The organism is Bradyrhizobium cajani (genome assembly GCF_009759665.1).
GTDB lineage: Bacteria > Pseudomonadota > Alphaproteobacteria > Rhizobiales > Xanthobacteraceae > Bradyrhizobium > Bradyrhizobium cajani.
Genome location: NZ_WQNE01000031.1, coordinates 1 through 57410, shown reverse-complemented (window position 1 = coordinate 57410; position 57410 = coordinate 1). Strand labels below are relative to the sequence as shown.

General features: G+C 64.3%; 51 protein-coding genes. 29 read left to right on the top strand and 22 right to left on the bottom strand.

Going from position 1 to position 57410, the window contains the following annotated elements:
* Positions 1-199 precede the first annotated feature (199 nt).
* From GPL20_RS29610 to GPL20_RS29600, 3 genes are all read right to left on the bottom strand, one after another.
* The gene (locus GPL20_RS29610) at positions 200-1159 is read right to left on the bottom strand and encodes a GAF domain-containing protein (protein ID WP_157334324.1); all 960 of its coding nucleotides are present in this window, start codon (positions 1157-1159) and stop codon (positions 200-202) included.
* A 206-nt stretch (positions 1160-1365) separates the two neighbouring features.
* Complete coding sequence (locus GPL20_RS29605) at positions 1366-1683, bottom strand: FtsB family cell division protein (RefSeq protein ID WP_157334322.1); 318 nt, start codon at positions 1681-1683, stop codon at positions 1366-1368.
* Between the two features lie 102 nt (positions 1684-1785).
* Entirely contained in the window at positions 1786-2673 is an 888-nt protein-coding gene (locus GPL20_RS29600) for a helix-turn-helix domain-containing protein (RefSeq protein WP_157334320.1), read from the bottom strand.
* A 357-nt stretch (positions 2674-3030) separates the two neighbouring features.
* Here GPL20_RS29600 and GPL20_RS29595 point away from each other — a divergent pair, with 357 nt between their 5' ends.
* Positions 3031-4668, top strand: coding sequence for a flavin-containing monooxygenase (locus tag GPL20_RS29595; protein ID WP_157334318.1), 1638 nt, complete (start codon positions 3031-3033; stop codon positions 4666-4668).
* 56 nt (positions 4669-4724) lie between these two features.
* Positions 4725-5918: a methyl acetate hydrolase AcmB gene (acmB, locus tag GPL20_RS29590; RefSeq protein WP_157334316.1), complete on the top strand. Its 1194-nt coding sequence runs from the start codon at positions 4725-4727 to the stop codon at positions 5916-5918.
* 151 nt (positions 5919-6069) lie between these two features.
* Here the strand turns inward: acmB and GPL20_RS29585 are convergent, their stop codons facing one another.
* The 4 genes from GPL20_RS29585 to eno all read right to left on the bottom strand — a co-directional run bounded on the left by GPL20_RS29585 (position 6070) and on the right by eno (position 10376).
* The gene (locus GPL20_RS29585; RefSeq protein ID WP_157334314.1) at positions 6070-6621 is read right to left on the bottom strand and encodes an NADPH-dependent FMN reductase; all 552 of its coding nucleotides are present in this window, start codon (positions 6619-6621) and stop codon (positions 6070-6072) included.
* Positions 6622-6804: 183 nt separating this feature from the next.
* Positions 6805-7803, bottom strand: a complete 999-nt coding sequence (locus GPL20_RS29580) for an MBL fold metallo-hydrolase (RefSeq protein WP_157334312.1) — start codon at positions 7801-7803, stop codon at positions 6805-6807.
* Positions 7804-7923: 120 nt separating this feature from the next.
* On the bottom strand, positions 7924-9057 hold the full coding sequence (locus tag GPL20_RS29575) for a zinc-binding dehydrogenase (protein ID WP_157334310.1): 1134 nt from the start codon (positions 9055-9057) through the stop codon (positions 7924-7926).
* Positions 9058-9092: 35 nt separating this feature from the next.
* Positions 9093-10376 carry a phosphopyruvate hydratase gene (gene eno / locus GPL20_RS29570; RefSeq protein WP_157334308.1) on the bottom strand — a complete coding sequence of 428 codons (1284 nt, stop codon included), beginning with the start codon at positions 10374-10376 and terminating at the stop codon, positions 9093-9095.
* 174 nt (positions 10377-10550) lie between these two features.
* Between eno and GPL20_RS29565 the strand changes: the two genes are divergently transcribed.
* Together GPL20_RS29565 and queF are read left to right on the top strand one after the other, a co-directional pair.
* Positions 10551-11528: a Vgb family protein gene (locus GPL20_RS29565; RefSeq protein ID WP_157334306.1), complete on the top strand. Its 978-nt coding sequence runs from the start codon at positions 10551-10553 to the stop codon at positions 11526-11528.
* A 52-nt stretch (positions 11529-11580) separates the two neighbouring features.
* The gene (queF, locus tag GPL20_RS29560) at positions 11581-12033 is read left to right on the top strand and encodes a preQ(1) synthase (RefSeq protein ID WP_157334304.1); all 453 of its coding nucleotides are present in this window, start codon (positions 11581-11583) and stop codon (positions 12031-12033) included.
* Between the two features lie 67 nt (positions 12034-12100).
* Here the strand turns inward: queF and glsA are convergent, their stop codons facing one another.
* From glsA to GPL20_RS29540, 4 genes are all read right to left on the bottom strand, one after another.
* A complete protein-coding gene (gene glsA / locus GPL20_RS29555) occupies positions 12101-13975 on the bottom strand; it encodes a glutaminase A (protein WP_254126442.1) in 1875 nt (624 codons plus the stop codon).
* Positions 13976-14084: 109 nt separating this feature from the next.
* The gene (locus tag GPL20_RS29550) at positions 14085-15290 is read right to left on the bottom strand and encodes an MFS transporter (protein ID WP_157334302.1); all 1206 of its coding nucleotides are present in this window, start codon (positions 15288-15290) and stop codon (positions 14085-14087) included.
* Positions 15290-16138, bottom strand: coding sequence for a 3-deoxy-8-phosphooctulonate synthase (gene kdsA, locus GPL20_RS29545; RefSeq protein ID WP_157334300.1), 849 nt, complete (start codon positions 16136-16138; stop codon positions 15290-15292). Before kdsA ends, GPL20_RS29550 begins: the two co-directional genes overlap by 1 nt.
* Before the next feature lie 122 nt (positions 16139-16260).
* On the bottom strand, positions 16261-16587 hold the full coding sequence (locus tag GPL20_RS29540; protein ID WP_157334298.1) for an NIPSNAP family protein: 327 nt from the start codon (positions 16585-16587) through the stop codon (positions 16261-16263).
* Positions 16588-16784: 197 nt separating this feature from the next.
* Here GPL20_RS29540 and GPL20_RS29535 point away from each other — a divergent pair, with 197 nt between their 5' ends.
* The gene (locus GPL20_RS29535; protein ID WP_157334296.1) at positions 16785-19262 is read left to right on the top strand and encodes a tetratricopeptide repeat protein; all 2478 of its coding nucleotides are present in this window, start codon (positions 16785-16787) and stop codon (positions 19260-19262) included.
* 10 nt (positions 19263-19272) lie between these two features.
* Here the strand turns inward: GPL20_RS29535 and pyrG are convergent, their stop codons facing one another.
* The 3 genes from pyrG to tpiA all read right to left on the bottom strand — a co-directional run bounded on the left by pyrG (position 19273) and on the right by tpiA (position 22352).
* Positions 19273-20904, bottom strand: a complete 1632-nt coding sequence (pyrG, locus tag GPL20_RS29530; RefSeq protein ID WP_157334293.1) for a CTP synthase — start codon at positions 20902-20904, stop codon at positions 19273-19275.
* A 166-nt stretch (positions 20905-21070) separates the two neighbouring features.
* Positions 21071-21457: a preprotein translocase subunit SecG gene (gene secG, locus GPL20_RS29525; protein WP_157334291.1), complete on the bottom strand. Its 387-nt coding sequence runs from the start codon at positions 21455-21457 to the stop codon at positions 21071-21073.
* A 139-nt stretch (positions 21458-21596) separates the two neighbouring features.
* Complete coding sequence (gene tpiA, locus GPL20_RS29520; RefSeq protein WP_157334289.1) at positions 21597-22352, bottom strand: triose-phosphate isomerase; 756 nt, start codon at positions 22350-22352, stop codon at positions 21597-21599.
* 278 nt (positions 22353-22630) lie between these two features.
* Between tpiA and GPL20_RS29515 the strand changes: the two genes are divergently transcribed.
* From GPL20_RS29515 to moaC, 4 genes are read left to right on the top strand one after another with little or no spacing between them, the layout of a single operon-like run.
* Positions 22631-24529, top strand: a complete 1899-nt coding sequence (locus GPL20_RS29515) for a SurA N-terminal domain-containing protein (RefSeq protein WP_157334287.1) — start codon at positions 22631-22633, stop codon at positions 24527-24529.
* Positions 24530-24547: 18 nt separating this feature from the next.
* Entirely contained in the window at positions 24548-25561 is a 1014-nt protein-coding gene (gene trpD, locus GPL20_RS29510; RefSeq protein WP_157334285.1) for an anthranilate phosphoribosyltransferase, read from the top strand.
* Positions 25562-25568: 7 nt separating this feature from the next.
* The gene (gene trpC / locus GPL20_RS29505; RefSeq protein WP_157334282.1) at positions 25569-26390 is read left to right on the top strand and encodes an indole-3-glycerol phosphate synthase TrpC; all 822 of its coding nucleotides are present in this window, start codon (positions 25569-25571) and stop codon (positions 26388-26390) included.
* Position 26391: 1 nt separating this feature from the next.
* Positions 26392-26910: a cyclic pyranopterin monophosphate synthase MoaC gene (gene moaC, locus GPL20_RS29500; RefSeq protein WP_157334280.1), complete on the top strand. Its 519-nt coding sequence runs from the start codon at positions 26392-26394 to the stop codon at positions 26908-26910.
* Between the two features lie 6 nt (positions 26911-26916).
* Here the strand turns inward: moaC and GPL20_RS29495 are convergent, their stop codons facing one another.
* Positions 26917-27081: a Flp family type IVb pilin gene (locus GPL20_RS29495; RefSeq protein WP_157334421.1), complete on the bottom strand. Its 165-nt coding sequence runs from the start codon at positions 27079-27081 to the stop codon at positions 26917-26919.
* A 313-nt stretch (positions 27082-27394) separates the two neighbouring features.
* On the opposite strand from GPL20_RS29495, the gene GPL20_RS29490 reads away from it, so the two are divergent.
* Together GPL20_RS29490 and GPL20_RS29485 are read left to right on the top strand one after the other, a co-directional pair.
* On the top strand, positions 27395-30127 hold the full coding sequence (locus GPL20_RS29490) for a bifunctional diguanylate cyclase/phosphodiesterase (protein ID WP_157334279.1): 2733 nt from the start codon (positions 27395-27397) through the stop codon (positions 30125-30127).
* 310 nt (positions 30128-30437) lie between these two features.
* Positions 30438-31193 carry an SDR family oxidoreductase gene (locus tag GPL20_RS29485; protein ID WP_157334277.1) on the top strand — a complete coding sequence of 252 codons (756 nt, stop codon included), beginning with the start codon at positions 30438-30440 and terminating at the stop codon, positions 31191-31193.
* Positions 31194-31268: 75 nt separating this feature from the next.
* On the opposite strand, the gene GPL20_RS29480 is transcribed toward GPL20_RS29485, so the two are convergent.
* Positions 31269-32606: a S41 family peptidase gene (locus tag GPL20_RS29480; RefSeq protein WP_157334275.1), complete on the bottom strand. Its 1338-nt coding sequence runs from the start codon at positions 32604-32606 to the stop codon at positions 31269-31271.
* A gap of 313 nt (positions 32607-32919) precedes the next feature.
* Here GPL20_RS29480 and GPL20_RS29475 point away from each other — a divergent pair, with 313 nt between their 5' ends.
* The 8 genes from GPL20_RS29475 to GPL20_RS29440 all read left to right on the top strand — a co-directional run bounded on the left by GPL20_RS29475 (position 32920) and on the right by GPL20_RS29440 (position 39537).
* Positions 32920-34053, top strand: a complete 1134-nt coding sequence (locus tag GPL20_RS29475) for an alpha-hydroxy acid oxidase (RefSeq protein WP_157334273.1) — start codon at positions 32920-32922, stop codon at positions 34051-34053.
* 15 nt (positions 34054-34068) lie between these two features.
* Positions 34069-34695, top strand: a complete 627-nt coding sequence (locus GPL20_RS29470) for an HAD family hydrolase (protein ID WP_157334271.1) — start codon at positions 34069-34071, stop codon at positions 34693-34695.
* Between the two features lie 159 nt (positions 34696-34854).
* The gene (locus tag GPL20_RS29465) at positions 34855-35049 is read left to right on the top strand and encodes a hypothetical protein (protein ID WP_254126443.1); all 195 of its coding nucleotides are present in this window, start codon (positions 34855-34857) and stop codon (positions 35047-35049) included.
* Positions 35050-35271: 222 nt separating this feature from the next.
* On the top strand, positions 35272-36483 hold the full coding sequence (locus GPL20_RS29460) for a molybdopterin molybdotransferase MoeA (protein ID WP_254126444.1): 1212 nt from the start codon (positions 35272-35274) through the stop codon (positions 36481-36483).
* A 176-nt stretch (positions 36484-36659) separates the two neighbouring features.
* On the top strand, positions 36660-37361 hold the full coding sequence (gene lexA / locus GPL20_RS29455; RefSeq protein WP_157334269.1) for a transcriptional repressor LexA: 702 nt from the start codon (positions 36660-36662) through the stop codon (positions 37359-37361).
* A 178-nt stretch (positions 37362-37539) separates the two neighbouring features.
* Positions 37540-37746 (top strand): hypothetical protein, encoded by a 207-nt coding sequence (locus tag GPL20_RS29450; RefSeq protein ID WP_157334267.1) that lies wholly within the window; start codon positions 37540-37542, stop codon positions 37744-37746.
* 192 nt (positions 37747-37938) lie between these two features.
* Positions 37939-38376 carry a hypothetical protein gene (locus GPL20_RS29445; protein WP_157334265.1) on the top strand — a complete coding sequence of 146 codons (438 nt, stop codon included), beginning with the start codon at positions 37939-37941 and terminating at the stop codon, positions 38374-38376.
* 222 nt (positions 38377-38598) lie between these two features.
* Entirely contained in the window at positions 38599-39537 is a 939-nt protein-coding gene (locus GPL20_RS29440) for a GAF domain-containing protein (protein WP_157334263.1), read from the top strand.
* Between the two features lie 9 nt (positions 39538-39546).
* Here the strand turns inward: GPL20_RS29440 and GPL20_RS29435 are convergent, their stop codons facing one another.
* Together GPL20_RS29435 and GPL20_RS29430 are read right to left on the bottom strand one after the other, a co-directional pair.
* Entirely contained in the window at positions 39547-41829 is a 2283-nt protein-coding gene (locus GPL20_RS29435; protein ID WP_167533276.1) for a ComEC/Rec2 family competence protein, read from the bottom strand.
* Between the two features lie 94 nt (positions 41830-41923).
* A complete protein-coding gene (locus tag GPL20_RS29430) occupies positions 41924-42157 on the bottom strand; it encodes a DUF2171 domain-containing protein (protein WP_157334261.1) in 234 nt (77 codons plus the stop codon).
* Positions 42158-42544: 387 nt separating this feature from the next.
* On the opposite strand from GPL20_RS29430, the gene GPL20_RS29425 reads away from it, so the two are divergent.
* On the top strand, positions 42545-43873 hold the full coding sequence (locus GPL20_RS29425; protein WP_157334259.1) for an MFS transporter: 1329 nt from the start codon (positions 42545-42547) through the stop codon (positions 43871-43873).
* Positions 43874-43937: 64 nt separating this feature from the next.
* Here GPL20_RS29425 and GPL20_RS29420 read toward each other — a convergent pair whose 3' ends face one another.
* Complete coding sequence (locus tag GPL20_RS29420; protein ID WP_167533280.1) at positions 43938-44300, bottom strand: SPW repeat protein; 363 nt, start codon at positions 44298-44300, stop codon at positions 43938-43940.
* 243 nt (positions 44301-44543) lie between these two features.
* Here GPL20_RS29420 and GPL20_RS29415 point away from each other — a divergent pair, with 243 nt between their 5' ends.
* The 4 genes from GPL20_RS29415 (at position 44544) to GPL20_RS29400 (ending at position 48438) form a co-directional block, all read left to right on the top strand.
* Complete coding sequence (locus GPL20_RS29415; protein WP_157334255.1) at positions 44544-44726, top strand: hypothetical protein; 183 nt, start codon at positions 44544-44546, stop codon at positions 44724-44726.
* Positions 44727-44888: 162 nt separating this feature from the next.
* On the top strand, positions 44889-46319 hold the full coding sequence (glnA, locus tag GPL20_RS29410; protein WP_157334252.1) for a type I glutamate--ammonia ligase: 1431 nt from the start codon (positions 44889-44891) through the stop codon (positions 46317-46319).
* An 83-nt stretch (positions 46320-46402) separates the two neighbouring features.
* A complete protein-coding gene (locus GPL20_RS29405) occupies positions 46403-47407 on the top strand; it encodes a ribonuclease Z (RefSeq protein ID WP_157334250.1) in 1005 nt (334 codons plus the stop codon).
* Between the two features lie 341 nt (positions 47408-47748).
* Positions 47749-48438, top strand: coding sequence for a DUF1326 domain-containing protein (locus tag GPL20_RS29400; RefSeq protein ID WP_157334248.1), 690 nt, complete (start codon positions 47749-47751; stop codon positions 48436-48438).
* A gap of 50 nt (positions 48439-48488) precedes the next feature.
* Here GPL20_RS29400 and GPL20_RS29395 read toward each other — a convergent pair whose 3' ends face one another.
* Together GPL20_RS29395 and GPL20_RS29390 are read right to left on the bottom strand one after the other, a co-directional pair.
* Positions 48489-48875, bottom strand: a complete 387-nt coding sequence (locus tag GPL20_RS29395; RefSeq protein ID WP_157334246.1) for a YybH family protein — start codon at positions 48873-48875, stop codon at positions 48489-48491.
* 5 nt (positions 48876-48880) lie between these two features.
* Entirely contained in the window at positions 48881-50557 is a 1677-nt protein-coding gene (locus GPL20_RS29390; RefSeq protein WP_157334244.1) for a glutamine--tRNA ligase/YqeY domain fusion protein, read from the bottom strand.
* A gap of 144 nt (positions 50558-50701) precedes the next feature.
* On the opposite strand from GPL20_RS29390, the gene gltX reads away from it, so the two are divergent.
* The 3 genes from gltX (at position 50702) to GPL20_RS39700 (ending at position 54380) form a co-directional block, all read left to right on the top strand.
* Positions 50702-52129: a glutamate--tRNA ligase gene (gene gltX, locus GPL20_RS29385; RefSeq protein ID WP_157334242.1), complete on the top strand. Its 1428-nt coding sequence runs from the start codon at positions 50702-50704 to the stop codon at positions 52127-52129.
* Positions 52130-52298: 169 nt separating this feature from the next.
* Positions 52299-53603, top strand: a complete 1305-nt coding sequence (gltA, locus tag GPL20_RS29380) for a citrate synthase (RefSeq protein WP_157334240.1) — start codon at positions 52299-52301, stop codon at positions 53601-53603.
* A gap of 435 nt (positions 53604-54038) precedes the next feature.
* Positions 54039-54380 carry a hypothetical protein gene (locus tag GPL20_RS39700; RefSeq protein ID WP_246251078.1) on the top strand — a complete coding sequence of 114 codons (342 nt, stop codon included), beginning with the start codon at positions 54039-54041 and terminating at the stop codon, positions 54378-54380.
* A gap of 80 nt (positions 54381-54460) precedes the next feature.
* Here the strand turns inward: GPL20_RS39700 and GPL20_RS29370 are convergent, their stop codons facing one another.
* Complete coding sequence (locus tag GPL20_RS29370; RefSeq protein WP_157334238.1) at positions 54461-55135, bottom strand: glutathione S-transferase family protein; 675 nt, start codon at positions 55133-55135, stop codon at positions 54461-54463.
* A gap of 200 nt (positions 55136-55335) precedes the next feature.
* On the opposite strand from GPL20_RS29370, the gene GPL20_RS29365 reads away from it, so the two are divergent.
* Entirely contained in the window at positions 55336-56514 is a 1179-nt protein-coding gene (locus tag GPL20_RS29365; protein WP_205751215.1) for an ROK family transcriptional regulator, read from the top strand.
* Positions 56515-56595: 81 nt separating this feature from the next.
* Positions 56596-57410: ABC transporter substrate-binding protein (locus GPL20_RS29360; RefSeq protein WP_157334234.1), on the top strand; the 815-nt coding region annotated here is incomplete at its 3' end.

Here is a 57410-nt window from a genome sequence, read left to right as displayed (position 1 = left end):
CCGACCTGTCGCAGTTCTGCGACAGTCGGCGGTGAGGCAATGCAAGACGGAGGGCTCGCAGCTTCCACGCCGTCATTGCGAGCGCAGCGAAGCAATCCAGACTGTCTCCGCGGAGGAATTCTGGATTGCTTCGCGGAGCCTGTCATCGGGCCGCGCTTCGCACGGACCCGCGCAATGACGGCTGAGGAAACAGCAGGGCTCAGTGGTTCAGCTCGAACCGCTTGAGCTTTCTGTGCAGCGTGGCGCGGCTGACGCCGAGGGCCTTGGCGGCCGCCGAAACGTTGCCGCCGGCGCGAAGCAGCGCCCGCTGCAACACCGCGCGCTGACCGCCGGCAAGATGGTCGTGCGCGGTATCGCCGCCGAGCAGATCGGCGGCGGGTATCGGCTGCAATGCCCGGCCGGGTGCGATCCCAAGTCCAAGCCGCGCGGAGCGGGTTGCGCCGATCACGAGATCGTCCGCGTCGACCGCAATCAGGCCGCCGCACTGGCCGTCCGGGCCCTGCGTCAGCACGATGCGGGCATGGGCGAAGGCCCGGCGAAACAGATCGGCCTCGATACGCTTGGCCGCTTCGCCCGCCGCGAGCGCAATCAGGCTGGCGAAGGCGTCGGTGCGGTCGGCGCGGCAGGACGAGACGTCAAGCACGCCCGCAAGCGCCGCCTCGTGGTCGTAGATCGGAACGGCGGTGCAGCTCAAGCGCGTGTTGCGCGTGAAGAAATGCTGGTCGCGGTCGATCGTCAGCGGGCGCTGTTCGACGAGGCAGGTGCCGATACCATTGGTGCCCTCGTGCTCCTCGCTCCAGAGCGCGCCGGTCCACAGGCCCCAGGATTGAAAAGTGGCATCATCCGCGGGCGTGCCTCTGCGATCGACCGGCACGCCGTCGTCATCGGCGAGCAGCACGCAGCAGCCGGCGGCACCGACCGCCTGGTAGAGCCGGTCCATCGCACCTTGCGCGGCGGCCAGGAGCGGCGCGATGCGCTCGCGCGCCTGGCCGAGTTCCGCTTCCGTCAGCCGGTGCGGCGAACCGCGGCCGGAGGGATCGAGATGATGCAGTCGGGATGAACGGCGCCATGAGGCCACGAGCGCGGACCTTGCCGCCTGACCTGACGCAATAGCGGCCTCGACGCGAGCCGCGTGATGCTGGGGCATTGACCCATTCATCACTGTTTCCTCCGGAAGACAGTCTAGGCTGTGCCGGCGCGGCCTGATTGATCTGCGTCAACCTCGGGCGACAGCGACAGAAGGCATGAGCCTGTTCCGGCGCCACCGTCAAGGCGGCGGTGCGCTCCGGACCTACGACTTTCGTGCCACCAAGGCGGTCCGGCGGCGACGGCCTTCGCTATCGATTTCGAATGGCGCGGAATGCGCTATTTCTGCGGGATCATCCGAACCAGATCATGCGGATTGACGTAGTCGAGCTGGTAACGCGCCCGCTCGTCCAGCATGTCCGGATCGATCCGCGAGGTGCGCAGCAGCGAGACCCGCTGCTCGCTTCTGGCGCGCTCGCGCTTGAGCTGCGCCAGTTCACTGGTCAGGGCGATGATCTCCTGGTCGAGTTCCTGGCGGGCGTTGAGGCCGTATTTGCCGGTATAGGCGTTGACGCCGAAATAGCCGACGATGGCTGCCGCCATCGCGTAGAGGGCCAGGCCGGTCAGGATCGATTTGAGGCGCGCGCGAGAGACCATTCCTGAAATGATGGGACAGATTGGTTAAGGGAGCGCTAATTCCAAGTCATCGCATACCCAACCTTCGTGGTCGGGAGCGAGGCCGATTGTGACGCAGTAGGACTAACTCAGGCAGCTCTTGCGATATTCTGCGGGCGTGATGTTCAGGTGTCTGCGAAAGATCCGGTTGAGATGGCTCTGATCGGAAAATCCGCTCAAGAGCGCAATCTCCTTCAGAGCGAGCCGATCCTTGCGCAGGTGTTGGCACGCGCGCTCCACCTTTCGGCTCAGTACATAGGCATGCGGCCGCATGCCGTAGTGCACCTGGAATTTGCGCGCAAACTGCACCGGCGTGCAGTTGCAGATATTGGCGAGTTCCTCGAGCGTGATGTTCCTCGAGATGTTCTGCTCGATATAGTCCTCGATCAGCCGCGCGTGGGCCGGCCTGAAGCGCCCCTGTGCACAGGGCATCTTGAATTGCACGGAGGCATATCTTCGCAGGAGGTGCACGCTCGCCTGGAGTGCCAGCGCATCGTAGCAAAGCCGCCCGCCGGGAGATCCTTCGGACACCTCCTGCACCATGCGGTCGCCGATCCAGGTCAGCACCGGATCCTCGATCCTGAGCAGGTCGTGAAGCTCGATGCCTTCCGGATCGCGGTCGAACGCTTCGCTCGCTGTCTTCGCCATCACCTTCGGGGAAATGTAGAAATGGCTGACCTCGATGTCGTGGCTCCAGCGCCAGTTCGAAGGCTCCGCACGCGTTAGCAGTGTTGTGACGCCGCGGCCGACATGATCCTGCTTCCAGGCCCCGGTCACGCGGCGGTTCATCGACGTCGTGCCTTCGCGGTAGACGACGATCAGGAAGTTCTCGTTCGGCGGGACCCAGATGTCGGATGGCGCATAACGGAAGACGCGCAACCGAAAGTCGGATTTGCCCACAGCCGAACTGTCCAGCATCAGCTCGCCGGGCGCATAACGTGGCAGCTCCTCGACCGTGATGAATTGGCCCATCGCGCGAGCCTCCTCCTTGGGATTCCGTAGCGCGGTTGACCGCTGCTGCTTCTCATTGGCCGAACGGCGGGAGCGCAGCATAAGCCGGTTTTGCAGTTTGCCAAGCGAACAGTGTCGAGGTCCGGCGCCGGGCTCCGTTCCAAGGATTGTCGATTTTGTTCAAGCCCCACAGCCCGGCCGCCTCGTAGCCTTTCTCGCGTTCCAGGCAGAGCAGGAGAAACGGCGGAACAGCCGCGGGCCAAACGAGCCCATTCTATCGCGCTGCCGGGACCGACAATGACGCGATGCACCAGCGTCCGGTGACACCACGGACGGGGGAAGGTCGCGCGCGCTCTGGAAACGTGAGGAGGGACTAATATGGAAACCGCAAGCAAGACCAATGGAAGCAACGGCGCGCATGTGACGGCAAAGCTCGATGCCGTCGTGGTGGGAGCCGGCGTCGCCGGACTCTATCAGCTCTATCGTTTGCGCGAGCAGGGATTGACGGTCAGGGCGATCGACGCAGCGTCCGGCGTCGGCGGCACCTGGTACTGGAATCGTTATCCCGGCGCGCGCTTCGACTCGGAAGCTTATATCTATCAGTATCTGTTCTCCGAGGAGCTCTATAAGGGATGGAGCTGGAGCGAGAAATTCCCGGGCCAGCCGGAAATCGAACGTTGGCTCAACTACGTCGCCGACCGTCTCGATCTCCGCAAGGACATCCAGTTCAGCACAACGGTCAAAAGCGCCCATTTCAACGAAGCCACACAGCGCTGGCTTGTCACGACCGATAAGGGTGATGTGATCGACACCCAGTTCCTGGTCACCTGCTGCGGCATGCTCTCGGCCCCCCACGTGTCGTTTCCGGGCCAGGAGACTTTCAAGGGACGCCTGTTCCACACAGCACGCTGGCCGAAGCAGCCGATCGACCTCGCGGGGAAGCGCGTCGGCATCATCGGCAACGGCGCAACCGGCATCCAGGTCATCCAGACGATCGCGGGCGAGGTCGGCCATCTCAAGGTCTTCATCCGCACGCCCCAATACATCATCCCGATGAAGAATCCCAAGTTCGGTGCGGCGGATGCGCAAGCCTACAAGTCCAAGTTCGAGCACTTCACCCAGCGGTTGCCGCACACCTTCACGGGTTTCGAATACGATTTCGAGCATGCGTGGGCCGGCCTGTCGCCCGAGAAACGCCGCGAGGTGATCGAGGACTGCTGGAATGACGGCTCGCTGAAGCTGTGGATCTCGTCCTTTGCCGAGCTGTTCTTCGAAGAGGCGGTCAACGCCGAAATCTCGGAATTCGTCCGCGAGAAGATGCGTGAGCGGCTCAAGGATCCGAAGCTGTGCGACCTCCTGATCCCCGCGGACTATGGTTTCGGGACGCACCGGGTGCCGCTCGAGCAGAACTTCCTCGAGGCCTTCCATCGTCCCAATGTCGAGATCGTCAGCGTCAAGAACAATCCGATCGAACGCGTGACGCCGAAGGGCATCCAGACCGCCGACGGCACGGTCCATGAGCTCGATATCATCATTCTTGCAACCGGCTTCGACGCCGGTACTGGCGCCCTGACCCGCATCGATATCAGGGGGCGGAGCGGACGATCGCTTAGAGAGGATTGGGCCAGGGATATTCGCACGACGATGGGCCTGCAGGTTCACGGCTACCCCAACCTGTTCACGACAGCCGTGCCGCTCGCGCCTTCGGCTGCGCTGTGCAACATGACAACGTGCCTGCAGCAGCAGGTCGAATGGATCGACAACTGCATCAGGTACATGCGGGCCAAGGACCTGAAGGTGATCGAGCCGACCAAGGACGCGGAAGATGGCTGGGTGACGCATCACGACGAGATCGCCAACGCGACGCTGATCGCGAAGACCAATTCCTGGTACCTGGGCTCGAACGTCGAAGGCAAGCCGCGCCGCATCCTTTCCTACTGCGGCGGCGTCGGTGTCTATCGCCAGAAATGCGACGAGGTCGCGGCGAGCGCCTACCAGGGCTTTGCCATGAACTGACCGCGCGCCAAGCGCCATGTCGAGTGAACAATTCCAATTCAGACGGGAGGACAATCATGATCATGAATTTTGGCGCGACGGCAGACGCCGTTCTCGACGGCGTCGTTGCATCCACGCCGGGCGTACCGGGCGTCGTCGCGATGGTGACGAACCGCTACCGCAACATCTACGAGGGCGCGGCCGGCAAGCGCCGTCTCGATTCTGCGGCCGACGTGACGACCGACAGCATCTTTGCCATCTTCTCCACGACGAAGGCGATTACCGGTACGGCGGTTCTGCAACTTGTCGAGGATGGCAAGCTCGATCTCGACGCGCCTGCGCAGCGCTACGCGCCCGAGATTGGCAAGCTCCAGGTGATCGATGGTTTTGACGACAAGGGCGAGCCGATCCTGCGTCCGCCGAAGCGCGATATCACCACCCGCATGCTGATGACTCACACAGCAGGACTGAGCTACGATTTCATCAACCAGACCTACAATCGGCTCGCCCAGGAAAAGGGTCAGCCCAGCGTGATCACCGCGACCAAAGCCTGCCTGATGACCCCGCTCTTGTTCGATCCGGGCGAGCGGTGGGACTATGGGACCAACATCGATTGGTGCGGCCAGATCGTCGAAGCCATCGCGGACCGACGGCTCGGTGACGTCTTCAAGGCGCGCATCTTCGAACCGCTCGGGATCAAGGATATAACCTTCGAACTGACCGAGCCGATGCGCCAACGGCTGGCCGGTATCCACGCGCGAAACGCCGACGGCTCGCTGACGCCGATGGATTTCGAACTGCCGGCCAAGCCCGAAGTTCATATGGGCGGTCACGGGCTCTACGGCACCATCGGCGACTACATGCGCTTCATCCGCATGTGGCTGAATGACGGAGTGGGCGAGTACGGCCGCGTGCTGAAGGCCGAAACCGTGCGCATGGCGGAGAAGAACCATCTCGGCGACAAGAAGGTGACGCCGATCAGCGGAGTCATTCCCTCGCTGTGCAATGACGCGGAGTTCTTCCCGGGCCAGTCCAAGTCGTGGGGGCTGACCTTTATGATCAACGACGAAGAAGCCCCGACGGGACGTCCCGCCGGCGCGCTTGGCTGGGCCGGCCTTGCCAACCTGTTCTACTGGATCGACCGGCAGAACGGGTTCGGCGGGTTCTGGGCCACCCAGATTCTCCCCTTCGGTGATCCAACGTCGTTCATCGGTTACATGAACTTCGAGACGGCGTTCTACCAGAGCCTGAGGCAGCGCATGGCAAGCTAGTCTTGCGTTCTCGAGGGTCCAATCGTAGAGGCCGACCATTGATCGGCCTCGTCCTCAGGATGAGAACTTATGGTGTGGCCGCGGGCAAAAACGTGGATGGCCGGGACAAGCCCGGCCATGACGGAGAGTTGGGTAGCCTTGGCGGAAAGTCTCAGCCGTGGTGCTTCGCCACGTGGGCAGCGAACGCGTCGATATAGACCTGGAGCACGGGCTTCAGGGAGTCCTTGGTCAAGTTGCCCTCGGCATCGAAGGCATCGCCGATTGCAGTCAGGTAGGTCTCCGGCTGCTGCATGATCGGGCCGGAAATGCCCGGCAGGATGTTCTGAAGCGTCTTGGCGGCGCTGACGCCGCCGAGCGGACCCGGCGAGTTCGAGATGATGCCGACCGGCTTGCCGTTGAACGAGCTCTTGCCATAAGGGCGCGAGGCGACGTCGATGGCATTCTTCAGAACGCCAGGGATCGCGCGGTTGTATTCAGGGGTGATGAAGATGACACCGTCCGATTTCTGAAGCTTGTCGCGGAAGGCCAGCCAGTCCGCGGGCGGCGCACTCTCGAGATCCTGATTGAAGAACGAGATGCCCGCCGGAGTGATGACCTCGAGCTTGAGAGTAGCCGGTGCGAGCTTCGCCAGCGCGTTGGCGATCTTCAGCGAAAAACTGTCCTTGCGCAGGCTGCCGGCGATCACGACGATATTGTAGGCCATGGGGGTGTCCTCGAGGGCTTGAGCGGGAGTGCCGGGCGGCACTTAATCGATCCCGATCGATGGATGCAAGTGCATGAACCGGACTGATTTGGAAACGCTGCGTTTCGCGAAAGCAGATGTTCGCCCAAAACAATCGGGCCGCCGAGCGGCGGCCCGATCATCTACGCAAACGGTCGCTTCCAATCAGATCGTCGGATTCCACGCCGACGGGATCAGGCGATATTTGGCGCCGTCCTTCTCGACATGCCCCACCGAGGGGAAGGTGAAGTGGAAGCCAATCACGGTCGCCTTCTCGGCCGCCGCCATGTCGTAGAACTTGTGGCGGGTCGCCTGCGCCATCGCGGCGTCGGTGTCGAACATCACGTGCCAGTCCGGATTGCGCAGGAAGAATTCCGGAATGTTGGTGACGTCGGACTGGATCAGCACCTTGGCATCACCCGACGCGACCGCGAACGAGGTGTGACCAGGCGTGTGGCCCGGCGTCGCGATCGAGGTGATGCCCGGCGCGACTTCCTTGCCCCACTCGTACTTCGTCACCTTGGACTCGAGGCCGGCAAAGGTCTTCTTCACGTTGGCAAAGTAGTTCTTCATCATCGGATTGGACTCGGCCTTGGCGGCATTGTCCTCACTGGTCCAGAATTCCCAGTCCTTGCCCGGCACCATGATCTCCGCGTTCGGGAAGGCGAGCGCGCCGTCGGCGAGGCGGATGCCGTTGGTGTGGTCGGGATGCAGATGCGAGAGCAGCACGACGTCGATGTTCTTCGGGTCGACGCCAGCAGCCTGGAGATTCTGCAGCATGCGGCCGACCGCGCCCTTGCTTGCCTCGAAATTCGCAACGCCGTTGCCGGTGTCGATCAGAACGAGCTTGGAGCCGGTGTTGATGAGCTGCGGGTTGAACGGCACCGTGACCATGCCCTTCGGCATGTAGGCCGCCTCGCCCGCGGCGAGCGCCTCGTCCTTCGGAACGTTGACGACGAACTTGTCCGGCATCGGGAAGGTGCGTGCGCCGTCATTGATCGAGGTGCACTCGTAGCTGCCGACCTTATAGCGGTAGAAGCCCGGCGCCTGCGTTCCGCTCGGCGGCACCGAGGCGTTGGCGGTGGTCGGTTGAAGTCCGGTCACGGCTGCCGCACCGATGGCGGCAGCGCCTGTCAGCAAATGGCGACGAGTCAAGTCAGTCATGGAGAGGTCCCCCTTCTGAGCGCCCTGCGGATTTTCCGCTTTCAACGGCGGCGGGAATAATCCCCTGCTTCGCTCAGAAGGCAAGGCCTTCTTTCGGTGACGTGCCGTCGCAGATCACGATTATTTATTTGGGTTGATGAGGAATTTTTCGCCGGTGGCGCGCTTGGCATAGACCGCGATGTTGGCAGGATCGAGCGCCTCGGGAAGCGACACCACCTTGGTGTAGTGGCTGGCGAAGGTGGTCTTCAACTCATTCACGACCCGCTGACGCAGCCGTCCGATATCGGCCGGCCCGATCTTCTGGAGGAACGGGGTCAGCAGCCAGCCGCCGACACCCCAGGCCATGCCGAAGCCGCGCGGCAGCTCGATCGGACGGACGTCGAGCGCGCCATAGACATAGACCTGCTTGTGCACGCTGGAGCCGTAGCGGCTGTATTCCTTCGCGGTCTTGTTGATCGCGACTTCCATGCAATTGAGGATGTCGCCGGCAAGCTTGCCGCCGCCGATCGCGTCGAAGGCGATGGTTGCCCCGGTCTCGACCAGCGCGGCCGTGAGATCGTCGAGGAAGCCCGGCACGCTGGCGTCGACGACGTATTTGGCGCCGATCTTCTTCAGGATGTCGGCCTGCTCCTTGCTGCGCACGATGTTGACGAGCGGAATGCCGTCGGCAAGGCAGATCTTGTTCAGCATCTGGCCTAGATTGGAGGCGGCCGCGGTGTGCACCAGCGCCTTGTGGCCCTCGCGCCGCATGGTCTCGGTCATGCCGAGCGCGGTGAGCGGATTGACGAACCAGGATGCGCCCTCCGCCGCCGTCGTGCCTTCGGGCAGCGGCTGACAATCCCGCGCCTTCACGGTGCGATACTGCGAATACATCGCGCCGCCGATCATCGCGACCGTCTTGCCCATCAGCGCCTTCGCAGCATCCGATGAGCCGGTCTTGATGACGACGCCGGCACCTTCATTGCCGACCGGCAGGGACTGGTCGAGCCGCGCTGCCATCGCGCGCATGGCACCGTCAGGCACCTTTGCGGTGATGACGGGTGCCTGCTTGGGGCCCGAAGCTTTGGCCGTGCCCATATCGGCAGCGCCGACGAGCAGGCCGAGATCGGACGGGTTGATCGGCGCCGCCTCGACGCGGACGACGACCTCGTCCGCGGCGGGCTCGGGGGTCGGCACGTCGACGAGCGAGATTTCGAGCTCTCCGCTCTTCTTGATCAGCGAACGCAGTTGCAGTCCGGTGTTGCCGTCGCTCATGTCGATCCTCCCCCTGCTCTTGTTAAAGCGCCGGCTTATGCCAGCGCCTTCAGTGCCGCCTTGCCGCCATAGAGCGCCTGCTTGCCGAGCTGCTGCTCGATGCGCAGGAGCTGGTTGTATTTGGCGGTGCGGTCGGAACGCGCAAGGGAGCCGGTCTTGATCTGACCGCAGTTGGTGGCAACCGCGAGGTCGGCGATGGTGGAATCCTCGGTCTCGCCGGAGCGGTGCGACATCACGGAGGTATAGCCGGCCTTGTGCGCCATCTCGACGGCAGCGAGCGTCTCGGTCAGCGTGCCGATCTGGTTGACCTTGATCAGGATCGAGTTGGCGCGTCCGGCCTTGATGCCTTCGGCGAGGCGCTTGACGTTGGTGACGAAGAGATCGTCGCCGACCAGCTGGCACTTCCTGCCGATGAGATCGGTCAGCTCCTTCCAGCCGTCCATGTCGTCTTCCGACATGCCGTCCTCGATGGTCACGATCGGATAGCGCGAGACCAGGTCGGCAAGGTACTTGGCCTGCTCGGAGATCGAGCGGGTCTTGCCCTCGCCTTCATAGACATACTTGCCGTCCTTGAAGAACTCGGTCGAGGCGCAGTCGAGGCCGATCACGATGTCGGTGCCCGCCTTGTAGCCGGCCTTGCCGATCGCGTTCATGACGAAGTCGAGCGCGGCGTCGGCCGACGGCAGATTCGGGGCGAAGCCGCCCTCGTCGCCGACATTGGTGTTGTGGCCGGCCTTCTTCAACTCGGACTTCAGTGTGTGGAAGACCTCCGCGCCGTAGCGCAGGCCCTCGGCGAAGGACGACGCGCCGACCGGCAGGATCATGAACTCCTGGAAGTCGATCGGGTTGTCGGCGTGCACGCCGCCATTGATGATGTTCATCATCGGCACCGGCAGGAGCCGCGCCGAGGTGCCGCCGACGTAACGGTAGAGCGGCATGTCGAGCGAGTTCGCGGCCGCCTTGGCGCAGGCGAGCGAGACGCCGAGAATGGCGTTGGCGCCGAGCCGGCTCTTGTTCGGCGTACCGTCGAGGTCGATCATGATCTGGTCGATCTGGGCCTGCTGCTCGACGTCGAGGCCGCTCAAGGCCTCGAAAATCTCGCCATTGACGGCGCCGACTGCCTTGGAGACGCCCTTGCCGAGATAGCGGGCCTTGTCGCCGTCGCGCAGTTCCACCGCCTCATGAGCGCCGGTGGAGGCACCCGACGGCACCGCGGCGCGGCCCAGCGCGCCGTCTTCCAGCACGACATCGACTTCGACGGTGGGATTGCCCCGGCTATCGAGAATTTCGCGGCCGATAATGTCGATGATGGCGGTCATGATGTGCACTTCCGTTCGTTAGGGCTGATCGGTGCCGCGGGTCTTACACGGAGCGCAAGCAAATGTGAACGCTTGGGCGGCGTGCTTCGACTGACGCGTGAAGCAGCTCCGATTATGCTCGACGGCATCTGGTCTGCGCGTCCAACCTCAATCTGAAACAGTCGGGGTAACGCCATGAATCGCCGCCAGTTTCTTGTCTCAAGCACCGCCCTCCTCGCCGCCCGCCCAAGTTTTGCGCAGGAAGCCTCGTTCCGGACAAAATATTTCCAGATCAGTGCCGACATCGGCCTGCACGACCTCGCCCCGGCTCCTGACGGCACGGTCTGGTTCACGGCCCAGGGCAAGGGCCTGCTTGGCAGGCTCGATCCCAGAGATGGCACTTTCAAGACGGTCCGCCTTGGCCAGGGCGCTGCCCCACACGGGGTGACGATCGGCCCTGACGGCGCCCCCTGGATCACAGAGGGCGGCCAGAATGCGATCGCGCGGGTCGATCCATCCGACCTCAAGGTCGCGCTGTTCCGTCTGCCCGAGAAATTCGCCTCGGCCAATCTCAACACCGGCGTGTTCGACAAGGAGGGCATCTACTGGTTCACCGGCCAGTCCGGGTATTACGGCCGGCTCAAGCCGCACTCGGGCGACATGGACGTGTTCAGGGCGCCCAAGGGCGTCGGCCCTTACGGCATCACGGTCACGCCCAAGGGCGATATCTGGTACGCCTCGCTCGCCGGCAGCTACATCGCGAAGATTGACCGCGCGACGGGCAATGCCGCCGTGGTCGAGCCGCCGACGCCGGGCGCGGGCTCGCGGCGGGTCTGGTCGGATTCGAAGAGCCGGATCTGGGTCAGCGAGTGGAACAGCGGCCATGTCTCGGTGCACGACCCTGCCGACGGCTCCTGGAAGACCTGGAAGCTGCCGGGCGATCGCCCCCGCACCTACGCCGTCTATGTCGACGACAAGGACAAGGTCTGGCTCACCGATTTCTCGGCCAACGCCATCGTGCGTTTCGATCCTGCGACCGAGAAATTCAACGTGTTCGCCAGCGACAAGGCGAACGCCAATGTCCGCCAGCTCGACGGCAGGCCGGGCGAACTCTGGGGCTGCGAGTCCGGCAACGACCGGATCGTCATGATCCAGACCATCGCGGCTGGTTGACGGCAGCGCCATTTACGTCCATCCCGGCCCCCCGAAACAGGATGTGACGACGATGGCGAAAAAATCCCTCCAGCTCGGCCGCGCGGTCGAGTGGCCGCACACACCGGAAGAAGCCCAGCTCGACCGCGTGCCCAATCCGCAAAAGGACACCGATTATCTGGTGCGCTTCACCGTGCCGGAATTCACCTCGCTCTGCCCGGTCACGGGCCAGCCGGATTTCGCGCATCTGATGATCGACTACGCGCCGGGTGCGTGGCTGCTGGAATCGAAGTCGCTGAAACTCTTCATCGCGAGCTTCCGCAATCACGGCGCCTTCCACGAAGACTGCACCGTGATGATCGGCAAGCGCATCGTGCGTGAGATCAAGCCGAAATACCTGCGCATCGGCGGCTATTGGTATCCGCGCGGCGGCATCCCGATCGACGTGTTCTGGCAGACCGGCCGCGTGCCGAAAGGCCTGTGGGTGCCGGAGCAAGGCGTCGCGCCCTATCGCGGGCGGGGATAATTCTCTCGTGTCCCGGACGCGGCGCGCTGCGCCGCATTCGGGGAGCGAGCACCGCCATCATTGGTGATCAGTACGCGCTCAGCAGATCGACTTTCGCATTCGCTGCTACCAGCCGCCGCGCCAAAATGGCTGCGAGGTTGCGCATGATCTTCAGCGAGGTCTCCGGGTGCAGACGGCGGTAGTCGGCAAATCCGTCGAGCGGCAGTTCGAGGCAGGCGACGGGCGTATCGGCGAAAACGTCGGCGCTGCGGCTTTGCTCCAGAATCGCCATCTCGCCAAATTCCATGCCGGGGCCGAGGGATGCCAGCCGCACGCCGCTCGGCAGCTTCACGCTGACCATGCCGCTCTGGAGAAAGAACAGCGAATTGGCGGCCTCGCCGGCCGCGATGATGCGCTGGCCGGCGGCGAAGTGGCGCGTGGTCGACAGTTTGACGATCGCGGCGATCTCTTCGGCCTCGAGCTCGGCCAGCAGTGCCTGATCGCCGAGATGCACGCTCTCCTTGACATCGGTGAAGCCACCGAAGCGGTAGATCACCTGGTCCTCGGCCCATTCGATGGCATCGTCGAGCAGCGCGAAGCGGCGCAGCCGCCGTGGCTCCGCCGTGCGCGCGGTGATCGCGGTCCACACCGCGGACGCCTCCTCGAAACCGGAGAGGATGGCGGTGACACCGGCATTGCCGAGGGCGGTCAGCGTTTCGCCCAGAAGCTCAGCGCCGGCCGCGGTGATATCGGGAACGCGGCGGAAATCGATGATGAGCAGCGGCGCATTTGGCGGCTCGCTGGTCAGTCTTCGCGTGACGTAGTCGATGGTGCCGAAATTCATCGCCCCGACCAGCTCGAGGACGCGGATGTCGCTGTGGCGCTCGTCGAGGATCTGCTGCTCGTGCGGCTGGCGGCTGCGGCGCGAGGAGATACCGTAGATGTCGTAATCCGCCATGATGCTGGTGCGAACGTCGGCGTTGCGGTTGAGCATGTGCAGGTCGAACCGCGCCGACAGCGCCTCGCAGACCTTCAGACCGCGCACACTGTTGAAGTGGTTGTCGAGCAGCGGCGAGAAAGTCCCGAGCCCCAATTGCGAGGGCAGCGCCGCGACGATGCCGCCGCCGACACCGCTCTTGGCGGGGATGCCGACGCGATAGGTCCACTCGCCGGCATAATCGTACATGCCCGAGCTCGTCATCACCGACAAAGTGCGCGCGACGATGTGCGGCGTGATCACCTGCAGACCCGTCACCGGATTGACACCGCGGTTGGCGAGAGTGGCCGCCATCACCGCGAGATCGCGCGCGGTCACCAGGATCGCGCACTGGCGGAAGTAGACGTCGAGCACGGCGTCGACGTCGTCGGGCAGCACCGCGTAATTCCGTAGCAGCCAGGCAATCGCCCGGTTGCGGTTGCCGGTCGCCGTCTCGGACGCATGCACGGCCTCATCAACGTCGAGCTCGCGGCCGGCGAACTTGCTGAGTTTGGCCCGGACGCGCTCGAAGGCGCCCTTCCCCTCGACCTCGTAGATCAGGCCCGAGCAGGCAATGGCGCCGGCATTGACCATGGGATTGAAGGGGCGGTTGTCATTGGTGAGCCGGATCGAATTGAAAGCTTCGCCGCTCGGCTCGACCCCGATCGTGGCTGCGACGCGTGCCTCGCCCACCGTCTCCAGCGCCAGCGCGAACACGAAGGCCTTCGATACCGACTGGATCGTGAACGGCACGGCGCTGTCGCCGACCTCGTAGACATGGCCGTCGATGGTGACGAGCGCGATGCCGAAATGATCGGGGTCGGCGCGCGTCAGCTCGGGAATGTAGTCGGCGAGCTTGCCGGATTGATCGACCTTGAACTCCTTGTGGCAATCAGTCAGGAAACGCCGAAGCGGGGGCCTGGCGGAATATCCGCTCGAGCAGGGTGCACTTGCTGCGGTGGGCGAGCGGATGATCTGGGCGTCCACGGTTTCAGGCCTCGATTTGCCCAGATTCAAAGCAATCCGCGTGCCATGTATACGGGGACTGACGGTGTCATGGTGCGCAAAGACGCCCCGATAAAGGACCGGTCAGACCTCAGCGCGCATCAGCCGGTGCGCGCGGCTTGAGCAGCCTGGCACAGACGAGGCCCAGCACGACCATGATCGCGGCGCTCACAAGCAGGGTCGGCATCTTGCCGGCATGCTGGAGCCCGAAGCCATAGGCGAGCGGCCCCACCGTCTGCCCCATGAAGAAGAAGAACGAATGCAGCGACAGCGCGGTGGCGCGCGCCTCGACCGACAGCTCGCTGGCAAACACCTGGAGGCAGCCATGCGCCATGTAGAAGCCCCAGCCCATGACGATGAGGTTCAACGCCTGGATCTCCCAGCGCGGGCCGAAGGCCACGGCGACGAGCTGCGAGGCGACCAGCGTCATGCCCGCGATCATCATGCCCTTGACGCCGAGCCGCGGCAGCAGGCGCGACACCGTCAGCGTGTAGAACAGGCCGCCGACCGCAAAGCCCGCGATGACGATGCCGGCAATCGACAGCGAGGTCTGCCCGAGCTCGAACAAGAAGGAGGCGATGTAGGGAAACAGGCCGAGCACACAGCAGCCTTCGACGAACACGGCCGTATAGCACACGTAAGCATTGGGATTGGTGAAGATGGTGCGATAGCCGGCCTTCAGCGCCGACAGGCTCGTCTTCGGCGGATGCTTGACCTTGGCGCCGCGAAAGCCGGCTGCAACCGCGATCGAGGCGGCGATCACGAGCACGCCGAGCACCGCCAGCACGCCGCGCCAGCCGAGGAAATCGCCGATCAGTCCGGAGGCCGAGGCGCCGAGCAGATTGCCGGTCATGGCGCCCGCGAGCGTCCGGCTGATCGCGACCTGGCGCTTCTCCGGGCCGACAAGATCGCTGGTCAGGCTCAGCGCCACCGGAAACACGCCGCCCGAACCGATGCCGGCGAGGATGCGGGTGGCGAACAGCAATGAGAACGAGGTCGCGAGTGCGCCCAGGATGTTGGCGAGGCCGAGCAGCGCGAGACAGCCGATCATCAGCCGCGTCTTGCCGAACAGATCGGCGGCCGCACCGACGATCGGCTGAATGATCGAGAAGGTGAACGCGAACACCGCGGCAAAGCCGGCCGCGGTCGCGATGCTGACGCCAAAATCCTCGGCGACGTGCGGCAGCACCGGATCGAGCGCGCGGGCCGACAGCGCCGCAGCGAAGCTGGCGCCGGAGATCACGTAGAGGGCGGCCGGCAAGCCGTGATCGTGCGGCCACGCCTCGCCTGATTGCATCAGCCCGGATTCTTTGCGAGCGCGTCGAACGCCATCAGCCTGCGAATGAGGCTCTCGAACTCGCGCAGCGGTACCATGTTGGGCCCGTCAGAAGGCGCGCGGTCGGGATCGGGATGAGTCTCGATGAAGACGCCGGCAACGCCGACCGCCACGGCCGCGCGCGCCAGCACCGGCACGAATTCACGCTCACCGCCCGACGAAGTCCCCTTCCCGCCGGGCTGCTGCACCGAATGGGTGGCATCGAAGATCACGGGCGCGCCGGTGGTGCGCGCCAGGATCGGCAGCGCGCGCATGTCGGAGACCAGCGTGTTGTAGCCGAAGGAGGCACCGCGTTCGGTGACGAGCACGTTGGGATTGTTGGCGCTGGTGATCTTGGTCACGACATTAGCCATGTCCCACGGTGCCAGGAACTGGCCCTTCTTGACGTTGACGACCTTGCCGGTCGCAGCCGCCGCCAGCAGCAAATCGGTCTGCCGGCACAGGAAGGCGGGGATCTGCAAGATGTCCACCGCCCGCGCCACCTCGGCGCACTGCGTGGCCTCGTGCACGTCGGTCAGCACGGGCAAACCGAGTGACGATCGGATTTCGGCGAAGATCGGCAGCGACTGCGCCAGGCCGAGCCCGCGCGCGGCGGACGCGCTGGTGCGGTTGGCCTTGTCGAAGGAGGTCTTGTAGACGAGGCCTATCTTCAGCCGCGCCGCGATCTCCTTCAGCGCCGAGGCCACCTCCAGCGCATGCTGGCGGCTTTCGAGCTGACACGGCCCGGCGATGATCGCGACCGGCAGCGCGTTGCCGAACTTGACCGTGCCAATGCTGACGACCGGTGCGGCTGAATTCGAAGAGCTCAAGGCAATTTCCCTCGTTTCGCCGCGACCATAGCGGCGATGAGGGTCGGATCAACCCTCTTCCGCCCAGGCTGCTCGAATATCAGGGTTGCGCCAGGGTTCCCGCCGCGCCGCGCCGCGGGTCGCTACTTGACCGCGGAGAAGGCGGTCGGCGCCAGGATCTGGCTGACGATGTTGCCGACGATCTGGCCGTCGGCTTCCGACTTGGCCCGGGCCTCGAGCCAGTCCGGATCGGTCATGAATGCGCCCCACTTCTTCTCGCGCTCGCCGAGCGAGTCCCAGGCCAGGAAATAGGTCAGCTCCTGGTTGGATTCACCGATCAGCGTGGTGAAGAAGCCGGCCTGGCGGATGCCGTGCTTCTCCCACAGCTTCAGCGTCACCGTCTCGAACCGCTTCAACAGAGCCGGCAGGCGGCCGGGCACGCAGCGATAGACGCGCATTTCGTAGATCATCGGTGGTCTCCCCGATTTTGTCGTGCGGCCATCTGGCGCGGCCGGGCGGTTGAACGAGAAAGGCGGAATGCCAATCAGTCACCGTCGTGACACGCATCGAAAATATTCTCAAGAGGCCGGGCTTGGGTCGTCTTCAACATGCGGGGAGGTCGGCGCCGACATCGGCAAATCGCAAAATTCCATCACGGGGACACCGGATGAATCGCAGGGAGCGCCGGTCTGCGGCCAAACGCGGGCAGATCTCGCCCGCTCAGGCAGCGAGCTTCACGAGCGTGCACAACGCGAATGCCGCCGAAGAGTTCGAATCCGGGATCTGGCATCATCAGGCTGGCCGGCTTGCGGAGGCTGAAGCCTGCTATCAGCGCACGCTCGCCATGCAGCCCAATCACCCGGACGCGCTGTATCATCTCGGCCTGATCGCACGACAGGTCGGACGCGCCGATCTCGCTGTCGACCTGCTCGGCAAGGCGATCAGGCTCAAGCGCACCGACCCGCTCTACTTCCTCTATCACGCGACCACGCTTCAGGAGCTCGCGCGACACGACGAGGCGCTGGCGAGCTACGACAAGGCGCTGGTGCTGCTGCCCGATCATGCCGAGATCTTCTATAATCGCGGCCTCGTCCTGAAGGCGCTCGGCCGGTTCGAGGAGGCGCTGGCCAGTCTTGAAAGAGCGTCGGCGCTCAAGCCGGAATTTGCCGAAGCCTGGAACAATTGCGGCGTCCTTCAGCAGCAGATGCGGCTGTTCGACCGCGCCATCGCGAGCTTCGATCGTGCCGTGGCGCTCAATCCCGCCTATGCCGAGGCATTCCACAATCGGGGCGTCACGCTTCAGGAATTGGGACGGCTCGAAGCGGCCCTGGCCGACCATGACAAGGCGATCGCGCTGGCGCCCGATTTCGCTGAGGCGCACAATTACCGCGGCGTGGCGCTGCAAGGCCTGCGGAGGCTTGACGAAGCGGTCGCGAGCTTCGACGCCGCGCTCGCATTACACCCCGCACATGCCGACATCCACAACAACCGCGCCATCGCGCTGCTCCAGATGCGGCGGTACGACGAAGTGCTGAAGAGCCTGACCCGCGCGGTGACGATCGCGCCCGATTTCGTCGAGGCTCATCACAACATCGGCTGCGTGCTGATGGAGCTGAAGAGGTTCAAGCAAGCGCTCGTCAGCCTCGACAGGGCCGTCGCGCTCAAGCCCGACTATGTCGACGCGCTCAACAGCCGCGGCGTCGCGCTCCAGGAGATGAAGCAGTGCGAGCGGGCCCTGGAGGACTTCGAGCGCGCGCATCAGCTGGCGCCGGATCATCCCAATGCCTTGAGCGGCATGATGCTGTGCGCCGGCGCGCTCTGCGACTGGGACCGCCGGGCCAGCCTTGCCGATGCGGCTATGGCCCGAATCAGGGACGGCAAGCCGGGCGTCATGCCCTTCACCCTGCTCGGCTATACCGGCGATCTGGGCCTGCAGCTCCGGTGCGCCAGGAACCTGGTGCCGGCAGCGGCTCCGCTTTGGACCCGCGAAGTCCGACACCATGATCGCATCCGGATCGCCTATCTGTCGGCCGACTTCCACAACCACGCCACGGCACATCTGATGGCCGGACTGTTCGAGCGGCACGACCGCGCGCGGTTCGAGATCATTGGCGTGTCATCCGGCCCGGACGACGGCAGCGCCTACCGGCAGCGCCTGACCGCCGCCTTCGATCGCTTCTGCGACATCAGCGAGATGAGCGATGCGGCGGTCGCCGGCATGCTGCACGAGATGGAGGTCGATATTGCCGTCGACCTCAAGGGCCACACCAAGGATGCCCGGCTGGAGGTTCTCGCCCATCGCCCCGCCCCCGTTCAGGTCAGCTATCTCGGTTATCCCGGCAGCACCGGCGCCGACTTCATCGATTACGTCATTGCCGACGCGATAGTCGCACCATTCGAGCATCAGGCGTTCTATAGCGAAAAGATCGTGCACCTGCCCCACTCGTATCAGGCCAACGACAGCACGCGCAGTATCGCCGCGCACACGCCGACGCGGCAGGACGCCGGCCTTCCCGAGCGGGGCTTCGTGTTCTGCTGCTTCAATCAGAGCTGGAAGATCGGGCCCGAGACGTTCGACGTGTGGATACGGCTGCTGGGCGCCGTCGAGGGCAGCGCGCTGTGGCTTTTCGCCGACCACGAGCCGACGATGCAAAATCTTCGCCGCGAGGCCGAAAAGCGCGGCGTCGATCCGGCGCGCCTCGTCTTCGCCCGGCCCCTGCCGCCCGAAGATCATCTCGCCCGGCATCGCCTGGCCGACCTGTTTCTCGACACGCTGCCCTACAACGCGCATACCACCGCCAGCGATGCGCTCTGGGCCGGCCTGCCCGTGCTGACACAACTCGGCGAAGGCTTTTCCGGCCGCGTCGGCGCCAGCCTGCTCAACGCTGTCGGGCTGCCCGAGTTGGTGACCCACAGCATCGCAGACTACGAGACGCTCGCCCGGGAGCTCGCCACCAATCCGTCGCGCCTCGCCGAACTCCGCAATCGGCTAGCCGCCAACCGCCTGACACATCCGCTGTTCGACACCGACCGCTTCCGCCGCCACGTCGAGGCGGCCTATTTCCAGATGTGGGACATCGCGCAGCGTGGCGAGCCGCCGCGGAGCTTTGCGGTTGGCGACGGCGATAGCGTCGCCACGCAATGAAGGCGCGGGATCAGACCAGCCGGCTCTGCACCATCGCCGCCTGAATGAACGAGGCAAACAGCGGGTGCGGTTCGAACGGGCGCGACTTCAGCTCGGGGTGGAACTGAACGCCGATGAACCAGGGATGGTCCTCGTACTCGACGATCTCCGGCAACACGCCATCAGGCGACAGGCCTGAGAATTTCAGCCCGTGCTGCTCGAGGCGATCCTTGTAGGCCGTGTTGACCTCGTAGCGGTGGCGGTGGCGCTCGGAAATCTCCGTCGCGCCGCCATAGACCTGCGAGACGCGGCTGCCGCGATTGAGCGCCGCGGGATAGGCGCCAAGCCGCATCGTGCCGCCGAGGTCGCCGGCCTGCGTACGCTTCTCGAGCTCGTTGCCGCGCAGCCATTCCGTCATCAGGCCGACCAGCGGCTCCCTGGTCGGGCCGAACTCGGTGGAGTTGGCCTCTTCGATGCCGACGAGGTTTCGCGCGGCCTCGATCACCGCCATCTGCATGCCGAAGCAGATGCCGAAATATGGCACGTCGCGCTCGCGGGCGAACTGCGCTGCCTTGATCTTGCCTTCGGCGCCGCGCTGGCCGAAGCCGCCGGGCACCAGAATGCCGTTGACGTGCTCGAGGAACGGCGCGGGATCTTCCTTCTCGAAGATCTCGCTCTCGATCCAGTCGAGATTGACCTTCACCTTGTTGGCGATACCGCCGTGCGAGAGCGCCTCGATCAGCGACTTGTACGCATCCTTCATGCCGGTGTACTTGCCGACGATGGCGATGGTGACGTTGCCCTCGGGATTGCGGATGCGCTCGTTGATCTGCTGCCAGCTCTGGAGTACCGGCGGAATCCGCGAGCCGATGCCGAAGGCGGCGAGCACTTCGTCGTCGAGGCCGGCGGCATGATAGGCCTCAGGGACGGCGTAGATGTTGTCGACGTCACGCGCCTCGATCACGGCGCTTTCGCGCACGTTGCAGAACAGCCCGAGCTTGCGCCGCTCCTCCTTCGGGATCTCGCGGTCGGTACGGCACAGCAGGATATCCGGCTGGATGCCGATCGAGCGCAGCTCCTTCACCGAGTGCTGCGTCGGCTTGGTCTTGAGCTCGCCGGCGCTCGGAATGTAGGGCAGCAGCGTGAGGTGGATATAGACGGCGTGATCGCGCGGCAGCTCGTTCTTGAGCTGGCGGATCGCCTCGAAGAACGGCAGGCCCTCGATGTCGCCGACGGTGCCGCCGATCTCGACCAGCACGAAGTCGTAATCGTCATTGCCGTCGAGGACGAATTCCTTGATGGCATTGGTGACGTGCGGCACCACCTGGATGGTCGCGCCGAGGTAGTCGCCGCGGCGCTCCTTCGAGATGATGTCCTGATAGATGCGCCCCGTGGTAATGTTGTCAGCCTTGGTCGCCGGCCGCCCGGTGAAGCGCTCGTAGTGACCGAGATCGAGATCGGTCTCCGCGCCGTCATCGGTCACGAACACTTCGCCGTGCTGATACGGCGACATCGTTCCGGGATCGAGGTTGAGATAGGGGTCGAGTTTGCGGAGGCGGACCTTGTAGCCCCGGGCTTGCAACAGGGCACCGAGTGCCGCTGAAGCCAGACCCTTGCCGAGCGAAGAAACCACGCCGCCGGTGATGAATATGTACCGCGCCATGGGACTTAACCTCTAATCCCTCGAATTCGATTCGCCAAAGCGATTCGTATTCCGCCCCAAAGATTTTGCGGGCCTGTGGGTGAACCAGAACTGAGAGTGGTGACAGTGCCTTGATGGGGATTGCTGATGCAGGACGGTAGAAGCCGCCCTGCATGGCCCCCCTGCTTTATTGTGACCGCGGTACCTGCGGGCCGCTCGGGGCCGGCGCCTGCTGCTGCTCATCGGCTTTTTTCAGCGAATCCAGGATGCCGCCCGAGGTCGGCGGCGCGATCGGCGATCCGCCGGCCGGCTGGCCCTGCGATGCCGGCTCGCCGATGATCGAGGATGGCTTGCGGTCGTAGCCGGCATACCAGGACAGGAACAGGCTGGTGAGGAAGAAGCCCACGGCCAGGATCGCGGTCGTCCGCGTCAGCAGATTCGCGGTGCCGCGGCTCGACATGAAGCCGGCGCCTCCCCCCATGCCGAGGCCGCCGCCTTCCGACTTCTGGAGCAGGACGGCGCCGATCATGACGGCGACGATCATGAGGTGGATGACGATGACAACGGTCTGCATAGTATCCTTCCGTCACAAGCGGGCGGCGCCTGACGGCGGCCGATCGCGCTTCGCGGGTTTTCCTGAAGTTGCGCGGTGTTACACGATCGGAACGGGTATTGCCACCCCCGATCGGCCGGGACTAACGGGTCCGAATTAGCTAGGGGCAGCCCTTCGCGATCGCAAGGAAATCGGCCGCTTTCAGGCTGGCGCCGCCGACCAGCGCACCGTTGACGTTTTTCACCGCCATCAGCTCGGCCGCGTTCGAGGGCTTGACCGAGCCACCATAGAGGATGCGCATCTTGTTACCGTCAGCCTTGAACCTGGAGGTCAGGAGTTCCCGGATAAACCCATGAATCTGCTCGACATCCTGGGCTGTCGGGGTCAGGCCGGTGCCGATTGCCCAGACCGGTTCGTAGGCCACGACCAGATTAGCCGCGGAGGAGCCGTCCGGCAGCGAGCCGTCGAGCTGGCCGCGCAGGATGTCTAGGGTCTGGCCGGCATCGCGCTGGGCCTGCGTCTCGCCAATACAGACGATGGCGGTGGCCCCGGCGCGCCAGGCCGCTTCCGCCTTCTGCCGCACCAAGGCATCGCCCTCGCCGTGGTCGGCGCGGCGCTCGGAGTGGCCGACAATGATGGCGGTCGCGCCGGCATCTGCCAGCATTTCGGCGGCGATATCGCCGGTGTGGGCGCCCGAGGCTTTGGGATGGCAATCCTGGGCACCCACCGCGACGTTCTGGCCGCCTGCCTTCTCGGCAAAAGCCGCAATCAGGGTCGCCGGCGGGCAGACCAGCAGGTCAGCCTTGGCGGACACATCTGCCGCACCCTTGAGCATGGCGTCGAATTCGGCAGTCGAGCCTTTCAGGCCGTTCATTTTCCAGTTGCCGGCGATCAACGGTCGGATGGCGTCGGTCATGTCAGTTTCCAGCAGAATGAGGTTTGTGCATGCGCTAGCAGAGCTGCCGCGGCAGTTCCAGATTCTTGTTTTGACGCGTTTTCTTACCGCGAACCGGGGTCCACTTCGCTAGAAAACGCTTTGGGGCTTTTCACCGCAGCTTCGAGCGACCGCGTGACCTGAGGTTGCGGGGGGAAAGCCGCCACTTTATGATGATCTATCAATTTGGTGACGCGCTTTTGCGGAATCTGCATTAAGACGCGCTCCCGTTCCCCTCCTGACCAAACAAGTTGGACCAAATGCTTCGAGGAATGCGCAAGGCCTCATCAAACTGGCTCGGCAAGACCATTATGGCCGTGGTGATGGGCGTGTTGATCGTCAGTTTCGGCATTTGGGGCATCGCCGACATATTCAAGGGCTTCGGGCAGTCCACGGTGGCCAAGATCGGCAGCACCGAGATTTCGCTGAACGAGTTCCGCCAGATCTACACCGATCGCCTCCAGCAGATCGGCCGCCAGTTCGGCCGTCCGCTGACGCCCGACCAGGCACGCGCCTTCGGCCTCGACCGCCAGGTACTCCAGCAGACCATCGCCGAAGCCGCCCTCGACGAAGAGGCGCGCCGGCTCGGGCTCGGCCAGTCCGACGACCAGATCCGCCAGGTCATCATGAACGACCCGAATTTCAAGGGCGTCGGCGGCAGCTTCGATCCGAACCGCTTCCAGGCGGTGATCCGCAATTTCGGCTACACCGAGCAGCGCTACGTCTCCGAGCAGCGCAAGGTGTCACTGCGCCGGCAGATCACCGGCACGATCGGTGCCGGTCTCGAGCCGCCGAAGACGATGATCGACATGCTGACGCGCTTCCAGAACGAGCAGCGCTCGATCGAGTTCGTCAGGCTCGACGCCGCGCAGGCAGGCACCATCGATGCGCCCTCGCCCGAGGCGCTCGCCGCCTATTTCGAGGAACACAAGGTCCAGTTCCGCGCGCCTGAATATCGCAAGATCGCCTTCGTCGTGGTCTCGCCGGAGGAGATCGGCAAGTGGACCGAAGTCTCCGACGAGGACGCCAGGAAGGTGTTCGACCAGCGCAAGGACCGGCTCGGCACGCCGGAGAAGCGCCAGATTCAGCAGATCGTGTTTCCCAACGCCGCAGAGGCGCAGGCTGCACGCGAGCGCCTCGTCGGCGGGATGTCGTTCGAGGATCTGGGCAAGGAGCGCGGGCTGAGCGCGTCCGACGTCGATCTCGGCCTCGTCACCAAGTCTTCGCTCGACCCCGCGGTTGGTGATGCGGCCTTCGCGCTTCCCGCAGGCGAGATCAGCCAGCCGATCCAGGGTCGTCTCGGCACGTCCATCGTCAAGGTCAACAAGATCGAGCCGGGTGTTGAAGCGAACTTCGCCAGCCTCGCCGGCGACATCAAGCGCGAGATCGCCACCGAGCGCGCGCGCGTCAAGGTCGCCGATCTCCGCGACAAGATGGAAGACGAGCGTGGCGGCGGCTCCAGCGTGATCGACGCGGCGCAGAAGCTCGGCCTCACCGCCGTGACCATCGATGCCGTCGACCGCTCCGGCCGGGCCCCGAACGGCCAGCCCGTCGCCAACATCCCGCAGGGCCTGGATGTCGTGTCGCAGGCCTTCAACACCGATGTCGGCGTCGACAATGACGCGATCTCGTTCAAGGGTGGCTATGTGTGGTTCGACGTCCTTGCCATCACGCCCTCACGCGACCGCAATCTCGATGAGGTCCGCGACCAGGTCGAGGCGCGCTGGCGTCAGGACCAGATCGCGACCAAGCTGAAGGCCAAGGCGACCGAGATCGTGCAGAAGCTCGAACAGGGCGGCAAGCTCGCTGACGAAGCCGCCGCGATCGGCGTCAAGGTCGAGACCGCGACCGGCTTCAGGCGCGATGACTCGCCCGCCGGCGTGCCCGCGACCGTCGTGTCGGCCGCCTTCCGCACAGCCAAGGACGGCGTCGGACAGGCGGCCGTGAGCGGCAGCAGCGAAGTCATCGTCTTCCGCGTCACCGACATCGTCGAACCCGCGGTCGACGCCGCTTCCGATGCGGTCACGAAGCTGAAGGACAGCCTCGATCGCGCGCTGACCGAGGAGCAGGTCGCCTCCTACGTCAACAAGCTTGAAACCGACATTGGGACCACCATTAATCAGGCCGCCTTCGCGCAGGTGACGGGCGCGAACCAGTAAGGCAGTTGAAAGCACGCGATGGACGACCTGAAATCGATCATTGGGAAAGTGGCGACCGGCGCCAGCCTGTCGCGTGACGAAGCGGCCTCCGCCTTCGACGCCATGATGTCGGGCGAGGCCACCCCCTCGCAGATGGGCGGCCTGTTGATGGCGCTCAGGGTGCGCGGCGAGACCGTGGACGAGATCACCGGCGCCGTCGCGGCGATGCGTTCCAAGATGCTGACCGTGACGGCGCCGCCCGACGCCGTCGACATCGTCGGCACCGGCGGCGATGGCTCCGGCTCCGTCAACGTCTCGACCTGCGCCTCCTTCATCGTATCCGGCGCAGGCGTGCCGGTGGCCAAGCACGGCAACCGCGCGCTGTCGTCGCGCTCGGGCGCCGCCGACGTGCTGGCTTCGCTCGGCGTGAAGATCGACCTCAGGCCCGAGCAGGTCGGGCGCTGCGTCCGCGAATGCGGCATCGGCTTCATGTTCGCGCCCGCCCACCATCCCGCCATGAAGAACGTCGGCCCGACCCGGGTCGAACTTGCGACGCGCACGATCTTCAATCTGCTCGGTCCACTGTCCAATCCGGCCGGCGTGAAACGGCAGATGGTCGGCGTGTTCTCGCGGCAATGGGTGCAGCCGCTGGCGCAGGTGCTGAAGAACCTCGGCTCCGATTCCGCCTGGGTGGTGCATGGCTCCGATGGCCTGGACGAGATCACCCTCACCGGCCCGACCTTCGTCTCCGCGCTCCACAATGGCGAGATCAGGAATTTCGAGGTGACGCCCGAGGAGGCCGGCCTGCCGCGTTGCGAGGCCGGTGCGCTCAAAGGTGGTGACGCCGACGCCAACGCGATCGCGTTGCAGAGCGTGCTCGACGGCAAGCCGAGCCCTTACCGCGACGTGGCGCTGATCAATGCCGCCGCCGCCCTGGTCGTGGCCGGTCGCGCCAAGGATCTCAAGGAAGGCGTCGCGATCGGGGCAAAATCGCTCGACAGCGGCGCTGCGAACGCGCGGCTGAAGCATCTGATCGCGGTCTCGAACGGCTGAGCCTGTCATGTCGGATATCCTGACCAAGATCGAAGCCTACAAGCGCGAGGAGATCGCCGCGGCGAAGCGCGCCCAGCCGCTGTCGGCGGTCGAGACAAAGGCCAAGGCGCAAGCCGCACCGCGCGGCTTCCTGCGCGCAATCAAGGCCAAGCACGCCGATGGCGACTTCGCGCTGATCGCGGAGGTCAAGAAGGCTTCGCCGTCGAAGGGATTGATCCGCGCCGATTTCGATCCACCGCTTCTCGCCCGGGCCTATGAGGCCGGCGGCGCGGCCTGCCTGTCGGTGCTGACCGACACGCCCTCGTTCCAGGGCCACCTCGACTTCATGGTGGCCGCGCGCGCGGCTACCTCGCTGCCGGTGCTGCGCAAGGATTTCATGTTCGACACCTATCAGGTGGTCGAGGCGCGCGCGCATGGCGCCGACTGCATCCTGATCATCATGGCCGCGCTTGACGATGCCACCGCCAGGGACCTCGAAGATGCCGCCCTCGCCTACGGCATGGACGTGCTGATCGAGATCCATGACCGGGACGAGCTCGATCGGGCGCTGAAGCTGCGTTCGCCGATGATCGGCGTCAACAACCGCAATCTGCGTACGTTCGAGACCACGCTCGCGACCAGCGAGGCGCTGGCGCCGCTGATCCCGCGCGAGCGGCTGATGGTCGGCGAGAGCGGCATCTTCACGGCCGACGATCTCGCCCGGCTCGAGCGCGTCGGCATGTCGACCTTCCTGGTCGGCGAGAGCCTGATGCGACAGGACGACGTCACCGCGGCGACGCGCACCCTGCTTGCGCGTGAGACTGCCCCGCGCGCGACGGGCACGCGCTGACATGGCGCGCAAGCCGTCGAAAGCCGTATCCGCCAAGTCCAAGGCCGGGTCTGCCCTCACTCACATCGGCGCTTCCGGCGAGGCCCGGATGGTGGACGTGTCGGACAAGCCCGCGACCGAGCGGCTCGCGGTCGCGGAAGGGCGCGTGGTCATGACCACGGCGACGCTCGATCTGATCGTCTCGGGCAACGCCAAGAAGGGCGACGTGCTCGGGACCGCGCGGATCGCCGGCATCATGGCGGCGAAGCGCACCTCGGAGCTGATCCCGCTCTGTCATCCGCTCGCGCTGTCGAAGGTCACGGTCGAGATCGAGCCTGACGCGACTCTGCCGGGCTGCCTCGTCCGCGCCAGCGTGAAGGTCACGGGCCCGACCGGCGTCGAGATGGAGGCGCTCACGGCGGTCTCCGTCGCCTGCCTCACCATCTATGACATGATCAAGGCGGTGGAGCGCGGCGTACGCATCGAGGGCATCCATCTCGTCGAGAAGCTCGGCGGCAAGTCCGGCCATTACCGCGCCTGAGCGCCGCTACTTCAGCGACGAGCTGATCGATCCGAACTTTGCGTTGAGCTTGCTGCCCATGCCGTTCACGACGGTGATGATCGCAAGCGCGATGCCGGCGGCGATCAGGCCGTATTCGATCGCGGTCGCGCCGGACTCGTCGGCAAGGAAGTTCTTCAGACTGCTCTTCATCATCGTATCCCCTGTGTGGCGTGGACAGTCCTGTTCGCAAATCACGTGCCTATGCCGACGCGAGGATCGCCAACAGGTTAGACGGTTAAGCCTTGATTGATCCGCGTGCGACCGGCAGGAATTGACCGGTTCCGCGGGAGGCTTCCGGCAATTCCCGCACGTCTTGCGCCCCACGCATCGATTGCATTTGGGTGCGTTCCTTCATGATGCATTAACCGACCTTCCTAACTTCGCCTCCACACCGTTCCCGTAAACCAACGGATGTTTACGGGGCCAAGAAATGACCCTGACGTGTGCACGGCAACGATCGAGCATGATGACGAGATTCCGCAGTCGCTTCCTGGACCAGGCCTTCGTGCGCAGCGGACCGATCCGCTGGCTGGTGGTGGGCGGCATGCTCCTGATCGCGGCGATCGCCGTCGGCGCAACGCTGATGGCGCAGAATTTCCGCGAGCGCGCGCTGCGCAACTCCGGTCGCGAGCTGGAAAACACCGTGCTGCTGCTCGCCCATCATTTCGATCAGCAGTTGCAGGATTTCGCGGTCATTCAGAAGGACTTCGTCGACCACGTGCGTTCGACCGGCATCGCGAGCGCAGAGGATTTTCGCAAGCGTCTCTCCGGCCAGGACATCCACCGGATGCTGCGTTCGAAGATCGAGGCGCTGCCCTATATGGGCGGGGTCAACATCATCGATGCCGACGGCGACCTGATCAATTCGTCGACGGCATGGCCGGCCCCGAAAGTGAACGTTGCCGATCGTGCCTATTTCCGAACTTTCAAATACGATCCCTACGCGCCTGATGTATTGATCGAACCGCTGCACAGCCGCATCTCCGGCGCCTGGACCATCCTGATCGTCCGCAAGATCATGGGACCAAATGGCGAGTTCCTGGGCGCCGTCGGACGCGGCATCGAGCCTGCCGGTTTCGAGAAATTCTTCGCCTCCGTCGTGCTCGGCGAGGGCGCGACGATCTCGATGCTGCATCGCGACGGCACGCTGCTCGCCCGTTATCCCCATTCAGGCGAGCTGATGGGGCGGAATTTCAAGACGGGCCCTTTCGAGCACCAGAAGGTCTTCGGGCTCGACCAATTCTCCGGCCGCTTCATGAGCCCCGTCGACGGCGAGGACCGGCTGATCTCCTCGCGCGCCCTGCCCCACTTCCCGATCCTGATGATGGCCACCACGACGCGTGCGTCTGCCCTGGCCGACTGGCGTGAGCAGATCGGCATCCTGATCTCGGTCGCCGCCTCTTGCGCGCTCGCCATTGCCGGCGTCTTGATCGCGATCGTGCGCAAGCTCCTGGAGCAGCACCGCCTCTCGCGAGAGCGGCTGACGCTGGAGAAGCTGCGCCTCGACCGCGCCGTCAACAACATGACGCAGGGCCTTTTGCTGTTCGACGCCGAGCAGCGGCTCGTGGTGTGCAACCAGCGCTACATCGAGATGTACGGCCTATCGGCCGAGACCGTGAAACCGGGCTCGAGCTTCCACGACATCATCGTCCATCGCAAGGCGACCGGCTCGTTCACCGGCAACGTCGACGATTATGTCGCGCGCGTGCTGCGCGACATCCATGTGCGCAATTCGATGGTGGTCGACACCTCGGACGGCCGCTCGATCCACATTCTCAACGAACCGCTCGCGGATGGCGGCTGGGTCGCGACCCACGAGGACATCACCGAGCGACGACGCATCGAGGAGCGCATCACCCACCTCGCCCATTACGACGCGCTGACCGACCTGCCCAACCGCGCCATGTTTCACGATCATCTGCGCGAGGAGCTCGCCGCGATCGCCGATGGTGAGGAAGTCGCGGTGCACTACATCGACATCGACGAGTTCAAGGGCGTCAACGACGCGCTCGGCCATCTCGTCGGCGACGAGCTGCTCAAATCGATCGCAGGCAGCCTCAGCCGCTGCACGGGCCCGACGGATTTCGTGGCGCGGCTCGGCGGCGACGAATTTGCGATCGTCCAGAGCGCCGTGACGTCGCCGGACCAGGTCAACGATCTCGTTGCGCGGGTATTTGCGGCCATCCGTAGCCCGTTCGACTGCATGGGCCATCATCTTACCACCGACGCCAGCATCGGCATCGCGCTTGCGCCGGGACACGGGACCGCGCTGGACCAGATCCTGAAGAACGCGGACATGGCGATGTACGCCGCCAAATCGGCCGGTCGGCGCACCTATCGCTTCTTCGAACCGGAGATGGACGCCAAGATCCGCGAGCGGCGGCACCTCGAGATCGACCTTCGCCACGCCATCGCCCAAGGGGGCCTCGAAGGCGGCCTCGAGGTCTATTACCAGCCCTGCCTCGACCTGAAGGACGACCGCATCACCGGCTGCGAGGCGCTGGTGCGCTGGCGCCATCCCGAGCGCGGCATGGTCTCGCCGGCCGAATTCATCCCGATCGCCGAAGACACCGGACTGATCAACGAGATCGGCGAATGGGTGCTGGCGACCGCCTGCCGGGACGCCGCAAACTGGCCCGACGACATCCGCCTTGCCGTCAACGTCTCGCCGGTGCAGTTCAAGAGCGGCACGCTGGCGCTGAAGATCATGGCGGCGCTCGCCGCCTCTAACCTGCCGGCGAGCCGGCTCGAGCTCGAGATCACCGAAGCGGTGCTGATCCGCGACGACGATGCTGCGCTCGCGATCCTGCACCAGCTCCGCGCCATCGGCGTGCGCATCGCGCTCGACGATTTCGGCACCGGCTACTCCTCGCTGAGCTATCTGCACCGCTTCCCGTTCGACAAGATCAAGATCGACCGCTGCTTCGTCGACGACATTGCCGGCCCCGATGGCTCCGCCAGCATCGTCCAGGCCGTCGTCAACCTAGCGGCCGCCCGCCGGATGACCACCACGGCCGAAGGCGTCGAGACCGAGGAGCAGCAGCGCCTGCTCCGCGCGCTCGGCTGCTCCGAGATGCAGGGTTATCTGTTCAGCGCCGCGAAGCCCGCCGATAAGATGCTGGAGCTGTTCGCGCTCCATCGCAGCCGGCTCGCACGACGCAGAGGCGAGGAAAGCCGCCGCCGCGAGGCGAGTTAGATCTCGACCGGCCCGTTGCGCTTGACGGTTACGCCCGGCCAAAGTATCTCCGCACTCGCAGCTGCATAAGACGCCGCTGCCGTAGGCGTTACCGTCATCCAACGCGTCCTTTGTCGAGAGGATCCCGGCTGGGAGATCTCGATTCACGAGACGCCACGGTCATGCCTTCTCTCCCCGTTCGCGGACAATCACCCATTCAAGACACGTCACTTCAGGCGCCCGCGCCGCGATGCTTGCGTGTTGTCGGATGGCTCACCGCCGGGATTTCCAAGGCTGCCGTGGCTCTCAATCACATCGAAAGGCAGCACCCATGAAGATGACTGGCAACACGATCCTGATCACCGGCGGCACAAGCGGCATCGGCCGCGCGCTGGCCGAGGCCTTCCACGACCGCGGCAATCGCGTCATCGTCACGGGGCGACGGCAGGCCCTGCTCGATCGGATCACCGCTGAACGCCCTGGCCTGATCGGCATGCCGCTCGACCTCGGCGCCCCCTCAAGCCTGCCGCGCTTGTCGGCTCAAATCCGCGAAGACTTTCCCGAACTCAACGTGCTGATCGCCAATGCCGGCATCTCGCGGCCGGAGGACATGACCGCAGACAGTTGGGACGCCACGGACGCCGAAGCCATCGTCGGGACCAACATCCTCGGTGTGCTGCGCGTGACGGCGGCGCTCCTGCCGATCCTGAAAGGGCAATCGAACGCGACGATCATCGCGACCAGCTCGAACCTCGCCTTCGTGCCGCGCGCCGACTTCCCGGCCTATTGCGCCAGCAAGGCGTTCCTGCACTCCTGGCTCCAGTCGCTGCGCCATCAGCTCCGCAGGATTCCGGTCGAGGTGCTGGAGCTTGCACCGCCCTATGTGCAGACCGAGCTCACCGGCACCCAGCAGGCGCACGACACGCGCGCGATGCCGCTTCCTGCCTACATCGCGGAAGTCATGCACTTGCTGGAGCTGCGGGTTCATCCGCGCGATGAAGTGCTGGTCGAACGCGACCGCGCGAGGCGATGGGCCGAGCGCGACGGCCGCTACGAGTCGACCTTTACGGCGATGAATCCAAGCTGAGGCAGCGCCCGCAAGCACGAATTCGCCCGGGAGCGGTCATCCACTCCCGGGCGATGCCTTGTTAGGGGCAGAGGGTTAGTTCGGCACCGCAGCCTTCGGCGTGGGCTTTGCGGCCGCCGCACTTACAGTCGTGCCGTGCAGGAAGTCGAAAGCGGCATGCAGGGCCTTGTCGTCCTTCTCTTCCGGCGGGACGTAGGACTGCGAGCCGGTCTGCTCGGTGCCATCTGCGGCCGACAGATGCCCGCGCATCTGGGACTCCGCCATGGTATCCATGCGGCCCTTCAGCTCCGGCGGCACGTCCTGGAGGATCTCAATGTCGGGCGCGATGCCCTGGGCCTGGATCGAGCGGCCCGACGGCGTGTAGTAGCGCGCCGTGGTCAGCGCCAGCGCGCCATTGCCGGCGCCGAGCGGAATGATGGTCTGCACCGAGCCCTTGCCGAACGAGCGTGTGCCGATCAGCGTTGCACGCTTGTGGTCATGCAGCGCGCCAGCCACGATCTCCGAGGCCGAGGCTGAACCGCCATTGACGAGGACAACAAGCGGCTTGCCCTTGGTGAGATCGCCGCCATGGGCGGTGAAGCGCTGGGTCTCTTCCGGACTGCGGCCGCGGGTCGAGACGACCTCGCCGCGCTGAAGGAAAGCGCTCGACACCGACACGGCCTGATCGAGCAGGCCGCCCGGATTGTTGCGCAGGTCCATCACGTAGCCCGCGAGCTTCTCCGGCGGGATCTCCTTGGAGATCGATGCGATCGCCTTCTTCAGGCCGTCGGTGGTCTGCTCGTTGAACGAGGTGATGCGGATATAGCCGATGTCGCCGTTCTCGACGTGGAAGCGCACCGGGCGCACATGGATGATTTCGCGCGTGATCGCGACGTCCAGCGGCGCGTCGGCGCCCTTGCGTACGATGGTGAGCTTGGTCTTGGTGTCGACCGGCCCCTTCATCTTGTTGACGGCCTGCTCGAGCGTCATGCCCTGCACGGCCTCGCCGTCGATCTTGCTGATGAGGTCGCCGGACATGAGGCCGGCCTTCGAGGCCGGCGTGTCGTCGATCGGAGAGACCACCTTGACGAGGCCGTCCTCCATCGTGACTTCGATGCCGAGCCCGCCGAACTCGCCGGAGGTGGTCTCCTGCATCTCGGTCCAGGCCTTGGCGTTCATGTAGCGCGAGTGCGGATCGAGCGAGGTCACCATGCCCGTGATCGCGCCTTCGATCAGCTTGGCATTGTCGGGCTTCTCGACATAGCTCGCCTTCACGCGCTCGAACACTGTGCCGAACAAATTGAGCTGGGAATAGGCATCGTCCGCGCTCGCTGCCGCCCGTGCCGCCCATACGCCGCCATGGGGACTGGCTACCAGAAGGGTCAGACACGCTCCCGTGAGCGCGCCCAGGGGGAACAGCAGGGTTTTCCGCATGGATAGGCTGGCCTTCTTGCTTCGGGCTTTGCTCGGGGTGTGACGGGCGCCATGCAAATGGCGATCCAGCCCACTTCTCACAATACCATTCTGGTTTCTTCAAGGCCGGCACGGGTGGATCTCGCGTCGGCAAGGTCTCCGCAAAAAACCCTTCGTCCGGACCTGAACTTTTGGCAACGTTCCGAACCGTCTCGCGCTCGGCGGGAATCGGTCGGCCGGCCACAGCTTCGCAGCTATGCGATTTTAGGATGGTTTTGGAGGGCTGGACGGGTTAGGCGATGACATAAGGCTTCAAATTCTCGGGAGGATAACAATGAACGAAGCACCCCGCATCCGGCCGGAAAGGAACGTCGAGCTCGGCGCCAGCAGCGAGCCGTTCCAGAATCTGCACGAATTCATCCGCAAGGCGCGCGCCAACCTCAACCAGAATGCCTGGGACTATATCGTCGGCGCCGCCGAGACCGAGACCACGATGCGCCGCAACCGCATGGCGCTGGACGAGATCGCCTTCCGCCCGCGCGTGCTGCGCGACGTCCGCACGGTCGACGGCTCCGTCGAGCAGTTCGGCCGCAGGATGCGCCTGCCAGTGCTGCTCGCCCCCGTCGGCGCGCTGGAGATCTTCGATCCGAATGGAGCTGCCAGCGTAGCGCGCGGCGCCGGCGCGTTCGGCGCCGCCCACATGCTGAGCTCGGTGACGGAGCCCGGCCTGGAAAAGACCGCCGAGGCCGCCCCCGATGCGCTCCGCCTCTATCAGCTCTATGTCCGCGGCGACGATGCCTTCGTCGCCGATGTCGTCAGCCGGACCGAGAAGAACGGCTATGCCGCCTTCTGCCTGACCGTCGACACCGCCCATTACAGCCGTCGCGAACGTGACATCGCCAAGCGCTACGTTCGCGAGAGCCGCCTGCGCGCCACCGGCGGCGACTTCCAGAAGGGTCTGGAGTGGCGGACCGTGAAGATGATCAAGGACAAGTTCAGGATCCCGCTGATCCTCAAGGGCATCGCCACCGCCGAGGACGCGCAGATCGCGGTCGATCACGGCGTCGAGTGGATCTACGTGTCCAACCATGGCGGCCGGCAGCTCGATCACGGCCGCGGCGCCATGCACGTGCTGCCCGAGATCGTCGACGCGGTGAAGGGTCGCGCGAAAATCATGGTCGACGGCGGCTTCTGCCGCGGCACCGACATCGTCAAGGCGATCGCGGCGGGCGCGGACCTCGTCGGTATCGGCCGGTTGCAATGCTGGGCGCTGGCGGCGGCCGGCGAAGCCGGCGTGACGCGGATGCTGGAGCTACTGGAGGACGAGGTGCTGCGCTGCCTTGGCCTTCTGGGAGCCACCTCGTTCGCCGAGGTCAACAAGTCCTGCCTGCATCCCGCCACCGCGACCAACGCACCGAGCGTATTCAGCGCGTTCCCGCTGTTCGACCACGAGCCTTATCGATACTGACGTGAAAAGGATGCAATGACATCGCTCTCCCCCGGCAGCGCAGATGCGCTCCTGTTCGATCTCGGGCGCGTCGTGCTCGACATCGATTTCTCCAAGGCGATCGCCTGCTGGGCGGGACATGCGGGCTGCGAGCCCGAATCCATCGTCGCGCGCTACGTGCGTGACAGTGAGGCCTATCGGCTGCATGAGATGGGGAAGATCAGCGACGCGGACTACTTCGCCTCATTACGAGCTTCGCTCGGCATCGGCATTTCGGATGCGCAGTTCCTGGAGGGCTGGAACGCGATCTTCGCGGGCGAGATGCCTGACATCGCCGAGCTGTTGCCAAGGGCGGCAAGGCAGATGCCGCTCTATGTCTTCTCCAACACCAACCGGCCCCATGTGGACTATTTCTCGAAGGAATATGCCGACCTGCTCGGCCATTTCCGCGAGGTGTTCCTGTCGTCCAGCATCGGCCTGCGCAAACCGGATGCGGAGGCCTTCGACCACGTCGTGGCGGCGATCGGCGTCCCCGCGGAGCGCATCGTGTTCTTCGACGATCTTGCCGAGAACATCGAAGGCGCACGGGCGCGCGGATTGACCGCGGTCCACGTGACCTCGCCGCGCGACGTCGGCAACGCGTTGCAGGCATTGGGAATTTGAGCGCCTAAGTCGGTCAGTTCCGTTCGGGTTCCGGGGGACCAATTCGCTGGGAATGGGGAACCAAATCACTTTGTGCATTTTTGTACAAAGTTCCTGGAACGGAATACCTGCCTCCGGACTCTATGAGTCCGTTGGGACTTCTACATCGGACTTATTCTCGTGCTGGGCAAATCATACCTCACAAAGCAAGCCTCTCTGCTGCTCGAATTCGCCAGAACCACGTCGGATTCGCATCTCTCCGCCAAGCTGATCAGCAAGGCGGCCGACCTGAAATCCCAGGCCGATCCCCTGCCGGACAAGGATCAGGGCCCTAAAGCTCCCGATGTCAGTCCGGGCAAACAGACGCAGAGTTGACCGATGCTGGCCGTGGCCCTGGTCATTCTCATCCTCGCCATGGCCATCCTCGTGCCGGTCTGCCTCGCCTTTCGGATCATGCCGCGACGGCTCTGATACCCACGTCGACGCACAGCGGGCCGGCTGCGCCATTCCTATCGCCACTGTTTTGCCTCTGCGGCCGCACTCGGCTAGAACTTCCGCCGCCGATTTGCCCGACGTGCGCAGCAGGAGTTTTTCACCGTGGCCCTCATGCCGGTTTCCGATGCGCTTGCTTCCGTGCTCGCCGGCGCGGAGCCTCTGGCCGAGGAAATGGTCGCGCTCGACGATGCCTTCCATCGCGTGCTGGCCCGCGACGTCGCGGCGCGGCGCACCCAGCCACCGGCGGCGATGTCGGCGATGGACGGCTACGCCGTGCGGGCGGGCGATGCGGCCAAGATCGATTCCGAGCTGACCCTGATCGGCGAGGTCGCGGCGGGCCGGCCGTTTGCGGGGACGGTGGGCGCCGGCGAAGCGGTCCGGATCTTCACCGGCGGCGTCGTTCCGGATGGCGCCGACGCGGTCGTGATCCAGGAGGATACAGTCGCTGACGGCAAACGCATCACGATCAAGGAAGCCGCGATTGCCGGACGGCACATTCGCCCCGCCGGCGTCGACTTCTCCGAGGGCGACGTGCTCCTGCGCGCGCGAACCCGGCTCACCGAGCGCGACCTCGCCCTTGCCGCCGGCATGAACCACCCTCGCCTTCCTGTCCACCGCCGCCCGATGGTCGCAATTCTCGCCACCGGCGACGAGCTGGTGATGCCGGGCGCCACGCCCGGCCCCGGCCAGATCGTTTATTCCAACGGCTACGCGCTGCACGCGCTCGCCCGCAGCGAAGGCGCCGAGACCGTCGACCTCGGCATTGCCGCCGACACGCTGGAGGCCACCACGGCCGGCATCCGCCGCGGGCGCGAGGCCGGCGCCGACATCCTGGTCACGACCGGCGGCGCGTCGGTGGGCGATCACGATCTGGTCCAGCAGGCACTCAAGGCCGAAGGCATCGCGATGGCATTCTGGAAGATCGCGATGCGGCCGGGCAAGCCGATGATGCACGGGCGGCTCGGCGCCATGCGCGTGATCGGCCTGCCCGGCAACCCCGTGTCATCCTACGTTTGCGGTTTCTTGTTTCTGGTGCCGCTGATTCGCGCCTTGTCGGGCGGTTCGATGATCCATCACCGCCGCGAGCGCGCAGTGCTGGGCCGCGATGTCGGCGCCAACGACCAGCGCGAGGACTATCTGCGCGCGCGGCTCGAGACGCGCGACGACGGCACGCTGACGGCCTTTCCCGTCAATCATCAGGACTCCTCGCTGCTTGCGAATCTCGCTGCGGCACAGGCACTTCTCGTGCGCGCGCCGTTCGCGCCGCGGGCCGAGGCCGGCGCGCTTTGCGAGGTGCTGCGGCTGCCTGCGTGAACGCATCGGCTACACGCGTTCCGCGAACTTTGTCACGTTCACGGTAAATTAAGCAGTTGCGGAACACATATCGAACATATAGTGTCCGTTCATGATTTGTTTCGAGCATGTAGCGGCTTGCCGCTGAATTCAGCGTCTCGGAATCGAACGACATCAACCGGGGGACTTTGGTCGAGATGTTAACGCGCAAACAATACGAGCTTCTGCGGTTCATCAGCGAACGTCTGAAGGAAAGCGGCGTGCCGCCATCCTTCGACGAGATGAAGGACGCGCTCGACCTGCGCTCGAAGTCAGGCATCCATCGCCTGATCACCGCACTCGAGGAGCGCGGCTTCATTCGCCGCCTTCCGAACCGCGCACGCGCTATCGAAGTCATCAAGCTGCCGGAGCTTCAGGCCGCCGCTGGCAGCCGCCGCGGCTTCACGCCGAGCGTCATCGAGGGCAACCTTGGCAAGGTGCGCACGACCTCCAGCTCGCCCGCGGACGAGGGCGAGCGCCCCGTCGCGGTGCCGGTGATGGGCCGCATCGCGGCCGGCACGCCGATCGAGGCGTTGCAGACCCGCAGCCACACCATCAGCGTACCGCCGGACATGCTCGGCTCGGGCGAGCACTACGCGCTCGAGGTGCGCGGCGATTCCATGGTCGAGGCTGGCATCCTCGACGGCGACATGGCGCTGATCCAGCGCAACGAGAGCGCCGATACCGGCGACATCGTGGTGGCGCTGATCGACGACGAGGAAGCAACGCTGAAGCGCTTCCGCCGCCGCGGCGCCTCGATCGCGCTCGAACCGGCCAATGCGGCCTATGAGGTGCGCATCCTGCCGCCCAACAGGGTGAAGATTCAGGGCAAGCTGATCGGGCTGTACCGGAAATACTGAGAGATCCGGCGGTCATTCGAGACCAACGCTTCCGATTGGAGCGGACCGATTGTCCGCTCCAGCTGGATAGTCTTTCTGGTTCTGCGCAGATTATCCGGCCCCTCCCTCGGCGTTACATCCTCCACATCTCGCCCGAAGCAATCATCGCTTCGCGGCCTCAGAGATCGAGGAGACAGCCATGCGCAAGATCGTTTTGAGTGCCTTCGCGACTGTGCTGATCGCAGCATCGGCATCGCAAGTGTTGGCTGCACAGCAGCATCACCCCGCCCGCAAGTCGATGCACGCGACGACAAGCGAACAATTCCGCAATGCCCGAAATACCGTCGAGCAGCGGCCGCAGCCGAGCTGGCCTTATTCCGGCTGGTCGGCGCCCGCGGGCCGCTGACGCTGGCATCGGCCGAATGCACTGAAGCGGACTTTGTTCCTCGCACATTTGAAAAAGATAATGTGATCGCGCCCCGCGACCACCAGCCGCAGATTTGCCCACAACCAAGCAGAGCGTTGTATGCTCCACTCTGATAGAGGCCTGCGCCTCGGAAAGAGGCACGGGTAGCTATCTTCGAAAGAGGAGCACCCGATGTGTGACTACAGCCTGCATGCCGTTGCATCGCGTCCCGCCGAAGTCGGCGAGACGATCGTGTCGACAACGTTCCGCGGCACCTCGACGCGCGGTTTTGCTTCCGCAGCCGATCCAACCGTCGCAGTCTGCCTGCTGCCGGGAACGGAGCTCGCCTTCGCCGACAACGTCCGCTACGACAATCGCTGGATCTGGACGCGCACCATCAACTCGCGCGTCGGCAAGTTCGGCAAGATCGACCCGCACATTCCCGATCGCCATCATGACGCGATCGAATTTCCCGACGGCAAGTACGTGCTGGTGACCCAGCTCGTCGAGGGCCAGCATGCGACCGTGCTGCAACTGCCGGTGACCCAGTCCGCCGGCGAGCGCGAGCACAAGCCGCAGGTCATTGCCGACACCCAGCCGACCACGACGCGTCGCCTGCCGATCGGTTGACACAGCCGTCCCCGGCCGAAAGGTCGGAGGACAGGATTGAAAGTGCCATCGCCGGCCGTGGCCGGCGAGATCGGCAGTTTGCATCTTTCGCAATTCGACCGGGCGAGACCTCCTCCGCACCGTCTGTCGCACGAAGTTTGGGCCGCGCTGCCTGAATTTTGAACCTCCGTTCCGCAGCCAAATGGCCGATGCTGGTGCAGCTTGAGGCGGCGGACACATTCGATGAACACCTTCATTCGCGTCGTTGAACTCTGGGTGCCCGACCGGACGCGCATGCGCCTGGAGTTCGGCGGCGGCCTCTACGGCGAAGGGCTGTCCGCGTTCAAGGCCGTAAGCGAAGATCTGCACTTCGGATATGACGAGGGACTTCCCGGCAAGGCCTGGGCCGGCGGCCATCCCGTGATCCTCACCAAATTCGCCAACTCCTATTTCAAGCGGACCGATCAGGCGATGGCGGCCGGCCTCACCTGCGGCGTGGCCGTGCCGGTCTTTGCCGGCGAATTCCTGCAAGGCGTGATGGTGCTGTTCTGCGGCGACGATGCGGCGCATGTCGGCGCGATCGAGCTCTGGCACAACGATTCCGAAATCTCCCACGAGATGGGCCTTGTCGACGGCTATTACGGCACCGCGGACATGTTCGAGTTCAACTCGCGTCACACCAGATTTCCCCGCGGCTTCGGCCTGCCCGGACGCACCTGGAAGGCGGGCCTGCCGCTGATCATCAAGGACCTGCACAACGCCAAGAGCTTTTTGCGCTGGGAGGACGCCGCCGAGGTCGGAATCAATCTCGGCGTCGGCGTGCCCTATCGGACCGGCGAGAAGAGCTGGGTCCTGACCTTCCTCTCCGCGCAGGCCACCCCAATTGCGCGGCGCTTCGAGATCTGGATGCCCGACGAGGCTCGTTCCGCACTGGTGTTTCACGCCGGCGATTGCAGTGCGCAGAGCGACCTTGCTGCGCTCTATGCGGCAAAGTCGATCGCCAGGGGCGAAGGCAGCATCGGCGGCGCCTGGGCGACCGGCATGCCCGCGCTCAACGACGATCTGGCGCATGACGGCTCGATCGCGGCCGCACAAGCCCGCGCGGCCGGACTAAGCCGAATGGTGGTCCTGCCGGTGATCGGGAATGCCAGGCTGGATGCCGTGCTAGCCTGGTACCTGTAGTCCGACCGCTCAATCCTCGGCCTGCAAGTCGGCCTCTGACGGCGTTGCGTCCGGGTTGCGGGGCGCGGCCGTCTTCGGCGCAAGGCTTCCATCGAAATCTCCTTCGCCGGCGGCAGCCGGCGACCACGGCCGGTCTGCGCCCCTCGCCCGCACCGGTTGGACCGCAAAGCCGTCGCCGTTTCGCGTCAGCGCCAGCGCGCCCTGCCTCGTGAGGCGCTGCCGGTCGACCACCATGGCCGCGCAATCGGCCGGCGCGGGCCTTGCGGTCACTACCAGCGCTGCGCGGCTGCAATCATCGGCCAGCGCGTCGATGCGCAAGGCCAGCGCGACCAGCCGCCCGTCGGCGAGCGGCGTCACGCAACCGGACTCGTCGCACGAGACGCCGTCGGCGAGCGAGGCGCTGGCGGCATCGCGCGGATCGGCGTCGGCCGCGAGCCACTCCTTGAGCAGGAAACCGTCCTTGGTCGCCCGGATCAGATGCAGCCGCCCGTCCCCACCCCGCACCGCGACGCTCGCGCCATCCCCGGCAATCAGAATGTCGGGTTGCCGCACCGACAGCCCCCAGGCGATCGCGCCGAGCAGCACCAGGGCACCGGACCAGCGCAAGGGGGTGCGCAACAGGCCCATCAGGATGATCCCGAGGCTCGCCGCGACGAGCGCCGCACTGCCGAAAGCCGGGATGCGGCCAACCGCGCCCGGCAGTGCCGCCACCCAGCGCGAGACTGCGATCATCCAGTCGATGCCGATCCCCATCAGCCACCAGAACACGCCATCGAGCCCGAACGGCGCGGCGAGCAGTCCGAGCAATCCCGCCGGCATCACCAAGGCGGAGACCACCGGCATCGCCGCGAGATTGGCGAGCACGCCGAACGGCGTGACGCGGTGGAAGTGGAATGCGGCATAGGGCGTGGTCGCAAGCCCCGCGATCAGCGAGGCCCCGAACAGCATCGCGATCTCGCGGCCCCCCCATAGCGCGATGCGCGCGGTCGCGGAATGATCGGGCGAGGCGAACAGGTTCGGCATGCCGATCTGCACCAGCGCCACCAGCCCGAGCGTCGCGGCGAACGACATTTGGAAGCTCGGATGCACCAGCGCTTCCGGCGCGACCGCGAGCACGATCAGCGCGGCCACCGCCAGCGTCCGAAAGGTGATGGCGCGGCGATCGACCATCACCGCGATCAGCACCACCGCGGTCATGAAGAACGACCTCTGCGTCGCGACCTCGGCGCCCGAGAGCAGCAGGTAGAACGCGGCGGCGACGAGCGCCGCAGCGGCCGACCATTTCTTGATTGCAAAGCCGACCGCAAGTCCAGGGACGAGAGCGAGCAGCGCACGCACCGCGAAGAACACGACGCCGGCGACGACGGCCATGTGGTAGCCGGAGATCGAGAGCACATGGCCGAGGCCGGAGACGAACATCGCATCGTTGACAGGCGTGGTGATGGCATCGCGCCGTCCGGTCAGCAGCGCGGTCGCAATCGCGCGGTTGTCGCCCTCGAGCGTGGCCCGGATGCGCGCGTCGATCGCATCGCGCAGGCCCTGCATGAAGGCGGCGTAGCGCAGGCGCAGGCCACCGGCATCGGGTGGGACAGAAGCCGTGATCGCCCCCATCACGAAGCCGGAGGCGCCGATGCCCTGAAAGAACATATCGCGCGCGAAATCGTAGCTGCCGGGACGCACCGGTGAGATCGGCGGCATCAGCCGCGCCTTGAGTTGCACGAAGCTGCCGACCTCGGGGGCCGTGCCCTTGCGCACCGAGAGGCGGACGCGATCAAGCCTGACGTCGCTGCGCTGCGCCTCCATCGCGGTGACACGGAGCACGAAACGATCGGTGCGCTCGCGGATGTCGCGGGTCTCGACGAAGCCCGACAGCGATACCGAATAGAGCGGCTTGGCCAGCACGGTGTGACCGATGCGCGCCGTCTTCCAGGTCGCCATGGCAAAGCCGGCCGCGACCGCCGCAATCAGCAGCGCCGGCACGAACAGCCGGCTGCGCCGCAACAGGACGGCACCGAGCGTGAGCAGCAGCGCGGTTGCAGCAGCAACCCAGAGGACCGGTTCATGGTCGGCGGCGAAATAGACCGCAATGCCGGCGCCGAAGGCCACGGGTACCCAGGGCAGGAGGCGCCCGGGGCCGGCCTCCGCGCGCAGCCATGCGCGCAGCGTCTCGCCAATTGTGGGCCAGACGCCGAGGCCCGCGGGCGCAAAGCCGCCGGCCGCCGCAGTTCGGCCTGTCGGCCAAGTTCTGGCGATCCCCTGCGAGGCACGTTGCGGCCGGCCCGGCTCCGCCATTCCCTGCACCTGACGATACGCGACGAGCGCGGAGGCTACCGGAACGTGCAGGGATGCGAATAGCGGTACAGATCAGGAACGGGCTGAGCTCGACCTATTTTTCCTCTTCCATCGTCACCGCCACCGCGGCCTTGGCCGACAGCCGGACCTTGTTGCCCTCGACGTCGGCGACGAGGCCCTTGTCGATGAAGTGGTGATGACCCCTGTGGCTGCCCTCACCGCTGTCTTTCTTGGTCAGCTTGATGCGATTGCCTTCGACGCGATCGACGGTGCCGATGTGGACGCCGTCGGCGCCGATGACTTCCATATGCTCTGCGATGTTCTGCATGGTGGGATCCTTGTTGGACCCAACACAACGCCTGAAAGCCCTTTCCGTTCGTTCGTGACAAAACCGCTCGGCGCGATGGGCGACCGTTCCATCTCGGCACGGTCAGCCTCGGTTCAGGTCGATTGAGCCGAAAGTCTCATAAGACGCCAGCCTCGGCAGGACTACACTGCTTCCATACCTCCCCGGCAGACGGGCAGGTCGTGATAGCTCGCGGTACCGAAGAGACCGCTGGAGCTCTTTCTCAGGTGGCTCAAGCGTCCCTGAGACCCGGCGTTGCGTACGCAACTCGCAATACTCGCCTGTCGCGTCGCACACCAAGCGTACTCCGCGAGCGAATGAGCGCTGAAAGGCGCCAGGAGTAGCGTTTGAGTTTGATAGGAGCAGCACATGGCAGTTCAAGTACCGAGCGATTTTCGCCGCGTGATTGTTGCCGCGTCGGTTGGAAACGTCATCGAATGGTATGATTTCTATATCTTTGGCAGCCTGGCCGCGGTTCTGTCGGTCAAGTTCTTCGAGCCGTCCCACGCGGTTGCAGCCCTCCTCAGCACGATCGCGCTGTTCACTGCAGGATTCCTGATCCGTCCACTGGGAGCTTTCCTCTTTGGATGGATGGGCGACCGGGTCGGGCGAAAATATACGTTCCTCATCACGCTGACCGGAATGGGACTGGGTACGGGGGCAATCGGGTTGATCCCGACCTACCAGTCCATCGGTCTCACGGCGGCGTTCCTTCTATTCGGCTTGCGTATGATCCAGGGTCTGTGCCTGGGCGGCGAGTATGGCGGCGCCATCACTTATGTCGCCGAGCATGTCCCGGATGACAAGCGCGGCTACTACACCGGCTGGCTCCAGACCTCCCCGACTCTGGGCATCGTGGTCTCGCTGGCCGTGATCATCCTGACACGGACCTGGTTCGGCAATCAGGCCTTCGACGAGTGGGCCTGGCGCGTTCCGTTCCTGGTGTCCTTCCTCTTGGTCGCCATCGCGATCTATATTCGGCTCCAACTCCAGGAGACGCCGATCTTCCAGGAGATCAGGGCCCGCGGCCAGATGACGGCGAATCCGTGGAAGGAGGCCTTCCTCAGCTCGAACGTCAAATTCATCGGTATCGCCATCGTGGTCCTGATCGGACAGGGCGTGGTCTGGTACAGCGGTCAGTTCTGGGCGCTGTACTTCCTTCAGCAGGTCTCCAAGGTGGACGCGCTGACCTCCGCCTACATCGTGGGAGCCGCGCTGCTGATCGCCACACCGAGCCTGATTTTCTTCGGCTGGCTGTCGGATCAGATCGGCCGCAAGCCGGTCATCCTGGGCGGCATGCTGCTCGCCGCGATCACGTACTATCCGCTGTATCTATGGCTGGGATCGGTCACGCAGCCCGGTAACATCAACTATCCGACTGCGATCTTCATCATCTTCATCCTCGTTTGCTACGTCGGGATGGTCTACGGGCCGGTCGGCGCATTCCTGGCGGAATTCTTCCCCGGCAGGATCAGGTACACGTCGGTGTCGGTGCCGTACCACATCGGCAACGGCTGGGGTGGTGGATTGGTGCCGTTCATCACGTCGGCGGCATTCGCGGCGACCGGGAGCATCGGCTACGCGTTGATCTACCCGATTGTGGTGCCTGCGGTGTGCTTCGTGCTCGCCGTCTTCCTGATGCCGGAGACGCGCAAGATCAGTATCTGGCAACCGATCGAGCCCAGAGCCGCTCAGTGACATCATCACCTCTCCTCCGACCGCCAACCGATGGCGGCCGGAGAAGAGCCGGCGACCTCTCTTCTCAGCCGGCTCGGTGATGCCAGTGATCGTTCCACCAAGCGGTGAAGTCGCGATCGGTCATCAATTCCCAACCTGCGAGCAAGATCACCACTATGCCCGACAATGCGCTGCTCACCGTGGCCGACGTGGTCTCATAGCCAATGGACCAAGGGGCCACCACCAGGGCCAAGCCCAGCAGCATTTCGCCCCATTCTTCCAGGTAGGACGGGATGACAAAGCCTTCTACAGCAAACAGCATGACGCCCAGCCCGAGCGCGATTGTGATCCAGACAGCCGCCCCGGATAAGCCCAGGACGAAGGACGACAGGACCAGCCACACGCCCACCAACAGGCTGGCAACGTCTTGCCAATGTTGGATGCGCATGATGCTCACCTCCCTTCTCGTATTCATATATGGGGGCGCACAGATGAAGAACCATCCGGTCCGGCCTGCGTTGTGTTGCCGCGACTGCCGGTCCAGAACCGGCGTTCAATCCTGGCCCATGCCCTGGAAAGGGCTCTTGCGAGTGCGGCGCACCAGGATGCAGATTGTCGGAGCTTGACAGGTGTCAATGTCTACCGTTCCCGGCCCACCCAGTTCGCGCCGGAACAAGAGGGAGATGACGCCATGCGAGAAATGGAAATCCACGATTATGCGCGGCAGTTGCTGGAAGCACATGGCCCCAAAGCCATTGCCGAAGCCGCCCAGAATGCCATCGATCTCGAGTCAAAGGGCGAGCTCGAATTGGCCCGAACCTGGCGGCATATCGAAGACGCCATGAAGCTCATGCGCGGGCCGCACCAAAGCTGAAGCCGCCGCCGCGCGCGAAACTGCCTGACTGCGAGTGCCGCGCCATGCCGGATCGAGGCTGACGCGGCGCCAACGCCGAACGTGGTCCACCGTCCGTCGCAAGCCGCTCGGTTGCGGCCGAACGGCAACGCGATCTCAGGACGCTGATCTGGGAGCGAAGCCATGGTTGCGGAATGTGCGACAGCCGAAGATCTCGTAAAGGCAATCAAGGACGACAACGTCCAGATGATCGATTTGCGATTCACCGACCTGCCGGGGGTGTGGCAACATTTCTCTATCCCGCCAAGCGCGGTGAATGCGGATGCACTCGCTGAGGGCATCGGATTCGATGGCTCATCGATCCGCGGCTTCCAGGAGATCCAGGAAAGCGACATGCTGGTTGTCGCTGATCCGGCGACGGCCTTCGTCGACCCCTATAGCCAGGCAAAGACGCTGGTCCTCATCTGTAACATCAGAGACCCGGTGACCGGCCAATCCTATAGCCGGGATGCCCGCTACATCGCCCAGAAAGCCGAAACCTACCTCAAGGGCACCGGGCGCGCCGATACGAGCTACTTCGGCCCGGAAGCGGAGTTCTTCGTGTTCGACGACGTCCGCTACGGACAGGGCATCAACTACGCCATGCACGAAATCGACTCCAGCGAAGGCAGTTGGAACACCGGCGCAGAGGAAGCACCAAATCTGGGCCACAAGCCGCGCCCGAAGGAGGGATACTTTCCCGTTCCCCCGACCGACAGCATGCAGGCGCTACGCACCGAAATGGTGCTGACGATGGAATCCCTGGGGATCCAGATCGAAGCCCATCACCATGAGGTCGCGACCGGCGGCCAAAACGAGATCGACATGCGCTTTACCACCCTCACCCGCATGGCCGACAATCTGATGATCTACAAATACGTGGTGAAGAACACCGCGCATCGGTACGGCAAGACCGCGACATTCATGCCGAAGCCGCTGTTCGAGGACAACGCTTCGGGCATGCACGTTCACCAATCGCTGTGGAACGGCGAGACCAATCTGTTCTACGACAAAGGTGATTACGCCGAGTTGAGCCAGCTCGGCCGCTACTATATCGGCGGGCTATTGAGCCACGCCTGGGCGTTGTGCGCGCTTTGCGCCCCCACCACGAACTCCTATCGGCGTCTGGTTCCGGGCTATGAAGCCCCGATCAACCTGGTCTATTCCCAGCGCAATCGCTCAGCCTGCTGCCGGATTCCGATGTATTCGCCAAACCCACGCGCAAAGCGCGTCGAGTTTCGTACGCCAGATCCATCCTGCAATCCCTATCTGGCCTTTGCCGCGATGCTGATGGCCGGCCTTGACGGCATCGACAACCGGATCGATCCGGGCAGCCCGATCGACAAGAACCTGTACGACCTCCCGCCTGCGGAGGCGAAGGAGGTGAAGTCAACGCCGGGATCGCTGGATCAGGCACTTGACGCGCTCGAGCGCGATCACGCATTCCTCCAACGCGGCGATGTCTTCACCGCCGACGTGATCGAAACCTGGCTCGACTACAAGCGAAAGAAAGAGGTCGATCCTATCCGGCTGCGCCCGCATCCTTATGAGTTTCATCTTTACTACGATATCTAGCATCTAATCGTAAGGCACCGGCCTCGGATCAGGGCGCAAATGGAGGGACTCCATCGGGCGCTATTGCAGCGGAATAGTACGCCATGCGGCCGATCTTCCATCCGAGCCTGGTCAACGGTCGCTACGGCGACCCAACGGTCTATGTGGAAACGCTGTTCGAAAAGCGAAGTCTGCTGTTCGATATCGGAGAGATTGCTTCACTGTCGCCGCGGAGGATACGGCGCATCGACCAGGTCTTTGTCTCGCATGCCCATCTCGATCACTTCGTTGGTTTCGACCATCTGCTTCGTTTGCTTGTCGGCCACGAGAAATCGGTACAGCTCTTCGGTCCGTCCGGCTTTGCTGAGCGCGTCTTTCACAAGCTTCAGGCCTATCGCTGGAACCTGGTCGAGAAATATCCATGCGATCTTGTTTTCGACGTCAGCGAACTCGGCGCGACAGATTCCATATCGACCACGCGGTTCCGAATGAGGAAGGCTTTCGCAGCAGAGGCACCAGTGTCTCGCAAGACCTTTGCCGGTGTACTCTGCGATGAACCGACCCATCGCGTATCAGCCGCGATCCTCGAACATGGCACGCCCTGCCTCGCGTTCGCGCTGCAGGAGGCGGCACATGTCAACGTATGGAAGAACCGGCTGTTGGAACGCGGACTGCCGGTCGGTTCGTGGCTGCACTCCCTCAAGAAGGCCGTCGTCGAGCGTCGCGCCGACGATCACTTGATCCGTATCGACGAAGCGGCACCGTCGGATCGCCTCGTTCCGCTCGAGAGCCTGCGCGATCTCTTGACGGTCACGGCCGGCCAGAAAATTGCCTATGTAACCGATGCCGCCGACACGCCGGCCAATCGTGCCGCGATCGCGGCGCTGATTCAGAACGCAGACATCCTCTTCATCGAGGCGACGTTTGCGGGGGCAGACGCGGCATTGGCGAGGGAGCGCGCCCATCTTACAACCACGGCTGCCGGAGAAATCGCGCGGCAAGCCAATGTACGCCGCGTCGAACCTTTTCACTTCTCTCCGCGCTATGCGGGCGAGCCCGAGCGGATGCTGGCCGAGGTGATGGCAGCATTCAGGGCGTCTCGCGCCTAGCGCCATGACCTGAACCGTCTGCCCACACCTGTTCGACAAAATAGGCGCGTCGATCGTTCGCAGGCATCCGTCGCACCATCCGAAAGCCATAACCGGAATCCGGGTCCCGGTTGAAGTCACATGCCAACCCTGCTAGGCTTTTGTCTATTGCGCACCCAAGGTAGGAGCGCGCTCCCCTGAGCGAAGCGCGCGTAGAGCGGAGGCTGGCCGCAGACGCAGCCGGTCAAAGACGGCCCTATTCGAGCGGATGAAGCAGCCACGATGGCCACATCGAGGTGCTCATCGTGAAGAGCTGCCTCTCACATCGACAAATCGTGTCGTATTTGGGGAGGACCGGAGGGATGGCTGATCAATGGCTATTCAAGAGCGAGACTTACGATAACTGCAATTGCGCTATGAATTGTGGTTGCCAATTCAATTTGCCGAGTACCCACGGCTATTGCCAGTCGGCTTTCGTTGGCAACATTGTTGAAGGCCACTTCGACGGTACCCCGATCGCAGGCCTGAACTGGGCGGCGCTGTACAAGTGGCCCGGCGAAATCAAGCACGGAAGCGGCCGGCGCCAGATAGTCATCGACGAGCGCGCGGATGAAGCTCAACGGATCGCGCTTGAGGCGATCATTTCAGGCGACGCATGCGAACCGTTGAGCAATCTCTTCTCCGTATTCGCGTCGACATGCTCTGACTCTTGCGAGACATTGTTCCTGCCGATTCATCTTGAAGCGGACTTGGAGCTGAGAACCGCCAGCGTAGATATACCCGGGATCATGCGAAGCATCGGCAGGCCGATGATCAACGAATTTAACGGTCAACCATTCCACATTGCGCTGGCGCGGCCCAGTGGCAGTTTCGAGTTTACCTATGCCGAGATCGGGCTGGGTACGACCTCGATCACGGGTGATATGGAGATGGCGTTCGAAGATTCATGGGCGCATTTTTGTGTTCACCACTTCAACCAGCACGGCTTGGTCCGGGAAAGATCAAGGCTCGCCGCATGGCTTGAGCGCATGAGTCCGCGTTCCCGTGAATGACGGCAATGGGTCACGAAACGCGGTGGTACAGGCGGTAGGCGCAAAATCGGCTAGATCAGCGGCTCCGGTGACGAGGCATGGTGGTTGGCGATCTTCCAGTCGCCGTCCTCGCGGATGATGACCCAGCTCATCTTGACCTCGAGCGGCGGGCGTTCACCGGCGAGGTCGAATGAGATGATGGCGGCCATGTTGATGATGTCAGGGCCGGCCAGCGCCGCCCTCACCTCGGAAAACACCGCGCTCGGAGCGCGCCAGCGCGGCAGGTCATTGAAATAGACCGCAACGCCATCGCGCCCGCGATAGAGCTTTGGGTTGGAGCCGAAAAAGAACGCGTCCTTCGAATACAGCGAGGCGAGCGCCACCGCATCGAGCGTCGTGAAGCCGGCGCGCCATTTCGCGATGATGGCGGAGACGATGGCGTCGGCTTCGTTGCTCATATGCGTCAGCCCTTCGCGACTTCCTTCGCAAAAGTATCGCGCAGCCCGATGGTCCGCGAGAACACGGGCTTGCCGGGCGTCGAATCCTTGTCGCGCACGAAATAGCCCTGGCGCTCGAACTGCATCGGCTCCGTCGCATTGCTCTCGGCGACCGACGGCTCGACCCGCGCGTCGGCGAGGATCTCGAGCGACTCCGGATTGAGATCGGCGGCGAAGTTCGACGCATCCGGGCTCGGATTGGCAAACAGCTGGTTGTAGATGCGGATTTCCGCGGGCACGGAGGTCGCCGCCGGCACCCAGTGCATGGTTGCCTTGACCTTGCGGCCGTCGGGGGCGTTGCCGCCCTTGGTCGCGGGATCGTAGGTGCAGCGCAGCTCCACCACCTCACCGGCCTCGTTCTTGATCACGCCGGTGCATTTGACGAAATAGGCGTAGCGCAGCCGCACCTCGTTGCCCGGCGACAGGCGGAAGAACTTCTTGGGCGGGTTCTCCATGAAGTCGTCGCGCTCGATATAGAGCTCGCGGCCGAACGCGATCTTGCGCGTGCCGGCGGAGGCGTCGTCCGGGTGGTTGATCGCCTCGAGCTCTTCAGTCTGCCCTTCCGGATAGTTCTCGATCACCACCTTGAGCGGCTTCAGCACCGCCATGCGGCGCTGCGCGGTGCGGTTCAACTCCTCGCGAATGCAGAATTCCAGCATGCCGACATCGACCACGCTGTTGGCTTTCGCCACGCCAATGCGCTTGACGAATTCGCGCAGCGCGGCCGGCGGCACGCCGCGGCGGCGCATCCCCGCCATGGTCGGCATGCGCGGGTCGTCCCAGCCCGCGACATGGCCCTCGCGCACGAGCTGGGTCAAGACGCGCTTGGAGAGCAGCGTGTAGGTCAGGTTCAGCCGCGCGAACTCGTACTGGTGCGGCTCTGACGGCACCGGCAGCTTCTCGATGAACCAGTCATAGAGCGGCCGGTGGTCCTCGAATTCCAGCGTGCAGATCGAATGCGTGATGCCCTCGATCGCGTCCGACTGGCCGTGCGCGTAATCGTAACTCGGATAGATGCACCAAGCGTTGCCGGTGCGCGGATGGTGCGCATGCAGGATGCGGTAGAGCACGGGATCGCGCAGATTGATGTTGCCCGCGGCCATGTCGATCTTGGCCCGCAGCACGCGCGCGCCGTTCGCGAATTCGCCGGCTTTCATGCGGCGGAACAGGTCGAGATTCTCCTCCACCGTGCGGTCGCGGAATGGCGAGTTCCTGCCGGGCTCGGTCAGCGTGCCGCGCGAGAGGCGGATCTCCTCCTGGGTCTGGTCGTCGACATAGGCGAGCCCGTCGCGGATCAGCTGCTCCGCCCATTCATACAGGCGATCGAAATAGTCCGAGGCGAAGAACAGATTCTTGCCCCAGTCGAAGCCGAGCCAGCGCACGTCGGCCTGGATGGAATCGATATATTCCTGCTCTTCCTTGACCGGGTTGGTGTCGTCGAAGCGCAGGTGGCAGCGGCCCGGAAACTCCTGGGCGATGCCGAAATTGAGCGCGATCGACTTGGCGTGGCCGATATGCAGGTAGCCGTTCGGCTCCGGCGGGAACCGGGTCACGATCTCCCTGTACTTGCCCTGATCGAGGTCGGCTTGGATGATGTCACGAATGAAATCGCGCCCAACCTCAGTCGCCACCGGTTCTGTCATTACGAAAATCCTGTAGGGAAATCAGCGGTCCTTCTGCCAAATTCGCGTGGCCGCGCCAAGGCCTTAAGCCGTCCGCTGTCGGGCTTTAGTTATGCTCCGGTCCTGATATATACCACCGCCTCCAATGCATAGGCCCTGCCAAGAATGACCGATTCCGTCGTCACGCGCTTCGCTCCATCCCCGACCGGCTTCCTCCATATCGGGGGTGCCCGCACCGCGCTGTTCAACTGGCTGTACGCCAAGAAGCACGGCGGCAAGATGCTGCTCCGGATCGAGGACACCGACCGGGAGCGCTCCACCGAGGCCGCCATCGCCGCCATCCTCGACGGCTTGAAATGGCTCGAGCTCGGCTGGGACGGCGAGGTCATCTACCAGTTCAGCCGCGCCGCCCGCCACCGCGAGGTCGCCGAGCAGCTCCTCGCCGACGGCAAGGCCTATCGCTGCTACGCCACCGCCGAGGAGCTCGCCGCCATGCGCGAGAAGGCGCGCGCCGAAGGGCGCACCCGCCTCTATGACGGCCTGTGGCGCGACCGCGACCCGGCAACCGCGCCCGGCGACGTCAAGCCGACGATCCGGCTGCGCGCGCCGCAGACCGGCGAGACCGTGATCGAGGATCAGGTCCAGGGCCGCGTGGTCTGGCAGAACGAGAATCTCGACGACCTCGTGCTGCTACGTGGCGATGGCACGCCGACCTACATGCTCGCGGTGGTGGTCGACGACCACGACATGGGCGTCACCCATGTGATCCGCGGCGACGACCATCTGATCAACGCTGCGCGCCAGAAGCAGATCTACGATGCGATGGGCTGGACGCTGCCGAGCATGTCCCACATCCCCCTGATCCACGGCCCGGACGGCTCGAAGCTCTCCAAGCGGCACGGCGCGCTCGGCGTCGATGCCTACCGCGCCATGGGGTACCTTCCGGCCGCGCTACGCAACTACCTGGTCCGCCTCGGCTGGAGCCACGGCGACCAGGAGATCTTCTCGACCGAGGAGATGATCGCCGCGTTCGATCTCGCCGGCGTCGGCCGTGCCGCCGCCCGCTTCGATTTCGCCAAGCTGGAAAACCTCAACGGCCACTATATCCGCCACGCCGACGATCAATCGCTTGTGAAGATGTTCGAGGATGTGCTGGATCACGTCGTCCCCAGCCGCGACCAGCTTAAGGCGAAGTTAAACGACACCACGCGCGCGCAGCTTCTCAAGGCCATGCCGGCCCTGAAGGAGCGCGCCAAGACGCTGATCGAGCTGATCGACGGCGCCTATTTCATCTTCGCCGACCGGCCGCTGGAGCTCGACGCCAAGGCGCAGGCGCTGCTGACGGGCGAGAACCGCAAGCTGATCGGCCAGCTTCATTCCGCGCTGGAGAAAGTCGAGACGTGGAGCGGCGCCGTCACGGAAGCCGCGCTGCGTACCTTTGCCGAGGAAAATAGTCTCAAGCTCGGCGCGGTCGCCCAGCCGCTGCGGGCGGCGCTGACCGGACGAACCACGTCGCCTGGTATATTTGAGGTTTTGGACGTGCTGGGGCGCCAGGAAAGTCTGGGTCGGCTTCAGGATCAGGCCCAGGACTAGGCCAAAGACTAGGCTACGACGTAAGTCGACCATGCGTGCGTCGATCTTGCAGCGCACACAGCAATAATATACCCATCTCCCCCGTACCTTCTGGAACATCCGGCCTGCCCCGCGATCTCATCGGGGCCTTCCGGGTCCGGCCCGTTTCACCATACATCGGGGACCTCTGATGGACGCAAAACCAAGCAACAAGACCGCCACGCTGACGGTTGGAAACAAGAATTACGATCTTCCGATCCTCAGCGGCAGCGTCGGGCCTGATGTCATCGATATCGGCAAGCTCTACGGCCAGTCCGGCCTGTTCACTTACGATCCGGGCTTCACCTCGACCGCGAGCTGCCAGTCCAAGATCACCTATATCGACGGCGACGCGGGCGTGCTGGAATACCGCGGCTACCCGATCGAGCAGCTCGCCGAGCACGGCGACTTCCTGGAGACCTGCTATCTCCTGCTCTACGGCAACCTGCCGACCGCCGCGCAGAAGAAGGATTTCGACCACCGCGTGACCCATCACACGATGGTGCACGAGCAGATGGCCCGCTTCTTCCAGGGCTTCCGCCGCGACGCCCATCCGATGGCGATCATGGTCGCAGCCGTCGGCGCGCTCGCCGCGTTCTACCACGACTCCACCGACATCAACGATCCGAAGCAGCGCATGATCGCGTCCATGCGCATGATCGCGAAGATCCCGACGCTGGCGGCGATGGCCTACAAATACACCGTCGGCCAGCCCTTCATCTATCCGAAGAACTCGCTGGGCTTTGCCGAGAACTTCCTGAACATGTGCTTCGCGGTGCCCTGCGAGGACTACAAGGTGAGCCCCGTGCTCGCCGACGCGCTCGAGAAGATCTTCATCCTGCACGCCGACCACGAGCAGAACGCCTCGACCTCGACGGTGCGCATCGCCGGCTCTTCCGGCGCCAACCCGTTCGCCTGCATCGCGGCGGGCATCGCCTGCCTCTGGGGCCCGGCGCATGGCGGCGCCAACGAAGCTGCGCTCAACATGCTCTATGACATCGGCACGGTCGACAAGATCCCCGAATTCATCGCCAAGGTGAAGGACAAGAACAGCGAAGTCCGCCTGATGGGCTTCGGTCACCGCGTCTACAAGAACTACGATCCGCGCGCCAAGATCATGCAGAAGATGTGTCACGCCGTGCTCAAGGAGACCGGCCATGGCAACGATCCGATGCTGAATGTGGCGATGGAGCTCGAGAAGATCGCGCTCAGCGACCAGTACTTCATCGACCGCAAGCTCTACCCGAACGTCGACTTCTACTCGGGCATCACGCTGAAGGCGATGGGCTTCCCGGTCTCGATGTTCACCGTGCTGTTCGCGGTCGCCCGCACCGTCGGCTGGATCAGCCAGTGGAGCGAGATGATCGAGGATCCGCACCAGAAGATCGGCCGCCCGCGCCAGCTCTACACCGGCGTCGCCAAGCGCGACTACGTGCCGATCAAGGATCGCAAGTAAGCCTTTAGCCGAAACGGCTTTCGAGACGGCGCCATCTCACGATGGCGCCGTTCTTGTTTGGCAGGACATCAAGGAGTGAGCAAAGCGTTAGGGCGAGCGGATGCAGATCACGAACCCGTTGGATGGCTGATTGCAGGTCGTGGCCTGCTCACCGTTCCCCGATGCGGCCGGCGAGATGGTGCTTCTTCCCAGATGCGACATTGACGGGGTGATCACCGCCGAGCGCATCGAAGCGACGGCCGTGCAGTACAGCGGTCACGACGTGCCCAAACCGAAATGGCCGCGCCCGGGGATGATGATGCTTCCTGTCACCGTTGACCTAGCTGATCCGACGCGGTTCAGGATCGAATGGGATCTGGTGCCGACCGGGCGGGAAGCCGCCGCAGAGCCGGCCGACGCCCCCACTCGCGGGCCGTTCCCCGCCTCTGGCGCGAGGTGGAGCATGCCACTTCGTCGACGGCGCTGGTCAACGGCCTTACGCCGCAGCAGACCGAGATCGCGCTTGCCGGTGGCGCCGCCGCTCTCGGTCTGGTCCCGACGACGGCGACAGTGCTGTCCGCGCGCGAGGTGCAGCCAAGCAGCGCGCCGGGTGGAACATGGGACATTGCGGTTCGGGTGCGCGACCCGAACGGCGGACCGGGCTGGGAGGCCGTCACTCGCATGTCATTCAGCAGCGCAAGCCGCGAAAGTCGCACCGCCGCCGGGGTCGAGTTGCCCGTCCTGGTGGACCCGGACAACCGCAAACGGATCATCGTCGACGTCCCGCGTCTTTGCTGACACATTGCAGGCTAGGCGTGCCCCCACCTCTCCACGACGAAGAACGATATGATAGGCAACCTGCGCCTTGCGCGCCTACGCTAGATGTGTAGCACCGAGGTTGCAGAACGAACTACCGGCAGCGAGTGCCCCACCGGCATCATCTCGTATGGCGGCTTCCAACCGGGCAGCGCCGCGATGCGTGCGCGCCAGGCATCGATAGCCGGGAAGTCCATGCGGAGATCGAATCCAGTCTCCTCAGTCGGATAGTAGAGATATCCTGCTAGCGAGAAGTCGACGATCGTCGGCCGGCCACCCAGCACGAAGCTGTGATTGCCGAGATGCTTTTCGACGATCGATAATGCGCTCTGCGTCCTGGCCCTCACATAAGCGAGCACGTCCGGGTGCGGCGGCTTCGGCATCATGGATTGCAACACCCGATGCGCGGCGAAATTTCCGGTGAACCGGTGATTGTCGAAGAGCAGCCAGCGTGCTGTCTCGAATCTCTCCGCTGCGCTCGACGGGCCGAACATGCCATGGGTCTCTGCGAGCCATCCCAGGATCGCACCTGACTGGCTCAGGCGTCGGCCGTCCACCTCGAGCACAGGGATTTCCCCCATCTCGTTCGTCGTGGCGCGCCAGACCGGGTCGCGGGTCTCACCGCCAACGAAGTCGACACCGACAGGCTCCCAGTCGAGCCCGGCGCAATTGAGAAACAGCGCGACCTTGAACGAATTCCCGGACGCGCCCACACAATACAGGCGATATCGCGTCATTGGACAGCCTCTCTCGGGCATCAGGCGAATATCCTCACCTGCTGCTGACATCGTCATGTCAGCAGTCCCGATCGCAACCGTCGGCCCCCAGGACGCTCTTGCTGCCGCGCACAACAAGTCGGCGCATCGGACCAGCAAGCGCTTGACAGTCGAAACACTCCGCGCGCAAATTCTTACACTAAGTAAGAATGACGACAGGGATGGAAATGCCGGAGCAGCCGAGAAGTCGGCGGCAGACGCGCGCTGCCATTTTGACTCATTTGCTCCAGTCGGGCGGCTCGTTTCGGCCGCCTCTGGCCAAGGCCGTGCGCCTGTCCGAGGCGAGCCTGTCGCGCATCCTGTTCGACCTGAAGGCCGAAGGCCTGATCGAGGAGGTGCGGCGCCCCGCCCCTTACGTCGGCGGCCCGACGGGCCTCGTGACACTCGACGGCTCGGTGGCGCTCGCCGCCGTCGAGCTGACCGCTCAATGGCTCAGCGTCGGCGTCGGCGGCCTGTCGGGTGAACTGCACTACACGGAACGTCTGCCGTTGCCGAAGGCGCCGACCGTCGAGACGGTCGGCCGCGTGTTCCGCGAGGCGCTGACACTGCTGCGCGACTGGACCCGCCGCCGCCGCATCACGCTCTCACAGATCGGCATCTCCATTCCGGGCCTTGGCCGGTTGACCGTATCCGGCAATCCGATCATTCCCTGCGATGTCGGGCGTATCAGCGGCATGACCGAACAGATGTTTGCCGACGTGCCGCTGGAGTTCACCAATTCGGTCGTGGCGCACGCCACGTTTCACCGCTGCCGCACGCAGAACTATCCGTTCAGCGGCACGCATCTGTTCGTCTTTGTCAGCCATGGCGTTGCCGGCGCCTGGATGGATGACCCGGCCGAGGCCGATGCGCTCCAGCCGGTCGAGCTCGGCCACATGGTATTTGGACCAGAGGGACCGCGCTGCCGCTGCGGCCATCACGGCTGCGTCGAGGCCTATACCTCGCTCCCCGCCTTGGCCGAGCTCCTCGGCGTCTCCGAAGCCGAATTGCTCCAGCTCGGCAGCGAATGGGTGCACGCGATCCCGCGCTTGACGCGCGTGCGCCATGAGTTGCGGCGGCGGCTGTTCCGGCTCGGCCTTGCGATCGGCAACACGCTGAACGTGAAACCATGCGGTGGGGTCGCGATCAGCGGCTGGCCATCGCTTCTTTCCGATGACGATCGCAACGCCGTGGTCGAGGGCATCGACGCCTGCCTGCTGGGCGGCCGGACATTGGCGCAGGTGTCCATCGCCTTCGTACCACCTTCGACCGGCAACGATCCGCAGGCCGCCCTCGCGTTCGCCGCCTTCTGTCTGGCCAGCCGCGGCGGCATGCCCGCCACATCGACGGAGGCCGCCTGACATGCCCTGAGTCGTGGGCCTCGATACGCCAAGAACGGCTCACAGAACTGCGCAAGGAACTTCACACCGGGAGGAACTGCCATGCCGATCACAACAACAAGGCGCCGTCTGCTCGCTGGATCCGTTGCCACCCTCGCACTGCCGGCCTTTGCCCGCGCGCAAGGCGCGGTCAAGCCGCGCCTGACCGCGATCTCTCAATGGTCCGCAGGCAGCGATGGGGCGGCTATCACCGCACTCGGCAAGAAATTCGAGGAGAAAGGTGGGGTTTGGCAGCACTCGCCCGTCCCCGGCTTCACCACCGAGATGATGAACAAGCTGCGTGCGCAGATCATCGCCGGCGATCCACCGGCCTGTTCGCAACTCAAGGGCCCCGAGATTGCGGCCTGGTCGAAGATTGCCCCGACCGTCAATCTCGACGCCCTCGTCGCCGCCGCCGGCTACGAGAAGGTCGTCGCTCCAGACCTTGCGCGATTGCACAAGCCCGGGGGCAAGTGGATTTCACTGCCGTTGCAAATCTACAGCACCAACATGCTGTTTCTCTCCAAACGCGCGATGGACAAGGCCAAGGCCGACAAGACTCCCGTCACCTGGGCCGACTTCAACGATCTTGCCGAGAAGATGAAATCGGGCGGCATCACCTATCCCATCGCCAATGGGGGCACTCGCCCCGACGACGGACAAAAATTCGAGGCCTCTCTCGCCGGCATCAGTCCCGCCGCGTACCGGGCGGCCATCATGAATCTCGACAAGAAGGCCCTGGAAGGGCCCGAGATCAAGGCTGCCTTCGCGCAGGTGCGCAAGATCGCCGACTGGAGCGATCCCAACATCGGCGCCCAACCTTATGCGACCAACCTGAAGCGCTTCATCGACGGCGACATGGGCATGATGATCCAGGG

Excerpts from the sequence above, each read along its gene's own strand:
- secG (WP_157334291.1), bottom strand. The coding sequence starts at position 21,457 with ATGCAGACCGTTGTCATCGTCATCCACCTCATGATCGTCGCCGTCATG.
- GPL20_RS29485 (WP_157334277.1), top strand. The coding sequence starts at position 30,438 with ATGAAGATGACTGGCAACACGATCCTGATCACCGGCGGCACAAGCGGC.
- GPL20_RS29415 (WP_157334255.1), top strand. The coding sequence starts at position 44,544 with ATGCGAGAAATGGAAATCCACGATTATGCGCGGCAGTTGCTGGAAGCA.
- lexA (WP_157334269.1), top strand. The coding sequence starts at position 36,660 with ATGTTAACGCGCAAACAATACGAGCTTCTGCGGTTCATCAGCGAACGT.
- GPL20_RS29595 (WP_157334318.1), top strand. The coding sequence starts at position 3,031 with ATGGAAACCGCAAGCAAGACCAATGGAAGCAACGGCGCGCATGTGACG.
- tpiA (WP_157334289.1), bottom strand. The coding sequence starts at position 22,352 with ATGACCGACGCCATCCGACCGTTGATCGCCGGCAACTGGAAAATGAAC.
- GPL20_RS29475 (WP_157334273.1), top strand. The coding sequence starts at position 32,920 with ATGAACGAAGCACCCCGCATCCGGCCGGAAAGGAACGTCGAGCTCGGC.
- GPL20_RS29445 (WP_157334265.1), top strand. The coding sequence starts at position 37,939 with ATGTGTGACTACAGCCTGCATGCCGTTGCATCGCGTCCCGCCGAAGTC.
- GPL20_RS29450 (WP_157334267.1), top strand. The coding sequence starts at position 37,540 with ATGCGCAAGATCGTTTTGAGTGCCTTCGCGACTGTGCTGATCGCAGCA.
- GPL20_RS29420 (WP_167533280.1), bottom strand. The coding sequence starts at position 44,300 with ATGCGCATCCAACATTGGCAAGACGTTGCCAGCCTGTTGGTGGGCGTG.
- GPL20_RS29405 (WP_157334250.1), top strand. The coding sequence starts at position 46,403 with ATGCGGCCGATCTTCCATCCGAGCCTGGTCAACGGTCGCTACGGCGAC.
- gltX (WP_157334242.1), top strand. The coding sequence starts at position 50,702 with ATGACCGATTCCGTCGTCACGCGCTTCGCTCCATCCCCGACCGGCTTC.
- GPL20_RS29600 (WP_157334320.1), bottom strand. The coding sequence starts at position 2,673 with ATGGGCCAATTCATCACGGTCGAGGAGCTGCCACGTTATGCGCCCGGC.
- GPL20_RS29495 (WP_157334421.1), bottom strand. The coding sequence starts at position 27,081 with ATGAAGAGCAGTCTGAAGAACTTCCTTGCCGACGAGTCCGGCGCGACC.
- GPL20_RS29480 (WP_157334275.1), bottom strand. The coding sequence starts at position 32,606 with ATGCGGAAAACCCTGCTGTTCCCCCTGGGCGCGCTCACGGGAGCGTGT.
- gltA (WP_157334240.1), top strand. The coding sequence starts at position 52,299 with ATGGACGCAAAACCAAGCAACAAGACCGCCACGCTGACGGTTGGAAAC.
- trpC (WP_157334282.1), top strand. The coding sequence starts at position 25,569 with ATGTCGGATATCCTGACCAAGATCGAAGCCTACAAGCGCGAGGAGATC.
- GPL20_RS29490 (WP_157334279.1), top strand. The coding sequence starts at position 27,395 with ATGATGACGAGATTCCGCAGTCGCTTCCTGGACCAGGCCTTCGTGCGC.
- GPL20_RS29440 (WP_157334263.1), top strand. The coding sequence starts at position 38,599 with ATGAACACCTTCATTCGCGTCGTTGAACTCTGGGTGCCCGACCGGACG.
- GPL20_RS29425 (WP_157334259.1), top strand. The coding sequence starts at position 42,545 with ATGGCAGTTCAAGTACCGAGCGATTTTCGCCGCGTGATTGTTGCCGCG.
- eno (WP_157334308.1), bottom strand. The coding sequence starts at position 10,376 with ATGACCGCCATCATCGACATTATCGGCCGCGAAATTCTCGATAGCCGG.
- GPL20_RS29550 (WP_157334302.1), bottom strand. The coding sequence starts at position 15,290 with ATGCAATCAGGCGAGGCGTGGCCGCACGATCACGGCTTGCCGGCCGCC.
- GPL20_RS29610 (WP_157334324.1), bottom strand. The coding sequence starts at position 1,159 with ATGAATGGGTCAATGCCCCAGCATCACGCGGCTCGCGTCGAGGCCGCT.
- acmB (WP_157334316.1), top strand. The coding sequence starts at position 4,725 with ATGATCATGAATTTTGGCGCGACGGCAGACGCCGTTCTCGACGGCGTC.
- glnA (WP_157334252.1), top strand. The coding sequence starts at position 44,889 with ATGGTTGCGGAATGTGCGACAGCCGAAGATCTCGTAAAGGCAATCAAG.
- GPL20_RS29430 (WP_157334261.1), bottom strand. The coding sequence starts at position 42,157 with ATGCAGAACATCGCAGAGCATATGGAAGTCATCGGCGCCGACGGCGTC.
- GPL20_RS29515 (WP_157334287.1), top strand. The coding sequence starts at position 22,631 with ATGCTTCGAGGAATGCGCAAGGCCTCATCAAACTGGCTCGGCAAGACC.
- GPL20_RS29565 (WP_157334306.1), top strand. The coding sequence starts at position 10,551 with ATGAATCGCCGCCAGTTTCTTGTCTCAAGCACCGCCCTCCTCGCCGCC.
- GPL20_RS29370 (WP_157334238.1), bottom strand. The coding sequence starts at position 55,135 with ATGACGCGATATCGCCTGTATTGTGTGGGCGCGTCCGGGAATTCGTTC.
- GPL20_RS29605 (WP_157334322.1), bottom strand. The coding sequence starts at position 1,683 with ATGGTCTCTCGCGCGCGCCTCAAATCGATCCTGACCGGCCTGGCCCTC.
- GPL20_RS29585 (WP_157334314.1), bottom strand. The coding sequence starts at position 6,621 with ATGGCCTACAATATCGTCGTGATCGCCGGCAGCCTGCGCAAGGACAGT.
- GPL20_RS29435 (WP_167533276.1), bottom strand. The coding sequence starts at position 41,829 with ATGGCGGAGCCGGGCCGGCCGCAACGTGCCTCGCAGGGGATCGCCAGA.
- GPL20_RS29540 (WP_157334298.1), bottom strand. The coding sequence starts at position 16,587 with ATGATCTACGAAATGCGCGTCTATCGCTGCGTGCCCGGCCGCCTGCCG.
- GPL20_RS29390 (WP_157334244.1), bottom strand. The coding sequence starts at position 50,557 with ATGACAGAACCGGTGGCGACTGAGGTTGGGCGCGATTTCATTCGTGAC.
- GPL20_RS29400 (WP_157334248.1), top strand. The coding sequence starts at position 47,749 with ATGGCTGATCAATGGCTATTCAAGAGCGAGACTTACGATAACTGCAAT.
- GPL20_RS29365 (WP_205751215.1), top strand. The coding sequence starts at position 55,336 with ATGGAAATGCCGGAGCAGCCGAGAAGTCGGCGGCAGACGCGCGCTGCC.
- GPL20_RS29580 (WP_157334312.1), bottom strand. The coding sequence starts at position 7,803 with ATGACTGACTTGACTCGTCGCCATTTGCTGACAGGCGCTGCCGCCATC.
- GPL20_RS29395 (WP_157334246.1), bottom strand. The coding sequence starts at position 48,875 with ATGAGCAACGAAGCCGACGCCATCGTCTCCGCCATCATCGCGAAATGG.
- trpD (WP_157334285.1), top strand. The coding sequence starts at position 24,548 with ATGGACGACCTGAAATCGATCATTGGGAAAGTGGCGACCGGCGCCAGC.
- GPL20_RS29470 (WP_157334271.1), top strand. The coding sequence starts at position 34,069 with ATGACATCGCTCTCCCCCGGCAGCGCAGATGCGCTCCTGTTCGATCTC.
- GPL20_RS29575 (WP_157334310.1), bottom strand. The coding sequence starts at position 9,057 with ATGAGCGACGGCAACACCGGACTGCAACTGCGTTCGCTGATCAAGAAG.
- GPL20_RS29535 (WP_157334296.1), top strand. The coding sequence starts at position 16,785 with ATGAATCGCAGGGAGCGCCGGTCTGCGGCCAAACGCGGGCAGATCTCG.
- queF (WP_157334304.1), top strand. The coding sequence starts at position 11,581 with ATGGCGAAAAAATCCCTCCAGCTCGGCCGCGCGGTCGAGTGGCCGCAC.
- pyrG (WP_157334293.1), bottom strand. The coding sequence starts at position 20,904 with ATGGCGCGGTACATATTCATCACCGGCGGCGTGGTTTCTTCGCTCGGC.
- moaC (WP_157334280.1), top strand. The coding sequence starts at position 26,392 with ATGGCGCGCAAGCCGTCGAAAGCCGTATCCGCCAAGTCCAAGGCCGGG.